The sequence below is a fragment of the Lysinibacillus sp. NPDC095746 genome, from assembly GCF_044763535.1.
Taxonomy (GTDB): Bacteria; Bacillota; Bacilli; order Bacillales_A; family Planococcaceae; genus Lysinibacillus.
Genome location: NZ_JBIWGL010000017.1, coordinates 57,672 through 115,342, shown reverse-complemented (window position 1 = coordinate 115,342; position 57,671 = coordinate 57,672). Strand labels below are relative to the sequence as shown.

Below are 57,671 nucleotides of genomic sequence, written 5' to 3'. Positions count from 1 at the left end.
ATTGTAATTTGTAAAATGTAACGGCTAAACGCTTAGTGAGAATAGCAATATAGAACCGTTTCTAAGGTTAACTTTTAAAGACGACTCCCCTGTGAGTCGTCTTTTTCTGTAAATGACATACAAATCTATGTATTTTATGAGCACTTCCTTCTATAATGTAAAGAAGCTTAAAATTTTAGACAGAAAGGACATCCATTTTCTATGAAATTAGGTGCCCGTGTATTTAAAACTGGTGTCGCCATCGTGTTGGCACTATTTATTGCTGAGCTGCTAGAGCTACCTTCACCTGTTTTCGCAGGAATTGCAGCGATCTTCGCGATTCAGCCATCTATTTATCGTTCATATCAAACAATTGTTGAGCAAGTACAAGCCAATATTATAGGAGCTACCATTGCGGTTATTTTCGGCTTGCTTTTTAGTCACCATGTAGTAGCTATCGGCATTGCAGTCATTGTCGCGATCGGTATCATGTTAAAATTCAAACTTGAAAAATCATTGTCTCTAGCACTCGTTACAGTTGTAGCTATTATGGAGTTTCAAGGAGATGACTTTCTTACATTTGGTCTTATCCGCTTTGTTACAATATTAGTTGGGGTGTTAGCAGCATTTGTTGTCAATCTGTTCTTCCTACCACCAAAATATGAAGTAAAGCTTTTCCGTAAAATTTACTTTTTACAGGATGATATTATTCGATGGACGCGACTTGCTGTTCGCCAGGCATCTGAGCATACTTCTACAAAAGAAGCATTAAGCAAATTTAAGTCTCGTATGCAACGAGTTGACACACTGTATGATTTTTATAAGGAAGAGCGTAATTACTTAAAAAATAAAAAGTTTGTAAAAGCACGTAAATTAGTTGTTTATCGCCAAATGATTACAACATCAAAGAAAAGTTTAGAGCTGCTTCATCGTCTTCATAATCATGAAAACGAATTAGCCCAGCTACCGACACAATTTCATTTAATGATTCAAGAGCGACTTGATTTCCTGCTAACTTATCATGAACAGCTCCTATTAAAATATACTGGGAAATTAAAGCCCGAACATTCTGAGTGGAGCAAAAACATCGATTATGTTCAGCGTAATGAGTTAATGGAAATATTCATTAAACAGATTAGTTATGCGCATGAAGAAGGCGACACAGAATTCTCGAGCTATCACTTGCTTTATATTTTATCGCGTATTTTAGATTACGAAGAAAACCTAGAGCATTTAGATACGCTCATCGTTTCGTATCAAACTCATCATGGCCAAGAAATCAATGTGGAGTTTGAAGAAGAGTTTATTTAACTTCTTAAGCAAATGTCTCCCATCTCCATTGGTGGTGTTTTTAGCGAGGTGTCCAAACATCTGTCCCTGTCGCTACGCTTTCCGTACAAAAGACATCCGCTGACAGAAGTAAAACCTCCTACGGGATAATTGCTTAGTTAAAGCATGTAAAAAAGCGAAGGGTTGGCAATATCTCACCCCTTCGCCCTTTTTTATTAGCTTTTCATTTTCGGGTCAAGCGCATCACGTAGGCCGTCCCCCATTAGATTAAAACCGAGTACCGTTAACATAATAGCTAGACCTGGGAAAATCATCGTCCACGGAGCCTTTATTAAATAAATACGGGAATCCGCTAGCATTTTACCCCATTCTGGCGCTGGCGCTTGAGCTCCTAACCCAAGAAAACCTAGTGCTGCCGCTTCAATAATCGCTGTCGCTATCGCTAACGTTCCTTGTACGATAATTGGCGTCATCGAGTTGGGCAAAATATGCGAGAACAAAATTCTTGAATCACGCATTCCGATGGCCTTTGCCGCTACAATGTATTCCTCTTCTTTAACACTCAATACTTTCGAACGAATTAAGCGCCCGAAATTCGGCACGTTAATAATGGCAATGGCAAGCAATGCATTTTGTAATGATGGTCCAAGTACTGCTACTATCGCAATAGCTAGTAAAATACTTGGGAATGCTAAAAGAATATCAAAAATACGCGAGATTATCGTATCAATCCATCTTCCATAATAGCCTGCAATAATGCCAAGGAAACTACCTACAATTACAGATAGAATAACTGAAAAAAAGCCTACCTTCAAAGAAATACTAGCTCCATGTATAACCCTTGAGAAAATATCCCGCCCAAAGTCATCTGTTCCAAACCAATGCTCACTCGACGGTGCTAATAAACGGTTCGAAAGATTTTGTTCATTCATACCTTCAGGAGCAATCATCGAGCCAAATATAGCAAGTAAAATAAAAAATAGTACAATGCCTGCACCTACTAGGGAGATTTTGCTCTTTTTAAAGCTACGCCAGCCTTCTCTCCAAGGACCTGCCGCTCGTTCACGACTTGGTGCTACTTCTGTTTTTATATTTATCGCTCCAGTCATTTTTGCTTCTCCCCTCTATTTGTATTTAATCCGTGGATCAATCACCGTATATAGTAAATCCACAATTAAGTTAATCATAATAAAAATAAAAGCAATTACTAAAATACCTGATTGAATAACAGGATAGTCTCGGAAGCCAATAGCATCATAAATATAACGACCTATTCCAGGCCAGCTGAAAATCGTCTCTGTTAAAATGGCACCACCTAGCAGTAACCCTGTTTGTAAACCGATTACTGTTAATACTGGGATAATTGCATTTTTCAATGCATGCTTATAAACAACAATAAACATTTTTTGTCCTTTTGCTCTAGCGGTGCGTACATAGTCAGAGCGCATTACTTCAAGCATAGACGCCCTAGTCATTCTTGCAATAATCGCCATTGGGATTGTCGCAAGAGCTATGCCCGGTAATACTAATCGCTTTAATACTTCAGTAAATTGATCAAAGCGGCCTTGTATTAACGTATCCAGTAAATAAAAATGAGTAATGGTAGTTATTGGATCTCGCACATCTTCTCGCCCAGACGTCGGGAACCAGCCAAGCTGATTACTAAAAGCCCATTGTTCCATTAAGCCGAGCCAGAAAACGGGTATAGATACTCCGATTAATGCAACTACCATTGCCACATAATCAAACCAAGAATTTTGAAACCATGCAGAAATAATGCCTGCATTCACGCCAACAATCACTGCGATAATCATGGCAAATAGCGCTAGCTCAGCTGTTGCCGCTAAATACGGGAATATTTCCTCTGATACAGGCAATTTAGTACGTAATGATATTCCTAAATCCCCCTGAAAAATGCCACCTAAATAGCTAAAATATTGTGAATACCATGGCTTATTTAATCCTAAACTTGCGTTTAACGCTTCGACCGCTTCTTTCGTTGCCTGCTGTCCTAAAATTACTTGTGCTGGATTACCAGGAATTGCACGAATTAACATGAAAACGATAAAAGTCATTCCAAGCAAAACTGGGATTAATTGAGATAAACGTCTTCCCATATAGTGAAGCATTTTCTTCACCCCTCTGTTATTTTCAAAATATACTTTTGTATGAAAAGCATTAAAGTCTTTACACATACTGTAGAAAGGGTCAGCCTTCACCAAACGGTTCCGGACGCAATTATGCCGAGGCATAATGGATCGTTTAGATGATTGGTCTTTCATACAGAAAAAATACCTCTAGCTTGTAAAAAGAATCCGCTAGATTCCTACGGCTTACCCGCAGAAAGCAAGCAGATTCTTTATAATAATTCCCTCTAAAATTAAAACCTGTTCAAGACAGCCCTATAAGCCTACTTCATATCTACTGACTCTAAACGGTCAGAGCCTGTTGGATGTGCAACATAGTTTGTAACTTTAGTATTAGCAGCTAAAATTGGAGTAGAGTGAGCAAGTGGAACCCATGGTGCGTCTTTAGAGATAATCTCTTGTGCTTGCTTGTAAAGGGCATTACGCTTGTCCTCATTCATTTCAGTTTGTGCTGCAACTAATAGTTTGTGCACTTCTTTGTTGTCATAGAATGTATAGTTGTTAGAATGAATATTATCTCCGTCTAATAAAGTGTAAAGGAAGTTATCCGCATCACCGTTATCACCTGTCCAACCAAGTAAGAACGCATCCGCCTCTCCCTTTTCCGCCTTATCTAAATACGTAGCCCATTCAAACGTTACAATTTTAGATTTCATACCAACATCTGCTAAATTTTTCTGAATGGCTTCCGCAATTTTTTGACCATCAGGCATATACGGACGTGGCACAGGCATTGCCCATAGTTCGATTTCTTTACCATCATAGCCAGCCTCTGCTAATAATGCTTTTGCTTTTGCTGGATCATATTCATAGCCTTTAATGGCATCGTTGTAGCCTGCAACTAATGGAGGCATTGGATTTTTCGCTGGCTCGCCTAAGCCTTCATAAAATGCATCTACTAATGCTTGCTTATCGATTGCATAATTTACTGCTTGACGAACTTTTACGTTATCGAACGGTGGACGAGTCACTGTTAATCCAAGATAACCAACATTCATAGATGGACGTTCGATTAGTTGTAAATCTGTATTGGATTCGATTGAAGCTTTATCAGATGGACTTAAACCATCCACTACATCAACTTCATTGTTAGTTAATGCATTGAAACGTGCGGAGTTATCTGGAATAGAACGGAAAATAACTTTATCTAATTTCGGCAAATCTGCAATACGGTAATCTGGGTTTTTTTCTATTGTGATGGAATCATTTCGTTTCCACTCAACAAATTTAAATGGACCAGTACCTACTGGATGATCTTTAAGTGCCTCATCATCTTTTTCAAAAGCTGTTGGTGAAGCAATAGCAAATGGAGACATCGCTAAATTTTTCAAGAATGTTGCTTGTGGTTGAGATAATTTAAATGTAACTTTATAATCACCATCAGCAGTAATCGACTCAATTACTTGCTTGTCATCTACCGTAAATTGAGAGGCGTAGTATGGGAATTTTTCAGCACCGCCAGCTTTCCAGCGCTCAAAATTTTTCACGACTGCTTCAGCATTGAAATCAGTACCGTCATGGAACTTAACCCCTTCTTCAAGTTGCATCGTATACGTTAATCCATCTTCTGAAGGTTCCCAAGATTTTGCCAGCCCTGGCTGCAATGTTACATCTTGCTCTCCAAAGTTAATTAGAGTCTCATAGAGGTTAACCGTTACTTTAAATGATTCACCTTCTGTTACTGTCGCTGGATCGAGAGCAGTGGAATCACCACCACGACCATATACTAATGTTTTTGAACCACCGCTAGCTTTATCGCCACCACTTGAAGTATCTTTACTACCCGTATCCTTAGTATCTGAGCCGCCACAAGCTGCTAACATCGTCGAAAGAACAAGGATAAGCATTACACCCAAAGTCCAAAGCTTCTTTTTCTTCATTGATTTTCCCCCTAAGTTTTTTTATATCATTGAATGTTGAATTGCATCATATAGATGGCACGCAACATAATGACCCGGTTTCACCTCTTGCATTTTTGGAACTACTTGAGAGCATTCTTCTTTTTTAAATGGACATCTTGTATGGAAAGTGCACCCGCTTGGCGGATTCGAAGCACTTGGGATATCTCCAGAAATAATGAGCTGTTCACGTTCAAACGTAGGATCAGGAACAGGTACCGAGGATAGCAATGCCTGTGTATATGGGTGAAGTGGCTCAGCATATAAATCCTCACTTGCTGTCAGCTCCACTAATTTCCCTAAATACATGACACCTACACGATTACTAATATGGCGTACAACTCCTAAATCGTGGGAAATAAAAATATAAGTTAGCTTTAAATCCTTTTGTAAGTTTTGCAATAAATTCAATACTTGAGCCTGTATTGACACATCGAGTGCAGAAACGGGCTCGTCCGCAATAATCAAACGTGGATTCGTCATCAGAGCACGGGCAATGCCGATACGCTGTCTTTGACCACCACTAAATTGATGTGGATACCGTTTCACATGATATTCATTTAATCCAACAATTTCGAGAAGCTCTAATACCTTCTGTTTCCGTTCCTTTGCGTTGCCCATTCCATGAACAATAAGAGGCTCCTCCAATATTTTTCCAATATTATGCCTAGGATTAAGAGAAGCATAAGGATCTTGAAAAATCATTTGAATGTCTCTACGGGCTTTGCGCATTTCATTGTTCGAAAAATCTGAAATCACTTTACCTGCGAATTCAATCTCGCCCTCTGTTGGCTCAAGCAATCGCATTAAAAGTCGACCAGTCGTTGATTTACCACACCCTGATTCACCAACAATACCTAATGTTTCTCCTTCAAAAACTTCAAAGGAAACATCATCCACTGCCTTTACGTCTCCAACCTGTGTATTCAAGGCACCCTTCCGAATAGGGAAATACTTTTTCAAACCATCAACTTTCAATAACACTTTCGACATGTTGCTCCACCTCCTGTTTCTCTAGTAAAAAACATCTCGATTTATGCCGCTCTGCCGCTTCATATAAAGGTGGTGTTTCTTGTACACAGCGGTCCATCGCAAATTCGCAACGCGCTGCAAAACGACAACCTTCCTGAATACTACCAGGCTTAGGTACACTACCTGGTATAGAGTAAAGATTATCCTTTTTATAACGCATATCCGGTACTGATTTAATAAGCCCCTGTGTATAAGGATGCTTTGGATTAGCGAATATCTCCTGAACAGGTGCCTCCTCTACAATTTGGCCTGCATACATCACAATAACCCGCTCGCATGTTTCTGCTACAACGCCTAAATCATGTGTAATTAATAATACGGCTGTATTTAAACGTTTATTTAAATCTTTCATAAGCTGCAAGATTTGAGCTTGAATCGTAACATCTAATGCAGTAGTCGGCTCATCAGCAATCAATACCTTCGGATCACAGACAAGTGCCATCGCAATCATGACCCGTTGTCGCATCCCTCCCGATAGTTGATGTGGGTAATCTTTTAATAATTCCTCAGCTCGTGGTAAACCTACTAGTTTCATAATATCAATGGCCCTTGCAAATGCTTCCTTTTTAGACCATTTTGGATGATGAATTAAAATCGCTTCTTTTAGCTGATCCCCAATTGTAAACAAAGGATTTAAGGATGTCATAGGCTCCTGAAAAATCATCGCCACATCCTTCCCCCGAATTTTTTGCATTTGTTTATCAGATAATGTAACGAGGTTTTTGCCATCTAATAGTATTTCTCCACCCGTTATTTTTCCTGGTGGCGATGGTATTAACCCCATAATGGACAGTGATGTGACACTTTTTCCACTTCCTGATTCCCCTACAATCCCTAATATTTCTCCCTCATGAACAGAAAAATCGATATCATCTACGGCAGGAATTTGTCCATCATCTGTAAAAAAGGTTGTCTTTAAACCTTTTATTTCTAGCAGCTTTTTTCGCATGATCAATCGCCCCATCCTACCTATATTTTTACTTAATTACATCCGCTGTCACTCAATTCCCCATTTTCAGATAATTCTAACCAAAAAACATTGCTCTTTCAATCATAATTATTCTGCAATTAACAAAGATTTTCTACACCATTCGAGTTTCATATTAATTATGTCTTTTTAATCGATAATATTTTATAAATAAGACAAAAAAATAGCGTTCCTTTTATACTTAAACGGAACGCTATTTTTAAATTATTGACTCATTACCAAAAGATTGGGACGACATTACGCTTTCGCATATAAAAAACTTGTTAGTCCAAGCGACTCCTCGGATGCTAGGTTCCGAATAAATCCCTGTGTATCATTTAAAGCTGAGAATGACATTTTGTTAAAACGTATGTCACGAGAATAAGTTGATTGGAGTGGAGGCCAGGCGACTCTTGGGGATAAGCGTCACAGATGAGACCCTGGAGCGAGCACATAGGGGAACGAAGGCTAAAACCATCACGTCCTGTGATAACGCCTTCGTGACCAACATCGTGCTGCTGCCGCTACGTTAGCACTACGCTTTCGCGCAAAAAACATCTGTTGGCCCAAGCGGCTCATCGGACGCCCCCAGGAAGCTCTGCTCTGTGCGAAAGCGAAGCGGCAGCAACAAATGTTTTATCTTATCTGTGCGAAAGCGGAGCGGCAGCAACAAAGCGCCTGGCCGGAACGGAAATCAACCCCACATTATGGGAGCCAGATTTTTTCTATTATAACGTTGTATATCAATCTAAATGTTGCACCTGGAATAAATTAAAGTAAGTCCCCTCTTTTTGCATTAATTGCTCATGGGTACCACTTTCAATTAATTGTCCATGATTTATAACAATAATTTTATCTGCATGTGTAATTGTAGAAAGTCGGTGAGCAATTATAATCGTCGTACGTTCATGTGCAAGTACATCCAATGAATCTTGAATAAGTGCCTCACTTTCTAAATCCAAAGCAGAGGTTGCTTCATCCAGTATTAAAATAGGCGGATTTTTCAAAAATACACGAGCGATTGCTACTCGCTGCTTTTGTCCACCTGATAACTTCACACCGCGTTCCCCGACTTTTGTGTCATAGCCATTTGGCAAGCTCATAATAAAATCATGTGCATTTGCCGCTTTTGCAGCAGCAATAACCTCTTCATCAGAAGCTTCTGGCTTGCCCATTAATATATTTTCTTTTACCGAATCGCTGAACAAAATATTATCCTGTAACACTATTCCAATTTGTGAGCGTAAAGAATGTAATGATATATCACGTACATCATATTCATCAATAGTCACTGCGCCACTCGTTGTATCATAAAAGCGAGGAATTAAACTAATGATCGTTGATTTTCCTCCGCCACTCATTCCTACAAATGCAACTGTCTCTCCAGGGTTAATCGTGAAATTGATGTTGTTTAAAATTTGTGAGCCATCTTCTTCATATTGAAAATTCACATTTTCAAAGCGGACTTCACCATTTACTCTAGGTAGCTCTAAGGCATTAGCCTTGTTTTTTATTTCAAAAGGTTCATCTATTAATTCAAACATTCGATCCATTGATGCTATTGACTGTGTTAACATCGTTGATGAACTGACAAGACGACGAAGTGGACCATAAAGTCGTTCGATATAAGCAATAAAGGCTACCATCGTCCCGACTGAAAGAGAACCATTAATAACCTGATAACCTGCATAAGCAATGACTAGGAGAGGTGCTACATCCGTGATGGTATTTACCACCGCAAAGGATTTAGCATTCCATTTCGTATGGTCTAGTGCCTTTTCTAAAAATTCACCATTTGCTTCATCGAATAATTTTTGCTCATGCTTTTCTAGCGTGAAGCTTTTAATAATACTCATTCCAGCTACACGTTCATGTAAATAACTTTGCACACCCGCAAGTGCTTGTGATCGTTTACGTGTTAAAGATCGAAGTTTACCAAAGAAGTACTTCACACTAAATGCATAAAATGGGAACGCAACTAATGCTACTAACGTAAGCTTAACATCCATGGCAAACATAATACCGATAGCAATAACAATTGTCGCAAGGTCTAGCCAAACATTCATCAAGCCTGTCATGATAAAGTTTTTTGTTTGCTCCACATCATTAATCACTCTTGAAATAACATCGCCAGCTCTTGTATTGGCATAGTATCTTAAACTTAATCGCTGTAAATGTGCATATATTTGTTTTCGAATATCGAAAAGCACTTTGTTACTGACATTTTGAGCGAAATATTGACGGTAATACTCAATCGGTGGTCGAATAATAAAGAATACAATGATCGTACCACCTAACCAATAAAACAATTCCTTTGTCTTCTCTGCATCCGTTAGACTTTTTGCATCGATAATATCATCTAACACGATTTTTATGAGTAATGGAATAAATAACGGAATCGCAAATTTCACTATACCAATTATAATCGTTAAAATAATTTCCCATGTATATGGTTTTACAAATTTCATATAACGCTTAATACTACCCAATTTATTATCACATCCTTATTAATAAGACTTTCTTATGTAAATAGCACATAAAAAGAAACAGACATCCACAAATTGAATGTCCAAACGTATTATAGCAATATTTTGCTTTAAGTACATTTAATTTAACTTTAGCACTAACTATTTTGCAATCCGATTGTTTAAGGCATAAAAAAAAACACCCATTAGTAAAACTAATAGGTGCAACTAATCATCTGCTTGCATATCGAGCTGAAACTTATAACGACTTGTCCAAGCATCGATGAAATCAGGTGCAAAGGGTCCTCTTTTTTGTTGAATCCAGCTAATTAATTTATCGACATTGCGCTTTAAAATTTTATCTATGACATCTGGATAAGACATTTCCTTACGATGTAGCTCATATTCATCCTCATCTAAGAGTGAATAAGACATATCAGGGAAAACTTTAATATCTAAATCATAGTCAATATATTTAATGGCATTATTATCGAAAACAAATGGTGAGCTTAGATTACAATAATAATACACACCGTCCTCACGTAGCATGCAAATGATATTAAACCAGTGCTCCGCATGGAAATAACAAATAGAAGGCTCTCTCGTTAGCCAAGTACGACCATCGGATTCTGTCACAAGTGTCCGTTCATTCGCACCGATAATTATATTTTTCGTCCCTTTTAAAACCGTTGTTTCTTGCCAAACACGGTGGATGCGGCCATTGTGCTTATAACTATGTATTTGTATCGTTTCTCCTTCTACCGGTATTGCCATTTTTGAAGCCCACCTTTTCGTCTATATGCTACCTAAATCTAGCAGTCTCTAGTATATTATAGCAATGTGTACGCGAAAGGTGTAGTTAGAAAACCACAAATTTCCCTGCGCTCTTTTAAATTTGTACGAAATTTCGTTAATTTGAAGCGAATTTTATCATAACAACAATCCAATTGAAGTTTTTTGCTTGTGTTTATATACAAATTGGATTTTTTTCTGAATCAAAGCCTTTCTTCCTCGCTTCCGAAAAATTAAAAAGGAGCTGCCTTTATTAATCTTTTCGATTTTAGACAGCCCCTAAGAGGTAAATGCAATTATGCAATTACAAAGTTTTATTCACCAAGATCTTGGTTAGTTTTATTGAAGTTACCTGAAGCTTGAGCTTTGTTTTGCTCTGCTTTAGCATTTTGCTTTTGCACTTCATTAACGTCTGTTTCATAACCAAATTCTTGACTTTGACGTTGCATGTTTTTATTCGGTTGTAAATTTTGGTTGTTATTTTGCTTTTTCATTATTCATTCACCTCCACGCTCATTATTGTGTACCGAGGTGAATGCTTTTATGCTCATTAATTTTTATAAAATTTTATTTTCTTGATTAACCCTTAATTTCTTGCCAAATTTTCAGCATTGGAACGGGCATTGGTAATAATTTAATTTGCTCTCGAGTCAGCCATTCGCCCTTAACTGCTGAATTGCATTTCATAAAATAGCTATTTATATGCCATGTTAAATGTGAAAAAACATGTTTAAATGTTAACAAATCTTCTTGCGCTTGAACATTCATAGCATAATCATTTATAAATGTCTCTATTGAATCTTTACCGTGCTCAAGCATTGGAAACTGCCATAGGTTAGCAAGTAAACCTTCTGCTGCCCGCTGTTCTAATAAAAATCGACCTTCGTCATCTTGGCATACAAGCACATCGTATGAGATATGCTTCATCTTTACTTTTTTAGATTTGATCGGTAATTTTTCTGGCTCACCTTCATTATAAGCGGTACAGTATTCGCGAACTGGACACAATAAACACTTTGGTGAGGTTGGCGTACAAATAAGTGCACCCAGCTCCATTAAGCCTTGATTGAAGGACGATGCATTTTCGGGATCTATCAATTCTTCAACAGCCGCTTCAAAAACCTTTTTAGTCTTTGGAACTGCTATATCATCATGAATAGAAAGCACACGACTTAAAACGCGCATAACATTGCCATCAACCGCATGTTCGGGCTTATTATAGGCAATACTTAAAATAGCGCCAGCTGTATATGGGCCTACGCCTTTTAATGTTGAAATCTCGTGGCGATTATCGGGTACTATCCCACCGTAGTTTTCTAATACCTCACGGACCCCCGCTTGCAGGTTACGTGCACGGGAGTAATAGCCAAGGCCTTCCCAATGCTTCAATAAGTATTCTTGCGGAGCTTCCGCGAGTAATTCTAATGTTGGAAAACTTTCCATGAAACGATTGTAATAAGGAATAACTGTGTCGACACGTGTTTGCTGGAGCATCACTTCCGATACCCAGATTTTATAAGGGTCCGTAGTATGTCTCCAAGGTAAATCACGTTTCTCAACATTAAACCATTCAACTAAAGATTGTCGAAATTCTGTTACATATGGATAATTCACAGTGACCTCCTGCGTCTTTACGATTTTATTTATGGTAAAAAGAGTATACAATTAAGAAAAGATTATCTGTCAAAAACGACAAAAAACGTCATAATTCTTCATGCTTTAAAACAACTTTCTTAATTGTAAATATCACGTATTACGGATGATTGAAATATACATGTATGTAATTGTACTCTTTTTTGTTGCATACAAGGAGTGGATATTTTTGGATTCAGGCACACATTTCGTTATGGGTATTGCCCTCGGAGGTCTTGCATTAGTCGACCCCGTTGTAGCAGATCATTCAATGACCTTTACCGCAGTAATGGCAGGTACAATTATTGGCTCACAGGCACCTGATGTCGATACAGTGTTAAAACTACGCAACAATGCCGTTTATATTCGACATCATCGAGGAATTACACATTCACTACCAGCAGTAGCTCTTTGGCCCATATTAATTACAGCGGTTTTAGCACTTATTATTCAAGACGCAAATGTGTTTCATTTATGGCTTTGGACATTTTTAGCTGTAGCACTTCATGTCTTTGTTGATATTTTCAACGCTTATGGTACACAAGCACTTCGACCATTCTCTAGAAGATGGGTTGCACTTGGTGTTATTAATACGTTTGATCCAATTATTTTTACACTACATTGCCTTGGCATTTTACTTTGGGCATTTGGTGCAAATCCGGTTTGGACATTTAGTATTATGTATCTCATTATTATCGTTTACTATCTTTTACGCTTTACAGTCCAAAAAGCTGTAAAGAACGCTGTGCATAAAACCATACAGGATGAGGAGTATGTCATTGTAGCCCCGACAATGCGATTCTTCCACTGGCGAATTGCAGCAAAATCCAAAACGCATTATTACGTTGGACGCGCTTATGGGCGAACTGTTAATATTTATGATAAATTCGAAATAAAACCTTTACCGAAAACGCCTCTTATCGAAATAGCATTGAAAGATCGCAATCTCGCTGCTTTCGTGTCATTCTCACCTTTGTATCGCTGGGAAATTTCAGAACTCGATAATGGCTTAACAGAAGTAAGATTAATTGATCTGCGTTACCGTAGTGATAATCGCTATCCATTCGTTGCTGTCGCTCATTTAAACGATGACAATGAGATCATCACTTCATACACAGGCTGGATTTTTACCGAAGATAAACTTCAAAAAAAATTACAGGTTGGTGCAAGTAATTAAACATCAGCAAACCCTGACCAAATATTGGTCAGGGTTTTGTTATTGTACTATATCATCACTAGCATCGAGTAAATGTGCGTATTTAGGATTGCGCCCTGCAAATGCATGAAGTTTATCGCCGTAGCTGTTAATTAATTGCCGCACTAAATTTTCAGTGTAATCAGCACCACGATAGGAGTAGCCTGCTTTTGCAGAAGTCGATTCAAAATCACTCCATAAAAGCTCAATCCATACTCGTGCACGTCCTACTGACATTTGCGGGTTTTTTGTAAGTAATTCAGCAGTTAGTTTTTCAATTTTTTCTTCCATTTATTTGCCCACCTTTACAGGAGATAGCATGGAAACAGGTAAAGCCTCTTGATATTTTTCGCCCCCTAAGCGATGTCCCCAAGCAAAGCGACCTTTTAAATAATCCACTTGAAAAAATTCATTTTCAGAGCCGTCAATACGATACATTTCTCCAGGAATTATTGTGTCCAAATCTACTAAATAAGCAGCTGCCATTAAAGCCTTACGCTCATATACTGCGAATTCATTAATGATACCTAGCTGTTCCGCCTTACGTGCCTTTTCCTTTATCATTGCTATTTCCTCACGTAATTCGTGCTCTGACATTGCAGCATAATTTTTTTCGTTCATTCCTCATTCTCCTTCTCTTCTATAAAACGATCTATAACCTCTATAGGAAACCCCTTTTGATAGAGAGCCTGCTTTATTTTCATTTTCAATTCATAGCCAGTATATTTCGATGAATACTTTTTCCAAACTTTTTCGCCTTGCCCATCAAGTAGCTGTTGCCATTCATCTTCATCTTGCTCAATCTCTATTTGACTGAGCACATCATCTACAACACTAAAAGAATAACCTTTTCGCATTAAAAAATCTTGAATTTTAGCTTTTATTTGTGTTGGTGTTTTCTTTTTTTCCGATCGAATGACCTTCTCAGCCAATTGTGTGGCAAGCTTTACCTGTTCCGCATGACTGTACGTAGCAAGAACCTCATCCTGTAAGCTTTTATCAATTCCTTTTTTCATAAGGTCTTGCCTAATTGCCTTAGGACCCTTTTTCATCGTAGCTTTTTTTGTATCGAGTAACGCCTTAGAGTAAGTTTCATCATTTAAAAAGCCGTATGATTTAAGCTTTTGGATAGCCTCTAAAATAACCGCTTCCCCAAATTCTAACGAGAGAAGCTTTTTCTTGACCTCATGCTCACTACGCATTTGATAAGACAAAAAATTTAACCCTTTATTAAAAGCTTTTCGAATCTCGTCCTCATAGGCAATTTCCTGAATATCAAATTCCTCAAGTACTTTTCCCTTCGTTAATCCAAATTGAATGAGAATTGCCTCATCTACAGGAAAAGCGTATTCTTCGTTCAAATATATATTATAACGTTCTGGGTTGTTTTTTTGACGTGCAATTTTCGTAATAATACGCATTTCAAACACCTCACTACTGATCATTATAACATTTTTCGAAGGTATTGCTCTGTGGGTATGCTCCAGTTTTGCATCGGTATTTCCTCTTCAATATTTATCGCATTAAATAAAATAGGATAATTTTTTTAAAAATACGCATTCTAATGAAAAAGAAAGGATGCGTTTTTATATGTGGAAACAGCATATTGTAGGTGCGGTCATCGCTACTTTTATTATTGCCGCGGCGATTAGCTTTAATCCATTTTCAGCTTCTGGCTCCGATGAATACCATTGGGGATTAAAGAAAGCAAAAAACGGTGAACCAGCTGAGGCTGGAGCACAGCTTGATCAGCTACTTGAGAAATATGGTGCTATTTATAAAGGTAAGCCTGATAAAAAAGTTGCGTATTTAACCTTTGATAACGGATATGAAAATGGGTTTACAGAAAGCATTTTGGATACATTGAAGAAGGAAAAAGCACCAGCCACCTTCTTTTTAACTGGTCATTATTTAGAAAGTGCCCCCGATATAGTGAAACGCATGATTAAAGATGGCCACACAATCGGCAACCATTCATATGGACATCCAAATATGGCGAGATTAACGCCAGATGCTATGCGTACAGAATGGAAAAAATTTGACGATAAACTTCGGGGATTGACTGGTATAAAGCGTACAACATACTTCCGACCACCTGAAGGTACATTTAATGCGAAATTATTAGAGGTAGCAAATACTGAGGGCTACCGTCATATTTTCTGGTCTGTTGCCTTTAAGGATTGGGAAAGGGATGTCCGTCGTGGTGCAGATTATGCGTATAATGCATTAATGGAACAGCTTCACCCTGGCGCTGTTATTTTAATGCATACAGTTGCACAAGATAATGCAGAAGCTCTCCCAAGGTTTATTGCCGATGCAAAAAAACAAGGCTATACATTTTTATCCATTGACGATTTAGTTTTAGAATATGAAGATTCCCCTGTCGCTTTGCAATCGTCTACTCCTTAGTTATAATGGGGAGATGATATTAAAAGAACAGGGACGTGGATCGCTTGACGCAGCAAACAACAATGGAAGTAGGACAAAAATTTCCTCTAACAATAAAAAGACTTGGTATTAACGGTGAAGGAGTAGGCTTTTATAAGCGTAATGTTGTATTCGTAAAAGGCGCTATTCCTGGTGAAGAAATTACAGCACAAGTAACTAAAACACAGCGAAACTTTGCCGAAGCAGAAATAGTTACTATTCGCAAAGCTTCAAAACATCGCCAGGAAGCACCATGCCCAGTTTACAACGAATGTGGCGGCTGCCAGCTTCAGCATATGACATATAAAAAACAGCTAATCGAAAAGCGTGATATCGTTATTCAAGCATTAGAACGTTACGCTAAACCTTTAGCTAATACAGTTGAAGTTCGCAAAACTTTAGGGATGGATAATCCATGGAATTATCGTAACAAAAGTCAGTATCAAGTACGTAAAGAGGGTAAACGTGTCTATGCGGGGTTATTTGCAGAAGGTAGTAACAAGTTATTGAACATCAATGATTGCCTTGTTCAACATCCGATTACATCTAAAATCACAGTGGCAACGCGTAAAATTTTACAAAAACTAAATATTACTATTTATGATGGTCGTACACTCGATGGCTTAGTACGTACAATTGTTGTACGTACAGGAATTCGTACTGGTGAAACACAAGTCGTGCTCGTTACAACGCGCAAGGAAATTCCACATCAAGCTGAACTAATTGCACGTATTAAAAAAATCGACCCAAGTATTGTTTCGATTGCCCAAAATATTAACCGTGAGAAAACATCGTTAATTTTTGGCGATGAAACAATTGTCCTTGACGGCAAGGAAACAATTCATGAGGAGCTTGGAGAATTAGCCTTTGATTTATCAGCTCGCGCCTTTTTCCAACTGAATCCAACACAAACGGTTCATCTTTATGATGAAATAAAAAAAGCAGCCGCATTAACAGGCAAAGAAACAGTTGTTGATGCTTACTGCGGTGTCGGAACAATCGGCTTATGGCTGGCTGACAAAGCAAAAGAAGTTCGCGGGATGGATGTTATTCCAGAAAGCATTCAGGATGCACGTAAAAATGCCCGAAACCATGGCTTCAAGCATACAAAATACGCAGTCGGCACAGCAGAAAGTGTCCTAGCAAAATGGCGCAGAGAAGGGTTTACACCAGACGTTATTACAGTTGACCCACCTCGCACAGGTCTAGCACCAGAATTCATCCGCACGGTGTTGAAGCTAAAACCGAAGCGCTTCGTCTATACATCGTGTAATCCATCAACTTTAGCGAAGGATTTAAACGAATTATCGAAGTTTTATGATGTGGAGTATATTCAGCCAGTGGATATGTTTGCACAAACTGCACAGGTGGAATGTGTGGCGAAGCTTGTGTTAAAAAATAAGTAATGAAAACGGGCGTCCTCAAAAAATGAGTGACGCCCTTTAACATACAGCTGCACGGTGGATCGATAACTTTTATATTGAGTTAGTGTTATCTACAAATATTATTTGATTTTATGTTAACTTGTCTGTATAATATCATTCTAGGTGCCAAACCTATGTGACTTGGACGGAACATCCTTGTCACGCAAAGAACGCCATAACAGCACGGATTTGCTGGGCGTTTTTTTGTTTTATGAGCGGGAAGATGAGCCCCGCTCTTTTATTTTGTCTAAATTATACTACCCAAAAGTCTCCGGGCTGCTCACTTTTTTCCGCTTCAAGGAAAAGTGATCCCCCTTATATTGACACTGGTCGCTTATTTTTATTTCGCCCAAATACTAATAAAACAATGGCTATAGCTAGCAAAAGCATCGCCACTAATAAAAGGAAGCTGTAATTTACATATTCTAAATAAATGCCTCCTAAAAATGGTCCTGTTAAACTACCGATACTTAGAGCAATACCGCAAAACAGATTTCCTGTTGGTAGTAGCTCTTTTGGTGTTAAGTCTGCCATATAGGTAATACCTAGTGAAAACATCGAACCGACTAATGTACCTGTAAAGAAAAATGCTACAGCTACCGCCATTTGAGAATGCTCTAAAAAACTGGCAATCCCAAAAATAATAGCCCCTCCAAATGAGCCAATCATCAGGACATAACGTCGTCCTATTTTATCCGCTACTGCACCAAGCGGCACCTGCGTTAATATTCCGCCAAATGTAAAGACTGATAACATAATGGGAATCATATTCACGTCAAAATCTTTACGTAAAGCATAGACTGGGAACAAAGCATTTAAAGCAGATTCTAAAAACCCATAAGCGAATGGCCCTAAAAATGCAATCCATCCAAATGCAATGGCTATTTTATAACGATGCCACCCCCTTGCATGCAAGTCTCCCGTTAATCTCTCTGGTTTTTCATTTTGTAAAAGGAAGACAAAAGCCCATGCTAATAAGCACATAATCGAGGACACAATAAACGGTAATGCTTCTGAAACTTGTATAAGCTTCACCATCAAAGGACCAACCGCAAAACCTGTACTAAAGGACAAGCCGTAAATGGCCATACCTTTTCCTAAGCTTTTACGATCCGTAGTACTTGTAATCCACGTCTGTGTTGCAAAATGTAATGCATGATCCCCAATCCCAATGAGTAAGCGGAGGGTAAACCAAAAAGTCACACTCTTCCATAAGGGAAATGCAAGCAGTGAAGCGAAGACAAGTGCACCGCCTATTAAAATAATGGTTTTGTAGCCCCATTTTCGTAATGGCTGCTCGATAAACGGTAAGATTAATAAAGTTCCTATGTATAGACCTGTTGCGTTCAATCCATTTAACGCAGAGGATACTCCATCACGTTCGAAAATAATTGAAATTAGCGGTAATAGCATCCCTTGTGAAAAGCCAGAAATAGATACAATTAACACTAGAATGGCAAACCTTTTTTTGCTGTAATCTGAGAAGTATGTCATCATTTCCTCCAACATCAAGTCGTTTTTCCAAATAACAGCATACCAAAAAGCCTTAGCGCTCACCACATGTGATTTTACGCTAAGGCCTAACTAACACTTATCTCCATTTAATTGTATAAACACGAATTTCGGCTTTTATATTGGCCGAGTACTTGTTTAAACTCCCTCCTTTTCGAGTTAGAGTCTTTTTAGATTTTTGAAATCAGCTCCTTTGCTTTTTCTTAATATTAATTTAACACACGCCTTCAATATTGTAAATATTCCGTCTATTGATTTTCGCAAAATAATCGCTAAGTCCTAGGTGTTTACCTAAACATTGAAATTTAGTCCCAAATCAGCTAAGATGAAGGGGATGAAATGAGGTGTATGTATGTCCAATCCAATCACTGATAAAAAACAGCAAATGAACTACTTAAAAGAGCGTCTTGAAATGTTTTTAGAAGTTTTAGATGCAATTGATCCTGAAACAACTGAATTAGAGGATATCGATCGTTTAATTCAAATGATGGATGATTTAGAAGACAAAATGGAGCAATTTAATGCTCGTGAACAATAACCGATAAAAGCAAGTGGACATAAAGCTCTCCACTTGCTTTTATCTTTTGTTATTTAACAGCAATCCCAATTATATAGAACTTTACTAAAATCTTTACGTTTTAGCTCTTCCTCTGTAATGAAGAAGTTGCCGACTCCAACATCCCCCCATAGAATATGATCACCTATACTGTCAATCTGAAGCAATAAGACTGTTGACTCTGTATAATCACCATAAGCTCGTGGGTCATTCTGAGTAAAGAATGGGTATCCCCCGATTTTATGACCCGTACTATTCAATGTCTCAAAAAATGAGTCTACTAAATTATCATTGTCTTCTATATTAGCAAGGATCTTTGCATAGAGTTTTTCACTTCTAAAATCGTTTGCCGATAATGGTTCATAGCCCACTTCAAAGGACAATGCCATTTCTTTTTCCACTGGAAAGTATAATTCTTCTTCTTTCACTTCAACAAATGAGAAGTCTTGTACTAACTGTGACTCATCACTAACAATATGTTCGTGGAAAATAACGCGGAAGCCCTCCTGATTTTGACCATTGTCAAAGTCCATGCCTAGTACATCATCATAGCCATCAATAAAAAACTGTAAAATCCCCTCTTCAGGGAAATTCGGTAAATGCTTGGATACATTTGCAAAATTAATTTGTGCTAGTAATTTTAATGGTTGCCCCTCAGGACTTTTCGGATATTCCATTGAAAGAGGAAAATACGGATCACCCGCGAACTTACTTTCAAATAAAGATGTTTTTCGTTCTTCCGTGTCAATAAATACAGTAGGCCGTAGTGTTTCTTCTATTATTGTCCGATATTGTTCAAATACTTCAGGTAAATTAAGTAACTTCATAATATTACCTCCTAAAGGAAATTTTAAATCCATTATAGAACAAATGTTCTTTATTAGCAATCTTTATAGGGATTTGATCAGCACAGCTTCAATAAATAATAGCTACATAATTTTACATTAAAATACCTCTTTTTGAGAATAGACCTTTAATTCCGACCACAATGAGTTGAACTCTTTTTTTCATTAGTTGAAAAGAGTATAATGTATCGTGGAAATAATCAAATTTTCTATGGGGGGCAACACTAAATGAATATCCAAAATTTGGAGAAAAGTCTTTACGATTTAATTACTGAAACATCTACTAATCTACCAAAAGACGTACGTCGTGCAATTAAAAAAGCTAAAGAAGCTGAGAATGCTGGTACTCGTGCTGCAATGAGCTTAGACACAATCTCAAATAATATTATTATGGCAGAAGATAATGTATCACCAATCTGTCAAGATACTGGTCTACCAACATTCAAAATTTATACGCCTGTTGGTGTAAACCAATTAGAAATTAAAGAAGCTATTAAAAAAGCTATTAATGATACTACTGCAGATGCAAAATTACGTCCAAATGCGGTTGATTCATTAACAGGCGAAAACAGCGGTAATAACCTTGGTGATGGTCTTCCTGTTATGAAATTCGAACAATGGGAAAAAGACTATATTACAATTAAGTTAATCCTTAAAGGTGGCGGCTGTGAAAACAAAAACATTCAATACAGCCTACCATGTGAGCTTGAAGGTCTTGGCCGCGCTGGTCGTGATTTAGATGGTATCCGTAAATGTATTATTCACTCAGTATACCAAGCACAAGGACAAGGCTGTTCAGCAGGCTTCATCGGTGTAGGTATCGGTGGCGACCGCTCTTCTGGCTACGACTTAGCAAAAGAACAGTTATTCCGTCATGTAGAAGATACAAATCCAAATCCTGATCTTGCTAAATTAGAAGAATATGTAGTGAAAACTGCAAACACATTCGGTATCGGTACAATGGGCTTCGGTGGTGAAGCAACATTACTTGGCTGTAAAATTGGTGTCATGCACCGTATCCCTGCATCATTCTACGTATCTGTAGCTTATAACTGCTGGGCTTACCGTCGTATGGCTGTGGACATCAATCCTCAAACTGGTGAAATTATTAACTGGCATTACCAAGAAGGCGAAAAAATTACTTTTAAAGAAGATGAAGTTGCAGCAACAACAGAAGATACTACTACAGATGTAGTAGAGCTTACTGCACCAATTACTGAAGAACAAATTCGAGCTCTAAAAGTTGGTGACGTTGTTTCAATTACGGGTCGTATGTATACTGGCCGTGACGCAATTCACCATCACTTAATGAGCCATGATGCTCCAGTTGATCTAAATGGACAAGTTATTTATCACTGTGGCCCTGTAATGGCAAAAGACGAAGAAGGCAACTGGACAGTTAAAGCAGCTGGTCCAACTACTTCTATTCGTGAGGAGCCATACCAAGGTGACATCATGAAAAAATTCGGTATCCGCGCTGTAATTGGTAAAGGCGGTATGGGACCAAAAACACTTGCTGCTTTAGAAGAGCACGGTGGCGTTTACTTAAATGCAATCGGTGGTGCTGCACAATACTACGCAGACTGCATTAAAGGTGTTGAAGGCGTTGACCTAATGGAATTCGGTATTCCAGAAGCAATGTGGCATTTAAACGTTGAGAAGTTCACGGCTGTTGTAACAATGGACTCTCACGGTAACTCATTACACGCAGATGTAGACAAATCATCCCTAGAAAAACTTGCCCTACACGCAGAACGAGTATTCTAATTGCGTTGAATAGTAACCATAGTTTTTAAGCTGTGGTGTAATGCAAAAACGATTTATAACTTAATAATTTATGGCTCATCACCAAAAGTTAGGTATGACATTGATTAAAACGTATGTCAGTTGATTGAAGTGAAGACTAGACGCCCTTGGGAAAGCGCATAGCCAGACCGGAAATCTGCCCCACTTTATAGTGATAAGCCTGCACAAGTTTGAGAAGCACAGAATATTCCTAGGAATAACTGTGCTTTTCTTATGTTCAAAAATTATTTTAAAAACCCTCAAAGTGTCTCTATCTCAATCCCGGCCTGCTTTTATCCCTACTCTTTAAAAGTCCCTTCAAATTTCTTACTTTCTTTTTCCAAATACCTTTGTTATAATAATTCTAAATTAGAGAGGAGCTAATCGAAAGCGATTTTCAATTAGACATTGTTTATATACATTGATTTATATGGGTTTTGATATTGATTTTCATTATCAGGGGGAATAAAAATGGAACACTCTAAACGAGAAAATTCTAATTTAATTGAGAAAATAAAAGAGCATGCTGAATTAATTGCTGCCCTTATAGCGGGTCTGTTTATTTTGCTTGCATGGCGTTTAGATACTAGCGGGCAAACGACAGCTTCTATTATTTTATATATAGTTGCATTTTGCGTCGGCGGATTCGCTAAAGCAAAAGAAGGCATCGAAGAAACCATTGAAAATAAAGAGCTTAATGTTGAGCTATTAATGGTATTAGCTGCAATTGGCTCAGCTGCAATCGGTTATTGGACAGAGGGCGCTATTCTAATTTTCATTTTTGCCGTAAGTGGCGCTCTGGAAACATACGCAATGAATAAAAGTCATCGTGAAATTTCTGCACTCATGAACTTACAACCCGAAGAAGCTTGGCTCGTACGAGGAAACTTTGAACCAATGAAAGTTTCTATCTCTACATTACAAATTGGAGATCACCTACTCGTAAAACCTGGTGAACGTATTCCAGCAGACGGCGTGATCTTCAAAGGACAGTCTTCTATCGATGAATCCGCAATAAGCGGTGAACCACTCCCAGTGGCAAAACGTGAAGGCGACGAGGTATTTGCAGGTACCGTGAACTTAAATGGCGCCATTACGATGGAAATGACAAAACCAAATTCAGAAACACTTTTCCAAAAAATTATCCAACTTGTACAAAGTGCTCAGAGTGAAAAATCTCCATCTCAACAGTTTATAGAAAAATTCGAAGGTACTTATGTGAAAATTGCGCTACTAGCCGTTGCCATTATGATGTTTCTACCTCACTTCGTTCTCGGTTGGGACTGGACAACAACTTTCTATCGTGCAATGGTACTCCTAGTAGTTGCTTCTCCATGCGCACTTGTGGCATCCATTATGCCAGCAACACTTGCAGCAATTTCAAACGGTGCAAAACACGGTGTATTATTCAAGGGAGGCTTACATTTAGAGCATCTAGGTGTATTACGTGCATTAGCAGTAGATAAAACAGGTACTTTAACACAAGGTAAACCAACCGTTACTGATTTTATCGTTCGAGAAGGATTAGACCGTGAACATGCAATAACAATCCTTGCAGGTATTGAAGCACAATCGAACCACCCACTCGCACAAGCAATTACTTTATTCGCAAGAAAAGAAGGTATCACACAGTTTCCTCAAGCGACTATTGAAGATATTCCAGGTTGGGGTATCAAAGGTAACGTTAATGAGGTCGAATATCTTGTTGGGAAACCAGACTTTGTTGGTCTAGATGAGGCAATCGAATTTGCAAATGGCGCAGCAGAAAGCCTTGCCTCAGAAGGAAAAAGTGTTATTTTCATTCGTGACAAAGATGGCATAGTCGCATTGGCAGCCCTAAAAGATACAGTTCGTAGTGAAGCAAAAAAAGCAATAGCATTACTAAAAGAGCTAGGCATTGATGTTGTTATGCTAACGGGCGACAACGAGAAGACTGCAAAGGTAATTGCCAAAGAAGCAGGCGTGACAGAATACGTTGCAGAATGTCTCCCTGAAACAAAAGTGACTGAGATGAAACGACTCCTTTCTGAACATAAATTTGTAGGGATGGTCGGTGACGGTATTAATGATGCACCTGCATTAGCAACTGCAACTACCGGAATTGCGATGGGCGAAGGAACAGATGTTGCTTTAGAAACAGCAGATGTCGTTTTAATGAAAAATGACTTATCAAAAATTGCCTATGCTGTACGTTTATCACGTAAAATGCAACGCATCATCAAACAAAACATTTTCTTCTCTATAGGCGTTATCGTTTTATTAATTGCTTCAAACTTTTTACAGGTCGTCGATTTACCTCTTGGCGTAATCGGACATGAAGGAAGCACTATTTTAGTTATTTTAAACGGCTTACGTATGCTTAATAAAAACGCCTAAAACACAAACAGCCTCGTATCACAAAGCTGATACGAGGCTGTTCTTGTCATATTCCTACCTATTTGCTAATGTCTCCTGCTTCATACGTTCTTTTTGCAATACTTTTTTCTGCATCGTCGCATTTAAAATGCCACCAAAAATTAAAATAATTCCCGTGAAATATAGCCAAAGCATTAAAATAATAACGCCACCAATACTGCCATATGTAGCGGAATAATTCGCGAAATTATTAATATAAAAGGAGAAAGCATATGTTACTGCCACCCAGGAAATAGTTGAAAATAATGCACCTGGCCAAACTCCCTTTAACTTCAAACGAGGAATTGTATTTGGAATAAATCTATATATCCCCATTAAAACTATAAAAATAAGTAGAGGTGGTATTGACCAGCGCGTTCTATGCCAGATTATTTCAAACTGCTCCTCAATGCCAACGATCGAAAATAAGAAATGCCCCACCTGTTGCCCAAAAACCGGTAACAGTAGAACGACAGCAATAACAACGACAAATACCAAGGTGAAAACAAGGGATAGCCCTCGATCTAATAGACTCGCCCTAGTTTCTGTATCATAAGCCTTATTCAAGGCTCTAATCAATGCATTAATTCCTTTGGAGGCGGACCAAATTGTACCGAGTACCCCGACAGATAATAAACTACTATTTCGGCTTGTTAAAATTTCATCTAATGTACTTTCAATAAGCCTATATACTTCGTCCGGCATTATATTCACTAGAAATGAATACACTTGCGTCGACTTTAAATTCAAGTATGGTAGTAATGTAACTAGAAAAATTAGTAACGGGAAAAAAGACAGTAAAAAGAAATAAGCCAATTGCGCTGCAAGAGCTGATATTTCTGCTCGTCGTAAGCGTAGTATTAAATCTTGCATAAAGCCTCTTGATGTCATCACATCTACAGTATCTTCGTCTGGTGAGACAAATGATTTCACCACACCGACAGCTGAATGTATCGAAGCTTTTTTCTTCTCCATACAAATTCCCTCCTGTACGACAACTATTCTTTATTAGGTAAAGAAAAGGCTGATTTCGTGTCTTTAATCATGCCTTCGATCGTGGAAGGTAATTCTTTAAACTCATCAACTTTATCAATGATTGAGTTGACATTTTCTGAAACACTTTCACATAGCACTTTAGTGGCCAATACTTTTTCCTCAACTAGAACTTGTAATTCCTCTCGGTTGGTTGCATAATACGATATTGCTTCTTTCATCTTTTTCGTTGAAGCTATTGTTTTTTCACGCGTTGTACGGTCCAACATACTTAACGCAGCACCAACTGTGGCACCAACTACGATAGATGCTAATAATTTACTTTGTCCCATATTAAATACCCCCTGCTTTAAATGTATTTGTTTTTTAGAATAATAAATCAATTGTGCCCCGGCATAATTACGTCCGGAGGCTTTAGGCCAGCAGATGTTTTTTTGCGCGAAAGCGGAGCGGTAGCAGCAGATGTTTTTTTGCGCGAAAGCGTAGCGGCAGCAGCAGATGTTTTTTGCGCGAAAGCATAGCGGCAGCAGCAGATGTTTTTTGCGCGAAAGCATAGCGTAGCGGCAGAGCGTAGCGACAACTATAGTATGATGTTGGTCACTCAGTCGCGTGTTTTGTTGTTGCGGTTGCTTCGCTTTCGCACAGATAAATTGTCACTGGACGTGGCGTTCTTGACTGAGTTCCTCTATTTAAGCGGATGTTTGAACACCTGCCGACAGAAGTTAAACTACTCACTGCCCTTATTCTACCCAATAACAGTCTATTTTTAAAGCAATGACGAAATACAGTGTTGACATTTTTTTTATTCAATGAAATGATATTTTCGAGGATTACGAAAGGTAGGTTTAAATAATGGATTTATCAGTACCGTCAAAAGAAAACGTTATTTATATGATTGATCAAATGAAAGACAAGCTTCGCATGGTTAATGTTGATGCGATGAAATCGGAAAATTTCGATGAAGCAAATTACGAAGACCTAGTCTATTTATATGAAATGATCATGAAGCGCGATACATTTAGTCCGAGCGAGATGCAAGCTATCGTTGCTGAATTAGGCGCTTTACGCAAATAAGTAGAAGTTTGTAAACAAAAAGCTATTAGCAATAAAGGCACCAAAGCCGTTTGCTAATAGCTTTTTTCTATTTTGTACTTTTTACGGCAGAACCATCCTCAGTTACAAGTGGTTGTATTAACACTTCTACACGACGATTTTTCGCTCGCCCTTCTTTAGTATCATTCGGTGCAACGGCACGGTTCTCACCGAAACCTTGTGTACTAAAGTTTCGACCATCTAACTTCGAGTTACTCTGCAATAAAATTTCTGCGAAGTTCACCGCACGTAACGCCGAGAGCTGTAAGTTAGAAGAGAAGTTTGGTCCAGCTGGAACATTATCCGTATGACCAGTAATAACAATACTACGTGGTGGATTAGATACCAACACATTCGCAAGCTCTTTAGCTATTGTCTTATACTCTGGTTTAATGTCCGCTTTCCCAGAATCAAACAGGATACTATCACGAATTGTAACAAGTAACCCTTCATCAGTCATCGCTGTTGCGAATTGACCTTCCATCTCATGAACAGCAATGAAATTATCAACACTATCTTTAATTTGAGCTAACTCCTGCTGATCCTTCAAATAAGCTGAATTTTGTTGTGTTTGTGGTGTTTGATCACTATCCGCATTCGGACTTTGTATCGGTGAAGGCTGATCTAAAAAGCTTGTTCCACCATCAAATACTTGATTAAACACCGCTGACATTCTCTCTAGCTTTTCTTGATCTACTGAACTGGATGCAAACAATATGATAAATACAGCTAAGAGCAGTGTTAAAATATCTGCATACGGAACTAGCCAAGACTCATCGATATGTTCATCATGCTTTTTTTTCTTAGCTTTCTTTGCCAAGGCCGCCCGCCCCGCTTTCATCAGAAATTTGACGACGTTCTTCCATTGTTAAGTAAGAAGATAATTTTTGTTCAATAACACGTGGAGCCTCCCCCTCTAAGACAGAAAGGATGCCTTCAATCATCATTCTTTTTTGCTTAACTTCGATAGCTGATTTACGTTTTAATTTATTCGCAAACGGATGCCATAAAACATAACCTGTAAAAATACCTAATAATGTAGCCATGAAAGCAGCTGAAATAGCATGTCCTAGCTTTTCTATGTCATTCATATCTGCTAATGCGGCGATTAACCCTACTACCGCACCAAGTACCCCTAAAGTCGGAGCATATGTACCAGCTTGTGTAAAGATTGCAGAACCACTAGCATGACGTTCTTCCATCGCTTCGACTTCTTCCGTTAGGACATCACGAATATAGTCAGCATTCTGACCATCAATTGCTAATGTAAGTCCATTTTTCAAAAATGGATCTTCAATCTCAGAAGCTTTACTTTCAAGCGCTAATAGACCTTCACGGCGAGCTAAATCAGCCCATTGTGAAAACATCTTAATAATCTCAATATCATCTGCTAATTTCGTTTCTTTAAAAAGAATTTTAAATAGCTTTGGTACACGCTTTAACTCCTTCATGGGGAAGGCAATTGTTACCGCGGAAATTGTACCGAAGATGATAATTAAAATGGCAGCCGGGTTATAAAACGCACTTAAACTTACACCCTTTAGTACCATTCCTGTTAATAGCGCTACTAGCGCAAGTATTAACCCTACAATCGACGATATATCCATTCTAGAACCTCCAAATCTCCTATTAAGCTTTATTTCGTCCTTTTTTCCATAATTTTAATATAGTATAAATGTATTTCACATTTTTTTCGATGAAATAAATACTTTTTATTCACCTTTCGACCATATTTGATTATATCGAATTAAGAATAATACACTAAATTGTCTTTATTTGAAAAAAGTTAAGAATTTGTTATTATCCTTCGACACAAAATTACTAAAAAACGCTTGATTAGTCATAAAATCAGGATTAAATATCCAAAAAAATCCACGCATTCATATAAGTAAATTGACTGAAAACGAAAAACCACATCAAATAATCACTAAAACATCGACCAAAAATGATATAAAACAGTTCAATGTCGATTTATCCGACAAAATTCTTTTTTCGCACTCACAATGAAAACGCTCCGAAAGACTCATTTGATTTCTTCCCATATGCAATCAATTATGCCTTAGCATAATTGCATCACTCGGCTTTGTGCTGGCACAAAGAGCTTCTTTCACCAACTAAAGACGGAGACTTCTATACCTGCTGCTACGCTTTCGGTACAAAAAACGTCGTGACTAAGCACCGACAAGGACATTTAAAGTAATTATTTCAGCAGACGAAATGCAGAAAGCTCAGTACATCACACCACTACTATTAGGTAAAAATAATCACTTTTTCATATTACCCACTGGACAATTCAAGTAATTTATCCCTACTAATATTAGTCTGAACTAGGTATGTTGTGGATGTCATAAATTCTCCTTAGATTTTCCTAGTAACCTATTGTATAATTACTTTAGATAATATTGTAGATTATTTTAGTAGAGAGGGGCTTTTATTATGTTCGTTACGACTGTACTAGGCTTTAGTGCCGTTTTATTAATCTCTTTGGCATTCTTCATTCACTACCTACAAGTTGGTTTAGATTCTAAGTCTTCAGTAACTGTAGATCCAAAACCAAACGAAAAATTTTAATTTTGTTGAAAACAGCTACAGCAAGTAGCTGTTTTTTATTTATCTTCCGACGGATTTTAATTATTTCTATTCGCAAAATAAATTACTAAACTTCTTTTTTTTCGCAAAAAATTGCGTGAATATTGTCATTATTATTTGCATATTTATAGTTTTGCTCTAAAATAATTCCTGTAAGGGAGGGAGCAATCTTTCATGACAATGTTACAAGATATCCTTAAGTTTAATGAAGATTTCGTTCAAGAAAAGAAATATGAGCCTTTTATTACAACAAAGTATCCTGATAAACGTATCGTTGTGTTATCTTGTATGGATACTCGACTTGTAGAGCTGTTACCTAAAGCTATGAATTTGCGTAATGGCGACGTAAAAATCGTTAAAAGTGCTGGGGCATTAGTTAGTCACCCTTTTGGTGCAATTATGCGTAGTTTACTTGTAGCTGTTTATGAGCTACAAGCAGATGAGGTGTATGTTGTTGGCCATTACGACTGCGGTATGAGTGCAGTTGACCCAGAAGCCATGTTAAATAAAATGATGGCTAGAGGGATTACCCCTGAAACTATCGACACGATCGAATATTCAGGTTTTGATTTAAAAGAGTTTTTACGTGGCTTTGGTGACGTAGCAACAAGTGTAAAGAAAAGCGTGGATACCATTCGCAATCACCCGTTAATGGTTAAAGACGTACCTGTTCATGGATTAGTGATTGACCCAAATACAGGTCGCCTTGATTTAATCATAGACGGTAGCAAACAATAATAAAAAAAGAAGCGTCTATCCTTCAAACACTGAAAGATAGACGCTTCTTTTTATTGGCCCTCTAAACGTGCATACATATAATGATCCACCCATTTACCATTAATGTACAGCAGCTTTCTCAAAAGACCCTCACGCTGGAATCCAGCCTTTTCTAAGACTCGGATAGAAGGATTATTTTGTGTCGAAACATAAGCCTCTACTCGATGTAAGCCTACTTGCTCGAACGCAAATTGCACGACCATATTAACTGCTTCGGTAACGATCCCTTTCCCAATATAAATTTCATCCATCGCATAACCAACAAACGCACTAGAATACGGTAAACGTTTTACTGCATAAAGAGCGATATGTCCTATTAGATTATTTGTACCTGGCTCAAAAATACCAAAAGTAAATTCCCTCTTTGAGTCCATTAAGTATAAGCATTCTTGAATTTTTTTATATTGAGCATTAATTGTATAGTATTCAGGTCGTTGTAACGGTTCATGTGTAGACCAAAAGTATTTATTGCGACTTACGAGATCGGTTAAACTTTGTGCATCTTTTTCATAAAATGTGCGAATGTAGCATTTCCCCCCTTGAATTGATACCACATTTTCACCCTTTTTCCTTAATAATCTCCAAATTTTAAGCACCATTTTTCCACACTAACCTTCCGATAATTATCAATACGTTTAATTCCTGAGCTCATTTACCAATGGAAGAAACACCCACTAATTGCAGTTTTACTTTATTGTATGTAAAAAAAGATGCTGCTACAACTAAAACATCTCGTCTTGTTGTTACAGCATCTATAAGATTATTTCACTTTTTGTTTTTGTTTTTTAGGCTTCTCCTCTAGCAATTCAAGGCTAGACGATTCAGCATCTTCTAAATGTGCTGTGTCTAATACATTCGTTAGTTGTAGGCCACGTTTTTTTGCCTCACTTTCGATATGTGCTAGTGTTTCTTGCAACACTTGTACACGAGCATATTTTTTATCATCTCCTGGTATTAGAACCCACGGAGCACTTTTCTTATCGGTCTTCTCAAACATGTCATTTGCAGCTTCTATATACTGAGGTGTTTTTTCGCGATTTCGCCAGTCTTCATCTGTTAGCTTCCAAGACTTATATGGATCCTCTTCACGTTCTTTAAAACGGTTAAGCTGCTCCTCATCAGATACTTGAAGCCAAAACTTAATCACAATATAATCTCCTGCTGTTAAAATCTTTTCAAAATTATTAATTTCTTCATATGCACGAGACCACTCTTCATTTGTTGCAAATCCTTCAATACGCTCAACTAATACACGACCATACCATGAGCGATCAAAAATAGCGATTTGTCCATGCTGTGGCAACTTTCGCCAAAAACGTTGTAAATAATTATAGCGTAGTTCATGAGGCTGAGGTGCTGCAATTGGGTGCACGACATAGCCACGCGGATCAGCACGTTCAATGAGACGCTTAATAGCGCCACCCTTACCAGCAGCATCCATACCTTCAAACACTAGAATTAATCCAATTTTATTTTTTAATAAAAACTGTTGGGCATTTAACATTTCATATTGGAGTACTTTTAATTTCTTTTTATACATTTTCTTATCCAGTTTAACTGATAAATCTAGATCATTTAAATTTTGAGTCATTAAAACTTCACTCCTTACATTCGAATATTTTCATTGTACTAAAGAAGTATATGAATAACTATGTAAATGGTAAATTGTAGATATTTTTAACGAAACACGCGATACATTGTTGGAAATTTCCGTTATAATGAAAATATAATGTTCAGTCCTATACTTATTTGTCTTTTCCCTATACAATTTAACACGAAGGGAGAGAAACCATGCCTCGATTTTTTTTGATGACAATAACTTTTATTGTCTCACTCATCCTAACCTTTTCATCCTATTTTATGAAAATAAACGATCATTCTTTTTTAGAGATCTTAAATCGTTTTCCAGTAATATTTGCACCATTTAATGTTAGTTATATCATTTGGATTGTGGTTTACATGTTACTTGGTTATTGGTTAGTCATGAACCTAAAAAAGACATCTTTTAAACAGACTGTTCTCTTTAGTAGCATATGTATCATGCAGACGTTAGCAATTGTTGTTTGGCATCACGAACTATTTATCATGTCAATTATCAGTACGTTTGTTTTAGTACTGTATTTATTTAAGTTGTACAAAACGTACCCTCTTAGCAATAATTCACTAACAGGGCGTATACCCTTCTCGATTTATTTAGCATGGATTACATTTAGCCTAATGACAAATATAAGCTTCATGCTAACATCTTATCAATGGAATGGTCTTGGCCTTAGTGATCCACTTTGGGCAGTTATTTTACTGACCATTGGAGCAGCAATAGCGCTACATATTCGATTCCATTATTTTGATATTATCTACCCAAGTGTATTTATCTGGTCCTATATCGGGGTCGCATTACATAATGGTTTCGATGAGCTACTTGTGACAACTGCAGCCTTGTTTTTATGCGGAGTGCTACTTGTCGGTATATTATTTCTTAAAAAAAATCCTGCCTACCAAATATAAATTGGTTAGCAGGATTTTTAGCTTTTTTATTGTTCGTCTAGAGAAGTTAAAATAATTGGTTTGTCTTTAGTAACGATAATTGAATGCTCAATTTGAGCGACTAATGATTTGTCTGGCGTAATGAATGTCCAGCCATCACCAGATTCTACAATATGCTCCGCTTTCGCTGAGATAAATGGCTCGACTGCAAGCACCATGCCTTCTTTCATAATTGTTGAATCCCAAGCATCATAGTAGTTTAAAATATGATTTGGCTCATCATGTAAAGAACGACCTAAACCATGACCTGTTAAGTTCATAATCACTGTTAAATCATTGGCATATGCTTCACGCTCAACAGCTTTACCGATTTGGTTTAATTTTGATCCAGCTTTTACTTTTGTCATTGCACGATCGAAAGCACTTTTAGCTACGCGACATAGCTTTTCTTTATCCTCATAGCCCTCGCCAACTACAAATGAAATGCCCGTATCAGCAAAGTAGCCATTTAGTGAACCAGATACGTCTATATTTACGATATCTCCCTCGTTAATCACTCGTTTACCAGGAATACCATGTGCGACTTCCTCATTCACACTAATACATGTGTAGCCTGGGAAATCATACTCCCCTTTAGGTCCAGAAATTGCTCCTGCTTCAGCAAACATACGACCTGCAATTTCATCTAATTCAAGTGTTGTTACACCTGGTTTTGTAGCAGCCTTCATTGCCTCACGAATTTCAGCACAAATACGGCCGATTTTTTTAAATGCTTCAATCTCTTCTTGCGTTTTTACAATCATTTTTAACGTCCCTTTCATCTAATGTCTACAACTTAATATAACATAACTTTCTTTGCATAAAACGCTAAACGCTTTAAATATTATATGTCATCATAAATTGTAAAGTGCCGACATCTCCATAACGTGAGGTTGATTTCCGTTCCGGCTGAGCGCTTTGTTGCTGCCGCTCCGCTTTCGCACAGATAAAACATTTGCCGCTGACGCTTCGCTTTCGTGCAGATCAGAGCTTCCTAGGGGCGTCCGATGAGCCGCTTCACTCGCGATGCTCGCTGCAGGGTCTCATCTGTGACGCTAATCCCCGAGGAGTAGCCCATCCTCCACTCCAATCAACAAATATATAATGTATACTTTTCAACAAATGTCAGCCCTTGCTAGCTAAAAAACAAAGGCTGTTTTCTCAAAGATTGTTGCTTCTGGTTTGACTACCTTCTTCAACTAAAGCACCCCGTTAGCACAATAAGGAGACTTGTCAGATTTATGCTGTTACAACGATAAGACTTCAATTTTTATACACGATTTTATTCATCAAAGACGATGGTGCAACATTACTTCAAAACCTTTGCTATGACTGACTTTTAACAAAAGTGCATAAACCAACGCATAAACAATGTTCATAAGAAAAGCCACGAACGTTGATTTAACAACATTAGTGGCCGTTGAGTTCGTCTCCAAACTTTCATTTGGGAACGTTATTTAGATTTGTTTGGCATACTTTATAAATCTTTAATGAACTAAGATATTCTGAAGAATCATTATATAATTTTTTAGTTATTTTGATATTATTTCTACCTTTTCTAATCCACGTTGAGGGGGATTAGAATCTAGTTGGCTCCCGTCCCAATATACAATTACGTGGGTTCCCACTTCTAATTCTTCGTATTTACCAGGTTCAAAGCCATAATATGCTCCATCTTTTTCTTGAGCCATTTTTATTAATTCATCAGCTTTTTTGTTGGAAATATCTCCTTCACTAACATTTGATACAACTAATATTTGGTTCCACCCATTTTGATTTTCTTTTATATCCACAATAATGCCTTCTTGTTGTTCCAAAGAACTATTATTTTTATTCCCTTGCTGAGTGCATGCACTCAATATACAAACGAACAGAATAATAAATATTCCTTTTTTCAATTCATACACCTCCAGACTCAATAAAATTATTAGACGATTTCACTTGTTAAATCAACAAGCCATAAGCAATTAGATGGCCCGTTTGCGGAATAACTTAATACATTGTAATTTCAAATTAAAATTATGAATTAAACAACTTATTATCACGAAACACTTTGAAGTATAATATTAGTTCCCAAAGCGTCGTTTGGTCACATTTCTTAACTTAGCGTTGTAAATCCCCATAATTTTAAAGGTACTCCTTGTTGCACTAAACTGCCCCGTTAGCACAAGAAGCGATTGCTCTAATCGAACAATCACCTCTAATCTTACATATATGTATTGACAAAATTAAACACCATAATGAATCAACCAACTATCTTCTTTTATTGCTTCAGCTATTTTTTTCATCAATTCTTCAAGTTCTTCTGATTTGTACTCATCGTTTGCTTCACTAACCATATTTAAAAATTGTTTATGAGAACTCGACGGTATCAATGTTATTCCAAAATAGGCGAGGCTTTTATAAGGTCTATTTGTGTTATGTGCGAATGTTTCCAGATGATTCATTTTTTCACCAAAATCCTTAGACATAAGTTCATCAAAAAGGTCCCCATCTACACCTATGCAATTATATTTTTCAGGTTCATAACTAACATACTCTTTATTTTTTTCAATACATTCAACTATTCCAAACTCGTGAATATAAGCCAAATTAACACATCTCCTAAGTCTTCAGTTTCTCACTTTATTTTACAACATTTTCTTGTTAAACTATCCTGCCCGTTCGTTGAATAGCAACAATCGTTCGAAAACAGCCAAAACAAAAACCCTTCACTCATGTGAAGGGCATAATCATTATGATTTTCGTTGCATTAATTGAGGTGCTGCCGTAAATAGCAGAACACCGACAATCGCTGTTAAAATCGTTGCTGGTAGCATATATGTTCCATTATAGATGATTGAATAAATCCACGCATTTTGATCGCCTGCATACTCTGCGAAAAATACAGCGCCACCAATGGTATGTACTGCATAGCGTAAAAAACCTGCTAATACAGTTCCTAAAATAATATAAAGCGCCATTTTCTTTTTGTTTAAATTTTTTGCAGCCTCAAGCACCGGTCGACGTACAACGGCCGCTAAGCCCACTACTGTAAAGGCAACACCATAATCAAGTGTTCCTTGTAGCCAATGCACAATTGTAGCACCAAACATTGTTTGCATTACACCAATGAGTAAACCGGTTGTCATGCCTGGAATAAGGCCCCAGCGGAATGCTATTAAAATTATTGGTACCATCACTAGACTAACAGAGCCGCCTTGTGCCCATACTTTAAAGGAAACCTGATCGAGCACAAGGCCAATCGCTGCGAATATTGCAATCTCCACAAGCATTAACAGTTTTTTATTGTCCATAAATATTCTCTCCTTTGTTCCGATGTAGGATACAAGAGCAGGAATAGAAATCAATCAATTGGCAAATATGTCCCTATCCGGCATTAAAAAGATAAAAAACGATGCCAGGACAGAGCCTCACATCGTAAAAGTGTCGGTTTCTATCCACAATCCCTACGCAAGTGTTAACTTACAGGTTCGAAGAGTCAAGGCATTACGTGCCCAGTCTCAGCTGACATCATCAGCTCCCCTTGTGGTCGTACATCTTTATTTAATTGAACAATCCCATTGTACGCAAACACTGTTATGATTACAACCTCTTCCACATTTTTTTGAAACTTTAACGTTTTTCATGCGTAAATATTAAAAAAGGAGGTACTACTATGGAGAACCAAAAAATATTATCTGCCTTTAGTTATCTGAGTATTTTATTTGCACCCTTTATTGTGCCATTAGTTGTTTACTTTGTGACAAAAGATAGCGACGTAAAGAGGCACTCTATTCGAGCACTAATATCACATTTAATCCCAGTCGCATTCGGTATAATTTTCTTTGCTGTCTTTATTTTCTCAACTTTATCATTCAACACTAATTTTGATCTAAATTCAGATAGTAATAATTTTCTTATCATTTGGTTTGTTTCATTCGCAATTTATATTCTCGTTTCATTAGGAGTCGTTATTTGGAATATTATTCAAGCTGTTCGGGTGGTCCGATAAGTTTCATCTTAACCTCTCCTTGAACACATAGTACTTAAGGAGCTGTTATTTTGTGAAAGTATCTAAAGTTGTTAAAACCGCTGTAAAATTAGCACCTATCGTTATCCCCATTGTCAAAAAAGTAATCGCTGCAAAAAAAGGAACAAATCCTAACGTAACTAAAAAAAAATAACAACAAGGCGTATTTCCAACAAATAGAAATACGCCTCTTTGTTATTTCACTTCAAAATATGTTTGACTATGACCGTTCATTGCTTTTTCAACATGCAACACTGCAGGCATTGTAGCTTTTAACTCCGCAACATGAGAAATGACTCCAATCATCCGTCCGGAATCTTGTAAATCAATAAGCGTATCAATCGCCTTATTTAATGCTTCTTCATCGAGAGAACCGAAGCCCTCATCAATAAACATCGTTTCAATACGGATATTACCTTGAAAGCTTTGAATGACATCTGCCATCCCAAGGGCAAGACTTAAAGACGCATTAAACTTTTCTCCCCCTGATAATGTTTTGACATCTCGTAATTGATCTGTATAAGCATCATACACATCGAGTCCTAGCCCACTTTGCTTGGCATGCTTTTCTAAACGATCTGAACGTCGTAGCTCAAATTGACCGTTGGATAAATGATAAAGTCGAACATTTGCCGCCTCTGTAATTTTATCTAAATAATTGATTTGAATATAACGCTCAAAAGACAGCTTTTTCACATTCTGTCCATTTAACATTGCATAGAGCTCCTTTACTCGCCCCGCTTCTTTCTCAAGTAAATGAATCTCCTGTTCGGTCTCCTCAGCCTTTTTGATAAAGTTTGCACAAGCCTTCGCAAATCCTTCCATTTGTTGCAATACTTTAAAAGCTTCCTCATATGTGACACGAAGCATCTCTAACTTTTCTTCCATGGTCGTTAAATCTTGCTTCTCTTGCCCTTTAAGATGCTTCTCTCCCTCAGTAATTTGTACTTGTAATGTGTGGATTTGTAGTGCATATTCATGGCAAGATTTCCGTAAAGCTTCTATTTGCAACGCGCTACGCTTCCCAGCAGCAAATTCATCATAGCTTTCAAAGCCTGCTTCCTTCATACTCACTGAAAATTGCTCGCGCTTTTCATCCATTTTCAGCTTTAATTCCTCAAAAGCCTGTTTCGCTATTTCTGCGGTCATTCTAGCATTATTTGCGGCTTCCTTGGCAGATTGCAAACTTTGCTGGCTACTATTCCACGCAGTTTGTAATGCAAGCTTTTGTGATCCTATATGAGCGATGGCCTGTTGCAATGCTTGTAGCGTCGTAAGATTTTCTGGAATATGCTTTTGCTGCTCTTCCACAATTGCTTGTTGTTTCGTCAATTCCTTCGTCTTCTCAACTAAATATTGCTCAAGTTTTATTTGCTTTTCTTGTAGCTGCTCCATTCGCGTACGATGATCCTTTTGTTGCATACGTACATCAGATAATTGATGGCTCACTACTTTTAAGATTGTTATTTGTTGCTCTACGTTTTGCAACGAAGCTACAATTTGTGCTTGATTCGATTGATTAATCGCATTCGTCTCTAACTGTTCTAGCGCCTCTTGTAGAAGATGCTTTGTAGAATTCAATACAGCTTCTTTCTCTAAAAACTTGCGCTCATCAGTACTAGCCTTTCCTCGTAAAGCCTCCACCTCTGCTAATTCAATCATCTCTAATAGCTCACGATGTGTTTCGAGGTGTGTTGTACTACCACACACTGGACAAGGCTCTCCGTCCTTGAGTTGCTGTGCTAAAATACTTGCCTGACTCGCAATCCATTGTTGCTCCAGTTTTTGAAGAGCCTGCTTACTTTCTTGATAATGGCTATTAGCAGTGGCTACATCCTGCTCCACCGTTGCAACTGCTCTCGTGTATTTTTCAACTTGCGCTAGTAATGATACTTGCTCTTTTAACTTAGGTAGCTGTTCTAAATAACTTTCATATGGCTTAAGTTGTTTTTCATATTGTTCAATTGTTTTTGTTAACTGCTGAACTTGCATTTGTTCTGTTTCTACGATTTTACTATTATCGTCTACTGCTAGCTTGGCTGTTGCAACATATTGTTCAGCTATTTGCAGCTGCTGCAGATTATTCTCATACGTCTCGAACGTCGGTAATAATGCCTGTAGCTGTAATTCCTGTTGTAAAACTTGTTGACGCTCAGGTTCTTTCGCCTCTTCAACGTTAAACTTTTCCTGCGCTATTTTTAACTGAGCTTCTGCATTTTTCTGCTCTGTCATTGCTTGCTGATAGGATTGTTCTTTACGATTTTGCTCAGCACGTAAATCGATACATTGTTGCTCAAGTATGACAAGACGCTCTGCTTTTTCTGCTAATGCAATTTCGCGTTCTTTTGCGCTATATATATCTTGTTCTTGTAGCAATGCTTGTAGGCGATTTTGACGATTAGTTTGCTCATCAAATTGCTCATTCAATGTTTTCGCTCTGCTGTAAAATTCCTGCTCTTTTTGATGATGCGCATAAGCCTCTTTATAGCGTTGCAGTTCCAATTGTATACATTCCGTATAATAGGTTTGCTCCTCTTCTAGAGCCTTCTTCAGCTGATGCATATTGTCAGTATTATTAGTAATGCAAGTAAATAAAGATGACGAACGCTGTGGTAAAGCACCTGCAATTTGGCCAAGAAGATGTTCCTTTAATTGTTGAGCATGCAGTAAATCACTTTCCGCCTCTTTTCGTTTCGCATCAAGTCTTTTTGTCATCGCACCAAAGCGATCTGTTTTAAAAATTTTGCGTAAAATAACTTCTTTATTTGTAGAATCTGAGGTTAACAGCTTGCGAAATTCACCTTGTGGTAGCATAACAATTTGACTAAACTGATCCTTTGTGAGGCCGATTATATCCTGTAGCTTTTTATCTACCTCAAGCGTTTGCTGCTTTTCTACAATATTATAATCAAGCGTGTTTCCTTTGATTTCAGCCAGTTCAATTTTCCTGCCAGTGACACTTTTATTCGTTGCTTTAATATGACCAGGCTGACGTAAAATTTGATAGACTCTATCATGCATTTCAAAAACGAGCTCCACTGCAGTATACACATCATCATCCGCAAACCCGCTTCGAAGCATAGCAGTATCCTGACGATCTTCACCGCTACCCGATCCGTAAAGTGCATAGCATATCGCATCAAAAATCGTCGTTTTCCCTGCGCCTGTTTTTCCGGAAATCGCAAATAGACGATGTTCACCAAGCTGTTGAAAATCAATAACCTCTGTATTTTTATATGGACCGAATGCAGTAATCGTTAACTTTAAAGGCTTCATTTTACTGTCTCCCGCTCCTCATCTAATAATTCTTGTAGCATCTCTGTAAATAGACGTTCGGTATCTTGATCTGGCTGTACGCCAATTATATCTGTAAAAAATGATCGGAATAAATCGATGTCTTCTATTTTCTCTGTCTCAACCGTCTGAATTTCATGTGATACGTCTTGGCGTGCTACTTTGCGCTCAACATGCATCGCATGAGGAAACACCGTACGGATACGTTCCATCGGCGAAGTTACTGACGTAGCATCTGTTAAACGTACAAATACATAATCATCACTAGGTGGTAATTGTAATAAATCATCCATTAAGCCCTCTACCACACGTAAATCCCGTCTCGCTATAAACTTACGTTTTGTGACAGTGACTTCCCCTTGTGCATCTAGCTCCACTATTAAAAAGCCCTTCTCATGTAAGTGCTCAGATAATGAGTACTTCAAAGGAGAACCGGCATAGCGAATCGTTTCATTCAACACAAAATGTGCTTTATGCAAATGGCCAAGTGCTGTGTAATGAAAAGGCTTAAACAACGCTGCATTTATGCAATCCGAGCCTCCGATTGATAAAGGCCGCTCAGAATCACTCGTGTTCGCTTCCTCTTCCCCATACTTCGTCACAAAGGCATGTCCTACAAAAACATTACGTTTTGTTGGATCTAAACTTTGTCCAATATGGTCGATAATTTTTTCCATCGCCTCTTGATGAGATCGAATGGAATCATCCTCTAGAATAGTCCGTACTGAAGCCGGCTCTGCATATGGTACAAGGTGAAAATGTACTTCACCATACTCATCATGGAGAACGATCGGCGCATGATCTTTCGTAAATTGGCCTTTAATATGTAATCCACTATCACTCATTAAACTACTGCCAAAGTTCAATCGACCTGCACTATCATGGTTCCCCGCAACCGCTAACACAGGGATTTTTTTATCAAGTACAATTTCCGCCAAAATATCATTTAGTAAATTCACTGCCTCAATAGGAGGCATCGAACGGTCATATAAATCACCTGCTATAACGATAACATCCGGTTTTTCCTCATCAATTTCTAGCATAAATTGCTGTAAAATATAATGTTGATCCTCCGTCATATAGACGCCTTGTACAAGCTTTCCTAAATGCCAATCTGCTGTATGAAATATTTTCATTCTTTGCGCCTCCTGTTTTTTTTATTTTATCACGGCTGATGGATTGATTGTTTTTCCTTTTATTAGTTTGATAAAGGTTCCTCATCATAACGTGGGGAACTAAGGGAGCGGGCTATCCGTCGCCCTGAGGGGTTCCTTCCATCGATTCGGCGATTCTTTCCGTCACTTTGGGGATTCTTTCCGTCGCTTCAGTTCTTTCCGTCGCCCGACTATTCTTTCCGTCGCCCGACTATTCTTTCCGTCGCTTATAATTTTATAAATATTTAACATAAAAAAGAGCATCACTGTCGATGCCCTGTTACAAATAGTTATGATTAAAACGTGTTGCTCTTACCTTCTCCATAAAAGCAGCGTATCCTGTAAAACCTTGAATGGCACGCGCAGTAGGTTTTGGCTTTTCATTTTCTTGCTCTTTTGCTTTTTGTTTCTGCTCTGCCTTTGCTAGTTGTTCTAAAATGTGCTCGAATGACATAGGGTTCGGCTTTGGCAATTCGTTTGAAGAAATGGCTAGTGCTTTATTTCCGCTATATTCATGTAAAAAAGCATTTGCCATTTGGCGATAGCCTTCAAAATTTGGATGGACGTCAGAGATATTGGGTAAAAACTTTGTAGCGTTTATCCCAAAAGCATTATAGACGTTTACATAAGCTGCTCCAGCATGCTCTGCCTGTTGCTGTAAAATCGTATTTAGCTTTACAAGCTGTGCATTTGTCCCTTCTTTTTGCGTAGCATGAGCGTTTGGATAAGCAAAATAATAGCCCATTACATAGACCTTTGCTTTAGGTGCTCGTACTTTTAACTCTTCTAAAATCTCCGCCATGTTTTTTCTGGCAATGTTTAATGAATAATCCGTTTGTAGCTGTGCAAAAGCTAACGTACCGGCAGTTGGATTGACCTGCACTAGACGCAGTAAATCGTTGGCACCTGCCGAAACAGTAATAAGTGTTGCATTAGCTAGTAAGTCACTTGCTTCTTCTGATTGTACTCGTTTCAAGACATCAGTTGTTGTAAAGCCTGGGAAAGCGAGCTCCTTTGTATAGAAGCTCAATTGCCCAGACATTCCTAACTTCATCGCAATTAAATCACTGTAGCCTGTATCAATTTGTTGGTAAGGTGTTTGACCAGCCGCCAAGGAATCTCCGATTGATAGGTAGTTTTCAGTCTGAGCAAAAGCAGATGAAACACCAAATACCATCGTGAATATTGCTGTACTCATTATGCTTAGTAATTGTTTCATCTGCCCAACTCCTTTCAAGAGCTTAAAATGCCCAGCTACCTTTACGGAAAATCGGCTCTACAGTTCCATCTGGTAAAATACCGTCTATGTCCATCTCACCGCTGCCAATCATAAAGTCCTCATGTGTTACTGAAATATTGGCACCTAGCGCTTCAAGCTGACCCTTTTCTAAATCTCTTCCACCCTCTAAGCAAGTTGGGTAAGCTTCACCAATTGCTAAATGGTTCGATGCATTTTCATCGAATAATGTATTAAAATATAAAATTCCCGATGCTGAAATTGGTGATTCATGCGGTACAAGTGCTACCTCACCTAAATAGCAAGAGCCTTCATCTACATTAATAAGCTCCTGTAATAAATCATGGCCTTCCTGTGCTTCAGCCTTAACAATTTTTCCTTCTTCAAACGTTAGTTTAAAGCCATCGATAATATTCCCTTGATAAACTAATGGTTTTGTATTGCTGACATAGCCATTTACACCTTGTTTCATTGGTAACGTATAAACCTCTTCTGTCGGCATATTAGCAATAAAGATAGTATCATCCGGCGTTTTACTACCCCCAGTAAGCCATTTATGCTGTGGCGCTAAGGCAATTGTTAAGTCAGTACCTGGTGCTGTATAGTGAAGTTTCGCATATTTTTTATTGTTCAGTAGGGCCGCGCGAGATTCTAAATTTGTTACATGTTCACGCCATTTTTCCACAGCATTGCCTTCACCGATACGAACAGTTTTAAAAATAGCATCCCATAATGCTGGTACTTGTTCCTTAGCCGCTAAGTTTGGGAATACCTTCGATGCCCACTTTGGTGAAGGGACAGCAACGATTGACCAAGCTATTAAATCTTTCATTACGGCGTTACGATAGTTTTTCAGAGCAGCTCCCGATACCTTTTGATGAGTAGCAAGCCGCTCTGCTGAAATACCTGCTAATTTATCAGGGTCTGCAGCATCAATCAATAAGAATGCCCCTTTACGTTCGATTACCTCATCACGCATTTTAACTACCCATTCTGGGAAACGATTAAATTCTTCTTCTGAAGCATGCTCAAAGTAAGCACGATCCATTTCATCATCTGAAAAATTAACATGAACACGTCCTGCACCAGCTTTATAAGCCTCTTTTACGACTAAACGGGCGAAATCTAAGGCATCCACAGATGTATTAACTAATAAGTATTGCCCAGGTTGAATATTGACACCGACTTTTACCGCAAGTTCTGCATATGCTTGTAATTTTTCTTCAAACGTCATATTATTTACCTCGCTTCTGTCCAATTGTTTTTGAATTACCCTCCACTAGCTTGCCTTCATGCCATATTTTCTGTACAGGTTTCGCAGAAATTTCTCTTGTCCATTTTTTGTACGTTTTCTCATCACGATAAGATAATAACGTTAATACTTCACCATCTGCTCCAGCACGACCTGTACGTCCAGAACGATGCAAATACTGCTCAATTGTTCTCGGTACATCAACATGAATAACATGTGTTAAACCTTCAATATCTAAACCGCGTGCAGCAATATCTGTAGCGATTAAAATACGCGCGTCACCTTTACGGAATGCATCTAACGCCTTTTTACGTTCTTCTTTCTTCATGTCAGAATGTAATGTCACAATCGGTGCCGAACGATATTGTAATTTCGTTTCTTTCATTAGCAATTGATCGATATTGTTGACGAAAGCAAGTGCACGTAATCCTTCTGTATGTGATAGTCGACGTAGGAAATCAGTTTTATCTCGTTCCTCTACTTTCACGAAAGAGTGTACAACTTTACCAACCTTTAACATATCCTCAGGTTTAATTTTAAAGCGTACTGGCTCAAACATCATACGACTAGCCACTAATTCAATTTCCTCCGTAATTGTTGCTGAAACAACAACTACTTGTCGCCCATATGCTGACCCTTCGATAAAAGATTTTACGACAACACGATATTCACGACTTAGTAACTGATCGCACTCGTCTAAAATAACTGTTTCAATTTCTTTTAACTTTAGTTTTCCAGCACGCGCTAATTCATTTAATCGGCCAGGTGTACCTACAACGATCGTCGGTTTTTTCTTTAACTTTTCTATTTGACGTGCAGAGTTCGCACCACCAATTAGTTGTTGAACCGTAATATCAGAACCTGCTGTCCATTCGCGGATAACCTCTACAATTTGCATTGCTAGCTCCTGTGATGGCGCTACGATAAGTCCTTGTGTTTGTTTTTTTGAACCGTTTACTTTATTTAATAAAGGAAGTACATAAGCTAAAGTCTTCCCCGACCCTGTCGGCGACTCGGCAACAATATCTTTGCCCTCAAGCATTGCTGGAATCATTTCCTCTTGAATTTTCATCGGCTCTTCAAATTTCCATTTTGCTTGTAAATCTTCATTTAATAAATTTATTACTGACATGTAATTTCCCACCTTCTATCTGCTTGACACTAGTTTAACACACTAATCATTTTCCTACTTCATATGTACGTAAACCTTTGTATAATCGTTTCAAAAATGGGGCTTTCTTAATCTCCCTACAGATAAAAAAATCTGCACGACTCATCACGGGATTTGCCAGCCTTCAAGCACTTTATAAACTTGAGATTTTTTGAAGGTTTACAACTTACCTGCGAAAAGTGTGCAGATTTTATTTGATTAATACGCTTGTTAATCTACAATTTCATAGCCACATGCTAATATAGCACGTTCTGCTAAAACGATTAATGAGTCGATATATTTGTCACTTAGTTTTAAATCTCGATTGACGATGGATAATTCAGTACATCCTAATACAATACGATCACAATTTAGTGCAAGCATTGCTTCTTCTATCGGCTGCCAATCCTCCCAAGAGACATCTTTTCCAGCCTTTACATAATCGTAAATAATAGACATGACTTTCTCTTTCATCACATCGTCTGGAACAACAGGTGTTATACCAAATTCCTCTAACGCATCTTGATACATGCGTGAGGTTAATGTACCCGTTGTCGCTAAAATCCCTACACGCTCTGCCCCTAAGTCAGAAGCGCGCTTTGCTGTTTCCCTTATCATATGTAAGACGGGAACTGGAGAACCTTCAACTATCTCATCGTAAAAGGTATGTGCCGTATTACATGGAATAGCAATCACATTTGCTCCAACAGAAGCAAGCTTTTTAGCATCTGCGACTATCACTGGTACGGGATTTTCTTTAGTACTATCTAAAATAAAGGCTGTACGATCAGGAATATTCGTATCATTATCAATGATTGTATGTAAATGCTCCTGATCTTTCGTTGCCTTCGTACGTCTTACAATCATTTCACCGATAAACATCGTTGCTAGTGGACCAACGCCACCAATTATACCTAAAGTTTGTTTTTTCATTAGTTCGACAGACCTTTGTTGTTAAAATATTTCTTATATTGGCGATAAAAGCTTAAATTATCTAGCGTTATATTTAACCAACGCTTCGCATTCATATCCTTATAATTAAAGATGGAATCCGTAGCCATCCCTTGGCGAATAAGACTTTTCGCTTCAATTACAAGCTGTTCATTTTGTACATATTTAAAGAGGACACCGTTCGGCACAATTGTCCAAAGATGCTTGTTCTGAACATATGTTAGCTGTTTTTTACTTCCGCGGATAAAATCATCCGCAACATATTGCATTAAATTATAGCCACTTGCTGTCACATAATAATTTGAAAGTTCATTATGTAATTCAATACTTAATAACTTATATTGACCGTCACGTTCATCGTACTTCATATCAAACGTGGCAAAGCCTTGGAATTGCATTTCCTCTAGAAACAGTTTTACGCGGTCCATTAAGTCTTTATCGTATGCTGTCATGATGGCTACATAGCGACCAATCCCCTCTGGGGAATGCTCCTCTAAAATTGGGTTACCTACAGATAATAGCTGTACCTTACTATCTTGCCCAACATAAGCATTTACGACGTACATATGAGCATCTTCGCCAGGAATATATTGCTGTACCATTAAATCATCTCGGTATGCCGATTCCTTATAAATGGCATGGAAAATAGCATCCTTTTCGTCGTTATCTTTGGCAATATACACTTTTTTCTTGCCTGGAAAAATACATGTAGCATACTTTGTCATATTCAAAGGTTTAATGACAACTGGGAATTCAAAAGGGATGACAAATTCCTCGTAATCATTGACGGTGCAAACATGCATTGCCGGATAGTGAAAGCCGAACTTCGCACAAAGTTCATACATGCTCTCACGTGTTAATAGCTCGTTTGCAAGGTTTGCATCCACATAAGGAATTACAAAATACTCTGCTAGCTCCGCTTTATGTTGTACGATTTTTTTTACGTAAAATTCATCGCAGGCTAATAACAGCAATTTTTTACCTGCAAATTCCTCTGCAATTGCCTTTAACGCAATGACAAAACGTTCTTCAATATGGAGTCTTGGAACTTCACGAAATATTAATAAATCACTCTGCTGTATTTTCTCCATATTCGTATGATTTAATGCAAGTGGTTTAACGCCATAGGACTCGTAAAATGCTCTTGCCATGCCGTAAGCATTCATTTCATCTCCTAATAAAACCGGTAAAAAAGCGTGCTCAATGGCCATTCTACTCAACTCACTTTAGCTTTTATTAGGCTCTCACATAACGTGGGGGCATCCCCAGTAACAAGCCTTTTTTACAAGTGTAACATACTTTCCTTGTACGCCTTATAACTCTTCTTTGAATCATTTATGAACGGCTACAGCTTGTTCACCTAACTCTTTATAGCTTTTAAAAAACTGATCCACATTATAAGTGACAAAGCCTTTTAATGGGTCCATAACAACAACTTTATCGCCTAAATGTCCGGTTAAAACAACAGCATGCAAGTTCATATACGCGGCATGCGGCACTTTTTCACCTTCATAGATCCAGCCCTTAGCTAGCTTTCTTTGGGGCTCTGATAAATCTAATGTAACCCAAGTTACAACAGGGACTCCCTCCCGAACAAGCTGTAAAATTTCGTCCTGCGAGGCACCACTCTTATTTGTCACCTGTAAGTTTGCCTGTTTATCTGCTATTATTGCCTCTGCGGCTTTGACAATCGGAGCTGCAAAGACATACATACCATGTGCTTTATCACGAGGATTTCCTGCAAAAGCCTGTGCCGGATTTGGACCAAATCGTTGTCCGTCTATAGTTCTAATTTTTTGCTTTGGTAAATAGTTATCAGCCATTTCCAGCTTCGTAACGTCTAGCCCATAATAATTTAATACAGCCGTTAATGATGTTATTTCACAGCCATGTGGTAGTTCAGGTTTTTGCATAACAACTGGTACATCCAGCTCTTGCTCGTCCCTTGAAAAATGTGTCTCCAATCGATAATACGGCTTTGTCGCATCATATGTTAAATTTTCAATTGTCGTATAGCCATCATTTTTCGTACTATTTTCAAGCGTAGTTGCAGCTATAGCATATTTCCGCCCCGCTATTAGTTTCGAAAATAGTGCTTCACCCTCTTCAGAGCCAACCGCATCCTCTACTACCTCACCTGACTCTACATCTGTAGCAGTAATATACAGGTTAGGTATGGGCGCACCACTATTAAACTCTACCGTTAACACAGTTAATCCTTTGTTTTGTATTTCCTGCTGCGAAAACGAATGGCAACCCGAAAGTAGCAGCATGATTATCATTAAACCTATTAGTAAAAGGCGTTTATCCCCCGTCCACAAGACAAATTCCGCTCCTATCTTGTTTGAAGACAATTACTTCAATTCTATTATTTCAATTTGTCGCAGACTCTATTATACGCTAATTTCATAGACGTTCCTATTTTTAACTTCTATTAGCGGTTGTCCAAACACTCTAAGAACGTCACGTCCTGTGGCAATTTATCTGTGCGAAAGCGAAGCGACAGCAACAACAACGACTGAGTAACCAATTTCATGCAGCCGCCGCTACGATAGCACTACGCTTTTGCGTCATAAACATCTGTTGGCCTAAAGCCTCGAACGCAATTGCGCACCAGGCCTAACCTATTTCCTCTACACAAAAGCATCTCTATATTGTGCGTCTGATTAAGGTATTACTTTGTTTGCTATTTTCATATTTTATCAAACTGTTTTACACGTTATGGCGTACTTACTCTTGGTCGTAATGTATGCTTCAAAACTTTCCCAGAAGCATTACGTGGTAACTCAGTTAAAAATTCAATTTCATGTGGCACTTTATACTTCGCGAGCTGAGTCCGACAATACGCCAATATCGCCTCTTCATCGGAAGACTTTCCTTCTTTCAATACGACAAATGCTTTCGGAACTTCGCCATATACTTCATGTGGAAAACCGACAACGGCTGCTTCTAAAATTTCTGGCAGTTGATATAAAACCTCTTCAACCTCGATAGGATAAATATTTTCGCCACCTCGAATGATCATATCTTTTTTACGATCAACAATATAGAGATAACCGTCTTCATCAAAACGCCCTAAATCTCCTGAATAGAGCCAACCATCTTTAATGGCTCTAGCTGTTTCTTCAGGATTACGTAAATAACCTTTCATAACTTGTGGTCCTTTGACACAAATTTCTCCTACCTCACCCGCTGGCACCGTTTCACCAAAGCTATCAACAACACGGACGTCCGTTTGGGCTAATGGTTTTCCCACTGATCCAATCTTTGTCAATGCATCGGCGTCTAAAAGAGAAGTGGTGGCAGGGGTATTTTCAGTTTGTCCGTACAGGTTTTGTACTTTCACATTAGGAAATGCCTCCTTCACTTGCTTAACAAGCTCATAAGGCATCGGTGCCGCTCCGTAACATAATAAACGTAAATTTTTAAATGTATGTTCCTTAAAGTTAGGTGTATTTAAAATAATTGTATACATTGACGGAACACCAAAGAAAATTGTTGAATCTGTAACAACTAACTGTTCTAATGTGTTAGTCGAAGAAAAAGCCTCTTCTATAACTATAGTACCGCCTTTATAAAACATCGGCATCGCAAATACATGAAGACCTGCGCAATGAAATAAAGGCGTACAAATAAACATTCTATCCTCATTGGTCATATCCATTGAGGACGACCATATGTCCGCAGTTGATACAATATTTTGATGAGTTAGCATTACTCCTTTCGGTTTACCCGTCGTCCCAGAAGTATACATAACAACACTAGTATCATGAGGCTCCAATTTGATAGCTTTTCTTTGACCTGGATAGTTTGTAATGACGCCTTTCATTACATCGAGCCCTACAATATATTGAAATGGATAGCCAATAGTTGCGAGTACATCCTCTAACCTTTCATCATAAATAAGTCCTTTAGCTTCTGAATGATTAAAAATAAATTCGACCTCTGGAGCTGCTAGTTTTGTATTAATGGGCATGACAACATAGCCTGCTAACTGAACACCGATATAAGCGATTAAAAATAAATCTGAGTTGAGCGTATATAATGCAATTACATCATCTTTTTTAAAACCTTGCTCTTGTAAGTATGCAGCGAATGTTTCGGCACTTTTATAAAATTCACTATAGGATAGCTTTGTCCCATCGTAAACTGTTGCAATCCCATTTGGTTGCTGCATAGCATATTTTTGTAGCATATCTGTCATTAACATCGTCATCATAAGCCCCCCAGATTATTAATATTCATGTCCTTCATAACATGTATAATTGTCTTGAAGATTCAGAAAATTACAATTATATTTTATCAATCTATGAAATTGTTGGCAATTTTTCTACACTTATTAGGCTCATTTTGTTAAATGCGGAAAAGTTGAATCGAGGGAGACAAATGACTCTTTGAGATTAGCAATTGGGGAATGCAGGCTAAATACATCGCGTCCTATGATAACGCCTTTGTGACCAATAGCTATTGCCCTAAGCGGCTCATCGGACGATTCTAGGAAAGCATACAGCTCAGAACGGGAATTAACTCGACGTTATGGTCATGTACCAACATATAATCCATATGTAACTAAATATATTTATACATTTTACTTTTCTATCAATTTCTGTTAGGTGTATGATATTTGTATAATGATTAACTTCTTTCAACAAGTGTCTTTTGAGCGAAAGTGTAGCTTTGTGAGATTACTTGTCAGTAGGTATCCACACATTTGCTGAAAGAAGTTAAAGCCCGGCAGATGTCACACAATTATGCCGAGGCATAATTAATGAAAGGCATGATTTAAAATGCTGTACGCACTTTTAGGAGATTTACATTCTAATATAGAAGATACTAAGGCGGTTCTAGCGCATATTAAGCAAACTGCGGAAGATGCAAAGGTATTGGGATTAGGTGATTTATACGAATGTACTGTAAGTAAGAAAAAGGCTCAAACAATGTCGGGTATACCGCTACAAAAAGCTGCAATAGTAGAAAATGATTTTGAAAATTTACTAACATTCCCCTCTATTCGTGGCAATCAGGAAGAGCGTATTACACGTGTAACTGGCATTGAACGATTTACACAGTTACCTGAAACTATGGAGATTGATGGTGCAACACTTATGCATGGACATCAATTTAAATGGAGTGTTACTTGGCAACCAACATTTCCGCCATTTACAAAATCGCTTCTTTTCTTCGGGCATAGTCATGAATCAGGTCTTTATCATCGCAATAAAAAGCTACCTATTCGTATTCGCTATGGCCAACCAATCGCATTACAAGAAAAGCAATACGGTATCAATGTTGGATCGGTTGTTGATCATCGAGAGTGGTGTCTTTACGATAGTAACAAACGAACAGTAACATTTATGCGCGCACCTTCTGTTGAGAATGCTTGATTATTTTTCATCAAGCGTTTGAGTTTTACTAAAAATACATCGTAGTCATAAAAAAACGCTAAAATCGACTTAGACTCTAGCGTTTTTTCACTTTGTAAATGTTCCGTTCAAACTAGCAATTCTCGCAATCCTTTAAGGCATCTAGTAATTTTTCCATTTCGCAAATACGATCGCACATAGTTTGAATCATATTTCGAAGGATTGGTATTAATTCTTGGCAAATACAGAACCTTAAAACGTTTTGCGCTAGTCGAACGCCCGCCTGATGGTGAACAATCATTGCTCGCAGAAAGTTTATATTAATATTATTGGAAACTGGCGGTAAACTCATTGCTTGGAACATAGCCGCAGTAATTTCCTTAAAAGCACACATATAATCGTACAATTCACATTCCGAATTTTGTACGATACAGCATCTATTTTGTATCGCTTCGAGGCATTCAACAGTCTCCGTACTTGTTGCTATTATTTCTAACGCGAGATTTTGTACAAGTATATTTGTCGTGTATCGCAAAACATTTTCCGACAATCTAATAGCAGCTACTTGATGCGGTAATATTTGCTTAATAAAATTATCTGAAATACTACATGTAATTGTCACATAGGTCATGCCCTGCATCATTTTATCGAGGATCCTTTGGTTTTCCTCTAAATAAACCTTTGTTACATTACTGAGTAAAACTGTTTTAGTCATTAGACACACTCCTTTCAGAGTAATATATGTCCGATAGGTTGTTGTGCGGTAGACAATTGTACCAACTGATCTCTATTGTTTTGTAACAGCATTAAAATATTTTTAACTTCTTTCTGCGAGTGTTTTCTGTAGTGACAGCGGCATTGTTTACCTGCGCGATAGCGAAGCGGCAGCGGCATTGTTTTTCTGCGCGATAGCGAAGCGGCAGCGCAATTATGTTGAGGCGAGGCATAATTGCTTGCACGAAGAACCAACAGAATCGTGGATAGAAGGACCGAAGTCGTGCATAGAACCAACTAAAATCGTGGATATGTTTAATCTTTTTTGTATGTATCCAGGCACTTTTGACAAATACATTGCTCTTTAGGTACTGCTTCAAGGATTTCTTTAGGGAAATTCTTTGTCATACACCAGCAATCCTTTTGCCCATTTACTACCCCACAATGATTATCTTGTCCACATAACGGGCAACGTTTTTCCTTCATTCGTACACCTCCATACATTTACTTTACATTGTAAAATAAAGTGAAGTTTTTATCAGTGATTTTTTCATCCTTACAAAATAAAAAGAGGAGTACTTTTTCATACTCCTCCCCAATTAGCTTATTGCTTTTTCCCATGAATCTGTTGCTTTACTTCTTCGACATCTGTATCACTATATATTTCCGTACCAGTCCCACCTCTTTGGGCTAGTAGCTTTTTCACTTCATTATAAGATAACCCACCTTCTGCATTTTTTCTTTTTACTTCATTAATATTTGTTCCAGCAGAAGTAAACTGAGCTTCATTATGATCAGCCATACAAATCCCTACCTTCTATAATTCATCCGGCTGCAATTCAATTAATTCATCGCCTTCTCGTTCTACTCTTTTATTGAGCTCTCTAACCGGTATAGGATCAACCGTTTGCATATCTTCGTGTAAATCGAAAAGACTTATATTATCAGAATCTACCATGTCTGGCTTATCCTTACTCGATAAGTTCATAAACATCTTTTTTTCATGTGGTATGTTTTTTTCTATGTCCATCATTACTCACTCCTTTACTTATAGCATGTGCAGTGTTGGACAAATTATGTGTCTTTCGTTTTCGAGCTTTTATCGATGCGATGATATTCAGATATTTGAATGACCCGAACATGTCTTGTATGCAGCTCATGATACATCCCTCTACTATCTGTAAAGGATATATATTGATCTCGTTCACTGCGAACTAATGCCTCTGCCTTTTCCTGTGATTCTATATGGATAAATCTCCTTACATAATGTAGTTCATCAAAAAAATAAGTAATTTTAAATTCTTTCATCTAGATCTCCTCGATTACTGGATATGGTTTGTTACTGCTTATCATGTCCAACTAACTGTAGTTGCTATCCTTATAAAAATATAAAGGTATTTTCTATTTCTTCGGCATAACCTGTATTAAAGCAACCACTTTATAGGAGGTGATGATTTTGATCCATACAGTTAGAGCAGGCGAAACCTTGTCCCAAATAGCGAGAAATTATCGTACGCCATTAGCGTCCATAATGGCTGCTAACCCAGGGCTAGATCCGAATGTACTTTATATAGGACAACAAATTGTTATACCTGGATTTCCTAATCCAAATACTATCCCTTATCGAATAGATATTTCTACTGAAAATCGATGGCTACGATTATATAAGGATAATGTTCTTCAAAAGCAATACCCAATAGCAGTCGGTAGGATGTTACATGATACACCTACTGGCCATTTTATAATCATTAATAAGGATCCAAATCCTGGTGGTCCGTTTGGGACAATGTGGATGAGTTTATCTAAAGAACATTACGGTATTCACGGAACTAATAATCCTAGCTCAATCGGTCATGCCGTTTCACGTGGCTGTATCCGCATGCATAATAAGGATGTCGAAGAGCTCGCCAGCATCGTTCCAATCGGTACTGGAGTTTTTATTCATCCATAAAAATCTGCCAGACTAAAAACATTCCTAGATTTATCGGAATGTTTTTTAGTTTTATCGGTACATTATGCTGATTTATCGGAATGTTTTTTAGTTTTATCGGTACATTATGCTGATTTATCGGAATAAAAAAAGCAACCTGAAACCTTCAGATTGCCATCATTTTATCAGCGATTTTTTGATGTTTATCAGCGATTTACCCGGTTTTATCAGCGATTCTTTGATGTTTATCAGCGATTTATCTGGTTTTATCAGCGATTCTTTGATGTTTATCAGCGATTTACTTAGTTTTATCAGCGATTCATCTTGCAAATTAACCTTCGCCTCTAGATTGTGCAAGCTTTGATAAATAGTATTGCTCCTCTCTTAGCATATGATCCGCCATTAGAGCTGTAAATGTACCTAATACTTCTGCACTTAACTCCATCTCCTCTAACTCCCGTAAAAAAGTTTTGAATAATCCCATTTCTATATCCACATCATGATTAAAGCGAGTTAATGCGGGGAATGAGTCTATATTTGAACGCAAATATCCTGTAAGCTCCACTGCCTTCAAATAAAATTGTTCAAAATGTTGAGCAAAGGTAGTACTTTTTTGCCTCAACCTTCTTTCTACACCATCCAGATCGTCATGAATGATACCTGCATGTCCTGATGCATCTAACAGCCAGAGTAAATGATGATGTAGCTCATGAAAGATTGGCGGGACTTCCCCCTTCTTCAGATAGCTAAGGACATTTTGATACTCCTCTAATTCATTCACCATATGATTAATAAAAGTAGGTGGTAGATGGATATTAATATTTCCCGTTAATTGCTTTCTAAGCAAATAAAATTTAAATTGCTTTAGTTGTTCTACAGCTTCATCGACTGTAAGTGAGAAGGACACCGCATTATTGGCATCTATCGAATTAACATAAGCAAGAAGCTGAGAAAATTTGAGAATAAATGCGCTCGCTCTTTTAATATCCTCTGTTTCCGATGGATACAAGGAATCATGAATAAATTGAGAATGATCTTTCAATATCCTTAACCAAAACCTATGTTCAAACACCGCATGTTGTAAGTAGTTCGACAACCAGTCATCCCCTTTATTCTTTACGTTCTTATATTCTATTCTTCATGAAAATCTAATATTAATGCTAAACCTAAAATTGTCTTTTCGTATAGGATGAAACGCTTAAAGCTATACTACTAATGCTGAATTTTCATTAAAGAAACATACTGAAAAATTAGGAGGGGATATGCTTGTCCACAAAAGACAATACATTATCGATTTTCGCCTTAGGAGGCATTAATGAGATTGGCAAAAATATGTATGTAGTACAGTACGGGAATGATATGTTAATTATCGACTGCGGCGCTAAATTTCCAGACGAAAGCCTACTAGGTATCGATTTAATAATTCCTGATATTACGTACCTACTGGAAAATAAGGAGAAAATCAAAGCATTAATTGTGACTCATGGACATGAGGATCATATCGGCGGTATCCCTTATCTGTTAAAAAAAATAAATGTCCCTATTTATGCAACACGTTTTACTCTTGGTTTAATCGAGCTAAAGCTGAAAGAACATAAGCTTTTAAGAGAGACTGAATTAATAGAAATTCGCTCCGATTCATCATTAAATTTCGGACAAGTTGATGTTGGTTTCTTTAGAACAAACCATAGTATACCTGATTGCTTAGGTATCGTTATAAATACACCCGAAGGAAATGTCGTACACACTGGAGATTTTAAATTTGATCTAACGCCTGTCAACAATCAGTTTGCAGATATTCATAAAATGTCCGAGATAGGATCAGAAGGGGTGCTAGTACTTATTTCTGAAAGTACGAATGCTGAACGACCTGGTTTAACTCCTTCAGAGAAGCTTGTCGGTGGTCATATAGAAGATGCATTTTTACATGCCGAGCGTAAAATTGTTATCTCTACTTTCGCTTCTAATGTTAATCGCATACAGCAAATTGTAGATGCAACGATTACGACAAATAGAAAGCTTGCCTTACTTGGTCGGAGTATGGTGAATGTTGTAGATGTTGCGCTTGAGCGAGGCTATTTAAACATTCCAGAGGATATGTTAATAGATGCTCGTGAAGTAAAATATCTTCCACCCGAGGAAGTTGTTGTGTTATGTACGGGAAGTCAAGGTGAGCCATTAGCTGCACTCTCTCGCTTAGCAAATGGAAATCATCGTGAAGTGAAAATTTTACCTGATGACACAGTTATATTAGCTTCATCCCCTATTCCTGGAAATGAAAAGGGTGTTTCACGGATTGTTGATAATTTATTCCAGCTAGGTGCAAAGGTTATTTATGGTTCGGCTAGTCATACAGGTATGCACGTTTCAGGTCATGGTTACCAGGAAGATTTAAAACTAATGCTGACGCTAATGAAGCCCAAATTTTTTATTCCGATTCATGGTGAATTCCGTATGTTACATCAGCACCGTTTGTTAGCTGAGTCCGTTGGTGTCAAAAGAGGGCATACGTTTATTATGAAAAACGGGGATGTTGTGGATATTGAACATGCAATGGCTAGGCAAACACGTAAAATCCCTTCAGGTGATACGTATGTCGACGGTATCGGTATTGGTGAAGTCGAAGGAATTGTTTTACGAGATCGCAAACAGCTATCAGAAGACGGCATGCTTGTTATCGTTATAACACTTAATAAAATAGATGGCACCTTCATTTCAGAACCGGATACAATTTCGCGAGGCTTTGTTTATGCCAAAGACTTTGAGGAGCTGTTAACGAAAGTAAATATTCTCGTCAAAGAAACGGTCAATGAGCTGCAGGAAGAAACTAAGCAGCCAATCCATGTCTTAAAAAGAGAAATGAAAAGAGCTGTCGGTCAATATCTATTTACACAAACAAAAAGAAAACCAATGATTTTACCAATAATTATCGAAATTTAACTCAGGCATATGTTTTATGTAACGGAAGCTGCAGATGTCTTTTGTATTAAAGCATAGCGACAGGTACACTTATACCTCGACATAATTGATAAAAGTCGGTGTGAAAGATGTTGACCTTTACACCGACTAAATTATTTTATCTAATTCCAGTGGAGATAAAGAACTGATTATTGTGCAATTTTATTAAAGCTCACCCTTAAAAATTTTATGTAGCATAACATCATAACGATGCTGAGCCTGATTAAACCCATGATGTAAACTTTTTGAGTGATTTTCAATTTGCATCGAGAAATTGTGAAAATTCTGTGGTAACACTTCTACAGCTGTCATTAAAGACTCTTTATTCTTTAATAAAAACTGAATCTTATTTAAAATTTGCACCATTTTTTGTTGGACAGCTAACATCGGGATATCTATAGGTATATCGTACAAATGATGCCATTCTTTATGAATTTGATACCATTTGAGAAAGTGTAATAAATAATCACTTAAAATAATTGTTTCATTTGGAATAATAGCGACGATATCATTTGCAATACACATTTCAGTTTCGCATTGATAAATATATTTATTTGCTTCCTTCAAATTAGCTTTCGTAAAAATGATGGTTTTAGCTGGTACTAGTGAACACTTTAAATGTTCTTTCAATGTAATATTAACTTTTGGTAATTGTTCAATATTACCATTTAGCATTAACTTTTTTAAATTTTCTGCTGTAATTAGGGGGACTCCGACGTTTGTAAAATACTTGTTCTTCGGTACTATTTTTCCCTCTTCTATTTTAGCAACTTCATCTAATCGATAACGCTTTACCATGCATGAATCCTCCAATCTCTAAAACAAGCTTCTAAGAATAAATCAACACCGTTTTACACATGGCTTTTCTCTCAATAAAAACTTACCATTAATCATTGTACCATTTTATTAGAACATTATCTCTATTATACCACTATAATGGTATAGGCATTTTTAATGTTTTTCACTAGCTTTTTACATAGAGGTGAATCATATGTCAGACTTTTTAAAGCTAGTAGGCGAACAACTCCGTATTATTAGGGTATCTAAAGGGCTTAGTCAGGAAGAAGTAGCAGAAAAAACGGGGAAACTAGGTTTTAGTAAAGGACGAATCTCAAACATTGAACACGGACAGTCTAATATCACATTAAGCACTTTAGAAACGCTAATGAAAGCATTAGATATTGCCCCTGAGGAGCTTTTTAATTTTCAAAAATTATCCGGTGTTACTGATATTGAAGAAAAGAATCTTATGCTTGATATACATCGATCAGTATTAAGGGAGCGCAATTTAGACGAAGTGAAATACGTAGTACGCATTACGAAGGATTTTTTAGATACTATT

General features: G+C 37.7%; 57 protein-coding genes and 1 riboswitch (2 of these 58 cut by a window edge). Of the genes, 17 read left to right on the top strand and 40 right to left on the bottom strand.

The window, feature by feature from the left end:
* On the top strand, nucleotides 1-7 hold the 3' portion of the coding sequence (locus ACIQ7N_RS14180; protein ID WP_402933069.1) for a glutamate-1-semialdehyde 2,1-aminomutase. The gene continues 1,280 nt to the left of window position 1, outside the view; 7 of the gene's 1,287 nt are visible here — the last part of the coding sequence; its start codon lies off the left edge, out of view; it ends in the stop codon at nucleotides 5-7.
* Between the two features lie 194 nt (nucleotides 8-201).
* Nucleotides 202-1,290: an FUSC family protein gene (locus ACIQ7N_RS14175; protein ID WP_402933066.1), complete on the top strand. Its 1,089-nt coding sequence runs from the start codon at nucleotides 202-204 to the stop codon at nucleotides 1,288-1,290.
* 194 nt (nucleotides 1,291-1,484) lie between these two features.
* Here the strand turns inward: ACIQ7N_RS14175 and nikC are convergent, their stop codons facing one another.
* From nikC to mutY, 9 genes are all read right to left on the bottom strand, one after another.
* Nucleotides 1,485-2,378, bottom strand: coding sequence for a nickel transporter permease (nikC, locus tag ACIQ7N_RS14170; RefSeq protein ID WP_132363324.1), 894 nt, complete (start codon nucleotides 2,376-2,378; stop codon nucleotides 1,485-1,487).
* Between the two features lie 15 nt (nucleotides 2,379-2,393).
* A complete protein-coding gene (locus ACIQ7N_RS14165) occupies nucleotides 2,394-3,398 on the bottom strand; it encodes an ABC transporter permease (RefSeq protein ID WP_402933063.1) in 1,005 nt (334 codons plus the stop codon).
* Nucleotides 3,399-3,679: 281 nt separating this feature from the next.
* Nucleotides 3,680-5,296: an ABC transporter substrate-binding protein gene (locus tag ACIQ7N_RS14160; RefSeq protein WP_402933060.1), complete on the bottom strand. Its 1,617-nt coding sequence runs from the start codon at nucleotides 5,294-5,296 to the stop codon at nucleotides 3,680-3,682.
* Nucleotides 5,297-5,317: 21 nt separating this feature from the next.
* Complete coding sequence (locus tag ACIQ7N_RS14155) at nucleotides 5,318-6,307, bottom strand: ABC transporter ATP-binding protein (protein WP_248717102.1); 990 nt, start codon at nucleotides 6,305-6,307, stop codon at nucleotides 5,318-5,320.
* Nucleotides 6,282-7,295, bottom strand: a complete 1,014-nt coding sequence (locus ACIQ7N_RS14150; RefSeq protein ID WP_402933057.1) for an ABC transporter ATP-binding protein — start codon at nucleotides 7,293-7,295, stop codon at nucleotides 6,282-6,284. Before ACIQ7N_RS14150 ends, ACIQ7N_RS14155 begins: the two co-directional genes overlap by 26 nt.
* Before the next feature lie 761 nt (nucleotides 7,296-8,056).
* Complete coding sequence (locus ACIQ7N_RS14145) at nucleotides 8,057-9,802, bottom strand: ABC transporter ATP-binding protein (protein WP_402933054.1); 1,746 nt, start codon at nucleotides 9,800-9,802, stop codon at nucleotides 8,057-8,059.
* A gap of 204 nt (nucleotides 9,803-10,006) precedes the next feature.
* Nucleotides 10,007-10,552, bottom strand: coding sequence for a nucleoside tri-diphosphate phosphatase (gene ntdP / locus ACIQ7N_RS14140; protein WP_132363336.1), 546 nt, complete (start codon nucleotides 10,550-10,552; stop codon nucleotides 10,007-10,009).
* Nucleotides 10,553-10,884: 332 nt separating this feature from the next.
* Nucleotides 10,885-11,064, bottom strand: a complete 180-nt coding sequence (locus tag ACIQ7N_RS14135; protein WP_142510774.1) for a gamma-type small acid-soluble spore protein — start codon at nucleotides 11,062-11,064, stop codon at nucleotides 10,885-10,887.
* Nucleotides 11,065-11,149: 85 nt separating this feature from the next.
* Nucleotides 11,150-12,184: an A/G-specific adenine glycosylase gene (mutY, locus tag ACIQ7N_RS14130; RefSeq protein ID WP_402933052.1), complete on the bottom strand. Its 1,035-nt coding sequence runs from the start codon at nucleotides 12,182-12,184 to the stop codon at nucleotides 11,150-11,152.
* A 208-nt stretch (nucleotides 12,185-12,392) separates the two neighbouring features.
* On the opposite strand from mutY, the gene ACIQ7N_RS14125 reads away from it, so the two are divergent.
* Entirely contained in the window at nucleotides 12,393-13,379 is a 987-nt protein-coding gene (locus ACIQ7N_RS14125; protein ID WP_132363342.1) for a metal-dependent hydrolase, read from the top strand.
* Between the two features lie 39 nt (nucleotides 13,380-13,418).
* On the opposite strand, the gene ACIQ7N_RS14120 is transcribed toward ACIQ7N_RS14125, so the two are convergent.
* The 3 genes from ACIQ7N_RS14120 to recX are packed head-to-tail and all read right to left on the bottom strand — an operon-like array spanning nucleotide 13,419 to nucleotide 14,818.
* Nucleotides 13,419-13,688: a YfhJ family protein gene (locus tag ACIQ7N_RS14120; protein WP_132363344.1), complete on the bottom strand. Its 270-nt coding sequence runs from the start codon at nucleotides 13,686-13,688 to the stop codon at nucleotides 13,419-13,421.
* Nucleotides 13,689-14,018, bottom strand: coding sequence for a YfhH family protein (locus ACIQ7N_RS14115; protein ID WP_053483069.1), 330 nt, complete (start codon nucleotides 14,016-14,018; stop codon nucleotides 13,689-13,691).
* Nucleotides 14,015-14,818: a recombination regulator RecX gene (gene recX, locus ACIQ7N_RS14110; protein WP_132363346.1), complete on the bottom strand. Its 804-nt coding sequence runs from the start codon at nucleotides 14,816-14,818 to the stop codon at nucleotides 14,015-14,017. Before recX ends, ACIQ7N_RS14115 begins: the two co-directional genes overlap by 4 nt.
* A gap of 169 nt (nucleotides 14,819-14,987) precedes the next feature.
* On the opposite strand from recX, the gene ACIQ7N_RS14105 reads away from it, so the two are divergent.
* Nucleotides 14,988-15,806, top strand: coding sequence for a polysaccharide deacetylase family protein (locus ACIQ7N_RS14105; RefSeq protein WP_132363348.1), 819 nt, complete (start codon nucleotides 14,988-14,990; stop codon nucleotides 15,804-15,806).
* Nucleotides 15,807-15,850: 44 nt separating this feature from the next.
* Nucleotides 15,851-17,230, top strand: coding sequence for a 23S rRNA (uracil(1939)-C(5))-methyltransferase RlmD (rlmD, locus tag ACIQ7N_RS14100; RefSeq protein ID WP_402933046.1), 1,380 nt, complete (start codon nucleotides 15,851-15,853; stop codon nucleotides 17,228-17,230).
* A 333-nt stretch (nucleotides 17,231-17,563) separates the two neighbouring features.
* Here rlmD and ACIQ7N_RS14095 read toward each other — a convergent pair whose 3' ends face one another.
* Entirely contained in the window at nucleotides 17,564-18,742 is a 1,179-nt protein-coding gene (locus ACIQ7N_RS14095) for an MFS transporter (RefSeq protein WP_402933043.1), read from the bottom strand.
* A 370-nt stretch (nucleotides 18,743-19,112) separates the two neighbouring features.
* Between ACIQ7N_RS14095 and ACIQ7N_RS14090 the strand changes: the two genes are divergently transcribed.
* Complete coding sequence (locus ACIQ7N_RS14090) at nucleotides 19,113-19,298, top strand: SE1561 family protein (RefSeq protein ID WP_049668848.1); 186 nt, start codon at nucleotides 19,113-19,115, stop codon at nucleotides 19,296-19,298.
* A gap of 53 nt (nucleotides 19,299-19,351) precedes the next feature.
* Here the strand turns inward: ACIQ7N_RS14090 and ACIQ7N_RS14085 are convergent, their stop codons facing one another.
* Nucleotides 19,352-20,143 (bottom strand): YwqG family protein, encoded by a 792-nt coding sequence (locus ACIQ7N_RS14085; protein WP_402933040.1) that lies wholly within the window; start codon nucleotides 20,141-20,143, stop codon nucleotides 19,352-19,354.
* Between the two features lie 246 nt (nucleotides 20,144-20,389).
* Here ACIQ7N_RS14085 and ACIQ7N_RS14080 point away from each other — a divergent pair, with 246 nt between their 5' ends.
* The gene (locus tag ACIQ7N_RS14080; RefSeq protein WP_402933037.1) at nucleotides 20,390-21,928 is read left to right on the top strand and encodes a fumarate hydratase; all 1,539 of its coding nucleotides are present in this window, start codon (nucleotides 20,390-20,392) and stop codon (nucleotides 21,926-21,928) included.
* 489 nt (nucleotides 21,929-22,417) lie between these two features.
* Nucleotides 22,418-24,322 (top strand): heavy metal translocating P-type ATPase, encoded by a 1,905-nt coding sequence (locus ACIQ7N_RS14075; protein ID WP_402933034.1) that lies wholly within the window; start codon nucleotides 22,418-22,420, stop codon nucleotides 24,320-24,322.
* A 54-nt stretch (nucleotides 24,323-24,376) separates the two neighbouring features.
* Here the strand turns inward: ACIQ7N_RS14075 and ACIQ7N_RS14070 are convergent, their stop codons facing one another.
* Both ACIQ7N_RS14070 and ACIQ7N_RS14065 read right to left on the bottom strand, forming a co-directional pair.
* On the bottom strand, nucleotides 24,377-25,315 hold the full coding sequence (locus tag ACIQ7N_RS14070; RefSeq protein WP_402933031.1) for a YihY/virulence factor BrkB family protein: 939 nt from the start codon (nucleotides 25,313-25,315) through the stop codon (nucleotides 24,377-24,379).
* A gap of 23 nt (nucleotides 25,316-25,338) precedes the next feature.
* On the bottom strand, nucleotides 25,339-25,665 hold the full coding sequence (locus ACIQ7N_RS14065) for a YtxH domain-containing protein (RefSeq protein ID WP_132363360.1): 327 nt from the start codon (nucleotides 25,663-25,665) through the stop codon (nucleotides 25,339-25,341).
* Nucleotides 25,666-26,185: 520 nt separating this feature from the next.
* Here ACIQ7N_RS14065 and ACIQ7N_RS14060 point away from each other — a divergent pair.
* Nucleotides 26,186-26,407, top strand: coding sequence for a DUF1128 domain-containing protein (locus ACIQ7N_RS14060; RefSeq protein WP_049668842.1), 222 nt, complete (start codon nucleotides 26,186-26,188; stop codon nucleotides 26,405-26,407).
* Nucleotides 26,408-26,474: 67 nt separating this feature from the next.
* On the opposite strand, the gene motB is transcribed toward ACIQ7N_RS14060, so the two are convergent.
* Nucleotides 26,475-27,245 (bottom strand): flagellar motor protein MotB, encoded by a 771-nt coding sequence (motB, locus tag ACIQ7N_RS14055; RefSeq protein ID WP_132363362.1) that lies wholly within the window; start codon nucleotides 27,243-27,245, stop codon nucleotides 26,475-26,477.
* Nucleotides 27,229-28,032, bottom strand: a complete 804-nt coding sequence (motA, locus tag ACIQ7N_RS14050; RefSeq protein ID WP_079562711.1) for a flagellar motor stator protein MotA — start codon at nucleotides 28,030-28,032, stop codon at nucleotides 27,229-27,231. The genes motB and motA overlap by 17 nt, the downstream gene beginning before the upstream one ends.
* An 829-nt stretch (nucleotides 28,033-28,861) precedes the next feature.
* Between motA and ACIQ7N_RS14045 the strand changes: the two genes are divergently transcribed.
* Both ACIQ7N_RS14045 and ACIQ7N_RS14040 read left to right on the top strand, forming a co-directional pair.
* Nucleotides 28,862-28,996, top strand: a complete 135-nt coding sequence (locus ACIQ7N_RS14045) for a hypothetical protein (RefSeq protein WP_256469474.1) — start codon at nucleotides 28,862-28,864, stop codon at nucleotides 28,994-28,996.
* A gap of 192 nt (nucleotides 28,997-29,188) precedes the next feature.
* Nucleotides 29,189-29,752, top strand: coding sequence for a beta-class carbonic anhydrase (locus ACIQ7N_RS14040; protein WP_248717168.1), 564 nt, complete (start codon nucleotides 29,189-29,191; stop codon nucleotides 29,750-29,752).
* Nucleotides 29,753-29,802: 50 nt separating this feature from the next.
* Here ACIQ7N_RS14040 and ACIQ7N_RS14035 read toward each other — a convergent pair whose 3' ends face one another.
* Together ACIQ7N_RS14035 and ACIQ7N_RS14030 are read right to left on the bottom strand one after the other, a co-directional pair.
* Nucleotides 29,803-30,390 carry a GNAT family N-acetyltransferase gene (locus tag ACIQ7N_RS14035; protein ID WP_402933024.1) on the bottom strand — a complete coding sequence of 196 codons (588 nt, stop codon included), beginning with the start codon at nucleotides 30,388-30,390 and terminating at the stop codon, nucleotides 29,803-29,805.
* Nucleotides 30,391-30,551: 161 nt separating this feature from the next.
* On the bottom strand, nucleotides 30,552-31,382 hold the full coding sequence (locus tag ACIQ7N_RS14030) for a polyphosphate kinase 2 family protein (RefSeq protein WP_402933021.1): 831 nt from the start codon (nucleotides 31,380-31,382) through the stop codon (nucleotides 30,552-30,554).
* Between the two features lie 200 nt (nucleotides 31,383-31,582).
* Here ACIQ7N_RS14030 and ACIQ7N_RS14025 point away from each other — a divergent pair, with 200 nt between their 5' ends.
* Nucleotides 31,583-32,296 (top strand): hypothetical protein, encoded by a 714-nt coding sequence (locus ACIQ7N_RS14025; protein WP_402933018.1) that lies wholly within the window; start codon nucleotides 31,583-31,585, stop codon nucleotides 32,294-32,296.
* A gap of 26 nt (nucleotides 32,297-32,322) precedes the next feature.
* Here ACIQ7N_RS14025 and map read toward each other — a convergent pair whose 3' ends face one another.
* The 4 genes from map to thiT all read right to left on the bottom strand — a co-directional run bounded on the left by map (nucleotide 32,323) and on the right by thiT (nucleotide 35,610).
* On the bottom strand, nucleotides 32,323-33,078 hold the full coding sequence (gene map / locus ACIQ7N_RS14020) for a type I methionyl aminopeptidase (protein WP_132363372.1): 756 nt from the start codon (nucleotides 33,076-33,078) through the stop codon (nucleotides 32,323-32,325).
* A 768-nt stretch (nucleotides 33,079-33,846) separates the two neighbouring features.
* The gene (locus ACIQ7N_RS14015) at nucleotides 33,847-34,212 is read right to left on the bottom strand and encodes a DUF3221 domain-containing protein (protein WP_402933015.1); all 366 of its coding nucleotides are present in this window, start codon (nucleotides 34,210-34,212) and stop codon (nucleotides 33,847-33,849) included.
* A gap of 330 nt (nucleotides 34,213-34,542) precedes the next feature.
* Nucleotides 34,543-34,905, bottom strand: coding sequence for a hypothetical protein (locus ACIQ7N_RS14010; RefSeq protein WP_402933013.1), 363 nt, complete (start codon nucleotides 34,903-34,905; stop codon nucleotides 34,543-34,545).
* Between the two features lie 144 nt (nucleotides 34,906-35,049).
* Complete coding sequence (gene thiT, locus ACIQ7N_RS14005; protein ID WP_402933010.1) at nucleotides 35,050-35,610, bottom strand: energy-coupled thiamine transporter ThiT; 561 nt, start codon at nucleotides 35,608-35,610, stop codon at nucleotides 35,050-35,052.
* 132 nt (nucleotides 35,611-35,742) lie between these two features.
* Nucleotides 35,743-35,851: riboswitch (TPP riboswitch) on the bottom strand.
* Between the two features lie 121 nt (nucleotides 35,852-35,972).
* Between thiT and ACIQ7N_RS14000 the strand changes: the two genes are divergently transcribed.
* Nucleotides 35,973-36,308, top strand: a complete 336-nt coding sequence (locus tag ACIQ7N_RS14000) for a magnetosome magnetite crystal formation protein family (RefSeq protein ID WP_248717176.1) — start codon at nucleotides 35,973-35,975, stop codon at nucleotides 36,306-36,308.
* 213 nt (nucleotides 36,309-36,521) lie between these two features.
* Here the strand turns inward: ACIQ7N_RS14000 and ACIQ7N_RS13995 are convergent, their stop codons facing one another.
* The 9 genes from ACIQ7N_RS13995 to ACIQ7N_RS13955 form a co-directional block, all read right to left on the bottom strand.
* Nucleotides 36,522-39,602, bottom strand: coding sequence for an AAA family ATPase (locus ACIQ7N_RS13995; RefSeq protein ID WP_402933007.1), 3,081 nt, complete (start codon nucleotides 39,600-39,602; stop codon nucleotides 36,522-36,524).
* The gene (locus tag ACIQ7N_RS13990) at nucleotides 39,599-40,756 is read right to left on the bottom strand and encodes an exonuclease SbcCD subunit D (RefSeq protein ID WP_402933004.1); all 1,158 of its coding nucleotides are present in this window, start codon (nucleotides 40,754-40,756) and stop codon (nucleotides 39,599-39,601) included. Before ACIQ7N_RS13990 ends, ACIQ7N_RS13995 begins: the two co-directional genes overlap by 4 nt.
* 298 nt (nucleotides 40,757-41,054) lie before the next feature.
* Entirely contained in the window at nucleotides 41,055-41,993 is a 939-nt protein-coding gene (locus ACIQ7N_RS13985) for an SGNH/GDSL hydrolase family protein (RefSeq protein WP_402933001.1), read from the bottom strand.
* A 22-nt stretch (nucleotides 41,994-42,015) separates the two neighbouring features.
* Entirely contained in the window at nucleotides 42,016-43,245 is a 1,230-nt protein-coding gene (locus ACIQ7N_RS13980; protein ID WP_402932999.1) for an aminopeptidase, read from the bottom strand.
* A gap of 1 nt (nucleotide 43,246) precedes the next feature.
* Nucleotides 43,247-44,395, bottom strand: coding sequence for a DEAD/DEAH box helicase (locus ACIQ7N_RS13975; RefSeq protein ID WP_142510132.1), 1,149 nt, complete (start codon nucleotides 44,393-44,395; stop codon nucleotides 43,247-43,249).
* 249 nt (nucleotides 44,396-44,644) lie between these two features.
* Nucleotides 44,645-45,346: a cysteate racemase gene (gene cuyB, locus ACIQ7N_RS13970; RefSeq protein ID WP_132363400.1), complete on the bottom strand. Its 702-nt coding sequence runs from the start codon at nucleotides 45,344-45,346 to the stop codon at nucleotides 44,645-44,647.
* Entirely contained in the window at nucleotides 45,346-46,575 is a 1,230-nt protein-coding gene (locus ACIQ7N_RS13965; protein WP_402932995.1) for a carboxylate--amine ligase, read from the bottom strand. The genes cuyB and ACIQ7N_RS13965 overlap by 1 nt, the downstream gene beginning before the upstream one ends.
* Nucleotides 46,576-46,695: 120 nt before the next feature.
* On the bottom strand, nucleotides 46,696-47,685 hold the full coding sequence (locus tag ACIQ7N_RS13960) for a C39 family peptidase (RefSeq protein WP_402932992.1): 990 nt from the start codon (nucleotides 47,683-47,685) through the stop codon (nucleotides 46,696-46,698).
* Nucleotides 47,686-48,083: 398 nt separating this feature from the next.
* The gene (locus ACIQ7N_RS13955) at nucleotides 48,084-49,580 is read right to left on the bottom strand and encodes a class I adenylate-forming enzyme family protein (protein ID WP_402932990.1); all 1,497 of its coding nucleotides are present in this window, start codon (nucleotides 49,578-49,580) and stop codon (nucleotides 48,084-48,086) included.
* Between the two features lie 571 nt (nucleotides 49,581-50,151).
* Between ACIQ7N_RS13955 and ACIQ7N_RS13950 the strand changes: the two genes are divergently transcribed.
* Nucleotides 50,152-50,748: a metallophosphoesterase family protein gene (locus ACIQ7N_RS13950; protein ID WP_402932987.1), complete on the top strand. Its 597-nt coding sequence runs from the start codon at nucleotides 50,152-50,154 to the stop codon at nucleotides 50,746-50,748.
* A 112-nt stretch (nucleotides 50,749-50,860) separates the two neighbouring features.
* Here ACIQ7N_RS13950 and ACIQ7N_RS13945 read toward each other — a convergent pair whose 3' ends face one another.
* The 5 genes from ACIQ7N_RS13945 to ACIQ7N_RS13925 form a co-directional block, all read right to left on the bottom strand.
* The gene (locus ACIQ7N_RS13945; protein WP_132363408.1) at nucleotides 50,861-51,442 is read right to left on the bottom strand and encodes a DUF305 domain-containing protein; all 582 of its coding nucleotides are present in this window, start codon (nucleotides 51,440-51,442) and stop codon (nucleotides 50,861-50,863) included.
* Between the two features lie 314 nt (nucleotides 51,443-51,756).
* Complete coding sequence (locus tag ACIQ7N_RS13940; protein ID WP_402932983.1) at nucleotides 51,757-51,927, bottom strand: cysteine-rich CWC family protein; 171 nt, start codon at nucleotides 51,925-51,927, stop codon at nucleotides 51,757-51,759.
* Nucleotides 51,928-52,045: 118 nt separating this feature from the next.
* On the bottom strand, nucleotides 52,046-52,243 hold the full coding sequence (locus ACIQ7N_RS13935; RefSeq protein ID WP_132363412.1) for a gamma-type small acid-soluble spore protein: 198 nt from the start codon (nucleotides 52,241-52,243) through the stop codon (nucleotides 52,046-52,048).
* A gap of 15 nt (nucleotides 52,244-52,258) precedes the next feature.
* Nucleotides 52,259-52,471, bottom strand: a complete 213-nt coding sequence (locus ACIQ7N_RS13930; protein ID WP_132363508.1) for a hypothetical protein — start codon at nucleotides 52,469-52,471, stop codon at nucleotides 52,259-52,261.
* A 44-nt stretch (nucleotides 52,472-52,515) separates the two neighbouring features.
* Nucleotides 52,516-52,749, bottom strand: a complete 234-nt coding sequence (locus tag ACIQ7N_RS13925; RefSeq protein ID WP_142510125.1) for a hypothetical protein — start codon at nucleotides 52,747-52,749, stop codon at nucleotides 52,516-52,518.
* Nucleotides 52,750-52,897: 148 nt separating this feature from the next.
* Here ACIQ7N_RS13925 and ACIQ7N_RS13920 point away from each other — a divergent pair, with 148 nt between their 5' ends.
* Complete coding sequence (locus tag ACIQ7N_RS13920) at nucleotides 52,898-53,392, top strand: L,D-transpeptidase family protein (protein WP_132363416.1); 495 nt, start codon at nucleotides 52,898-52,900, stop codon at nucleotides 53,390-53,392.
* 310 nt (nucleotides 53,393-53,702) lie between these two features.
* Here ACIQ7N_RS13920 and ACIQ7N_RS13915 read toward each other — a convergent pair whose 3' ends face one another.
* Nucleotides 53,703-54,467 (bottom strand): DUF2935 domain-containing protein, encoded by a 765-nt coding sequence (locus ACIQ7N_RS13915; RefSeq protein ID WP_132363418.1) that lies wholly within the window; start codon nucleotides 54,465-54,467, stop codon nucleotides 53,703-53,705.
* Nucleotides 54,468-54,637: 170 nt separating this feature from the next.
* Between ACIQ7N_RS13915 and ACIQ7N_RS13910 the strand changes: the two genes are divergently transcribed.
* A complete protein-coding gene (locus tag ACIQ7N_RS13910) occupies nucleotides 54,638-56,311 on the top strand; it encodes a ribonuclease J (protein WP_402932978.1) in 1,674 nt (557 codons plus the stop codon).
* Nucleotides 56,312-56,494: 183 nt separating this feature from the next.
* On the opposite strand, the gene ACIQ7N_RS13905 is transcribed toward ACIQ7N_RS13910, so the two are convergent.
* Nucleotides 56,495-57,127, bottom strand: a complete 633-nt coding sequence (locus tag ACIQ7N_RS13905; RefSeq protein ID WP_402932976.1) for a restriction endonuclease subunit S — start codon at nucleotides 57,125-57,127, stop codon at nucleotides 56,495-56,497.
* Nucleotides 57,128-57,320: 193 nt separating this feature from the next.
* Here ACIQ7N_RS13905 and ACIQ7N_RS13900 point away from each other — a divergent pair, with 193 nt between their 5' ends.
* On the top strand, nucleotides 57,321-57,671 hold the 5' portion of the coding sequence (locus ACIQ7N_RS13900; RefSeq protein ID WP_132363424.1) for a helix-turn-helix domain-containing protein. The gene runs 39 nt beyond the window's last position; the window shows 351 of its 390 coding nt (coding positions 1-351); it begins with the start codon at nucleotides 57,321-57,323; the stop codon falls past the right edge of the window.

What these genes read in the sequence shown, in the direction of transcription:
- ACIQ7N_RS14175 (WP_402933066.1), top strand. Translation starts at nt 202, where the DNA reads ATGAAATTAGGTGCCCGTGTATTTAAAACTGGTGTCGCCATCGTGTTG.
- nikC (WP_132363324.1), bottom strand. Translation starts at nt 2,378, where the DNA reads ATGACTGGAGCGATAAATATAAAAACAGAAGTAGCACCAAGTCGTGAA.
- ACIQ7N_RS14165 (WP_402933063.1), bottom strand. Translation starts at nt 3,398, where the DNA reads ATGCTTCACTATATGGGAAGACGTTTATCTCAATTAATCCCAGTTTTG.
- ACIQ7N_RS14160 (WP_402933060.1), bottom strand. Translation starts at nt 5,296, where the DNA reads ATGAAGAAAAAGAAGCTTTGGACTTTGGGTGTAATGCTTATCCTTGTT.
- ACIQ7N_RS14155 (WP_248717102.1), bottom strand. Translation starts at nt 6,307, where the DNA reads ATGTCGAAAGTGTTATTGAAAGTTGATGGTTTGAAAAAGTATTTCCCT.
- ACIQ7N_RS14150 (WP_402933057.1), bottom strand. Translation starts at nt 7,295, where the DNA reads ATGCGAAAAAAGCTGCTAGAAATAAAAGGTTTAAAGACAACCTTTTTT.
- ntdP (WP_132363336.1), bottom strand. Translation starts at nt 10,552, where the DNA reads ATGGCAATACCGGTAGAAGGAGAAACGATACAAATACATAGTTATAAG.
- ACIQ7N_RS14135 (WP_142510774.1), bottom strand. Translation starts at nt 11,064, where the DNA reads ATGAAAAAGCAAAATAACAACCAAAATTTACAACCGAATAAAAACATG.
- ACIQ7N_RS14120 (WP_132363344.1), bottom strand. Translation starts at nt 13,688, where the DNA reads ATGGAAGAAAAAATTGAAAAACTAACTGCTGAATTACTTACAAAAAAC.
- ACIQ7N_RS14115 (WP_053483069.1), bottom strand. Translation starts at nt 14,018, where the DNA reads ATGAACGAAAAAAATTATGCTGCAATGTCAGAGCACGAATTACGTGAG.
- recX (WP_132363346.1), bottom strand. Translation starts at nt 14,818, where the DNA reads ATGCGTATTATTACGAAAATTGCACGTCAAAAAAACAACCCAGAACGT.
- ACIQ7N_RS14105 (WP_132363348.1), top strand. Translation starts at nt 14,988, where the DNA reads ATGTGGAAACAGCATATTGTAGGTGCGGTCATCGCTACTTTTATTATT.
- ACIQ7N_RS14095 (WP_402933043.1), bottom strand. Translation starts at nt 18,742, where the DNA reads ATGACATACTTCTCAGATTACAGCAAAAAAAGGTTTGCCATTCTAGTG.
- ACIQ7N_RS14090 (WP_049668848.1), top strand. Translation starts at nt 19,113, where the DNA reads ATGTCCAATCCAATCACTGATAAAAAACAGCAAATGAACTACTTAAAA.
- ACIQ7N_RS14085 (WP_402933040.1), bottom strand. Translation starts at nt 20,143, where the DNA reads ATGAAGTTACTTAATTTACCTGAAGTATTTGAACAATATCGGACAATA.
- ACIQ7N_RS14080 (WP_402933037.1), top strand. Translation starts at nt 20,390, where the DNA reads ATGAATATCCAAAATTTGGAGAAAAGTCTTTACGATTTAATTACTGAA.
- ACIQ7N_RS14075 (WP_402933034.1), top strand. Translation starts at nt 22,418, where the DNA reads ATGGAACACTCTAAACGAGAAAATTCTAATTTAATTGAGAAAATAAAA.
- ACIQ7N_RS14070 (WP_402933031.1), bottom strand. Translation starts at nt 25,315, where the DNA reads ATGGAGAAGAAAAAAGCTTCGATACATTCAGCTGTCGGTGTGGTGAAA.
- ACIQ7N_RS14065 (WP_132363360.1), bottom strand. Translation starts at nt 25,665, where the DNA reads ATGGGACAAAGTAAATTATTAGCATCTATCGTAGTTGGTGCCACAGTT.
- ACIQ7N_RS14060 (WP_049668842.1), top strand. Translation starts at nt 26,186, where the DNA reads ATGGATTTATCAGTACCGTCAAAAGAAAACGTTATTTATATGATTGAT.
- motA (WP_079562711.1), bottom strand. Translation starts at nt 28,032, where the DNA reads ATGGATATATCGTCGATTGTAGGGTTAATACTTGCGCTAGTAGCGCTA.
- ACIQ7N_RS14045 (WP_256469474.1), top strand. Translation starts at nt 28,862, where the DNA reads ATGTTCGTTACGACTGTACTAGGCTTTAGTGCCGTTTTATTAATCTCT.
- ACIQ7N_RS14040 (WP_248717168.1), top strand. Translation starts at nt 29,189, where the DNA reads ATGACAATGTTACAAGATATCCTTAAGTTTAATGAAGATTTCGTTCAA.
- ACIQ7N_RS14035 (WP_402933024.1), bottom strand. Translation starts at nt 30,390, where the DNA reads ATGGTGCTTAAAATTTGGAGATTATTAAGGAAAAAGGGTGAAAATGTG.
- ACIQ7N_RS14030 (WP_402933021.1), bottom strand. Translation starts at nt 31,382, where the DNA reads ATGACTCAAAATTTAAATGATCTAGATTTATCAGTTAAACTGGATAAG.
- ACIQ7N_RS14025 (WP_402933018.1), top strand. Translation starts at nt 31,583, where the DNA reads ATGCCTCGATTTTTTTTGATGACAATAACTTTTATTGTCTCACTCATC.
- map (WP_132363372.1), bottom strand. Translation starts at nt 33,078, where the DNA reads ATGATTGTAAAAACGCAAGAAGAGATTGAAGCATTTAAAAAAATCGGC.
- thiT (WP_402933010.1), bottom strand. Translation starts at nt 35,610, where the DNA reads ATGGACAATAAAAAACTGTTAATGCTTGTGGAGATTGCAATATTCGCA.
- ACIQ7N_RS14000 (WP_248717176.1), top strand. Translation starts at nt 35,973, where the DNA reads ATGGAGAACCAAAAAATATTATCTGCCTTTAGTTATCTGAGTATTTTA.
- ACIQ7N_RS13995 (WP_402933007.1), bottom strand. Translation starts at nt 39,602, where the DNA reads ATGAAGCCTTTAAAGTTAACGATTACTGCATTCGGTCCATATAAAAAT.
- ACIQ7N_RS13990 (WP_402933004.1), bottom strand. Translation starts at nt 40,756, where the DNA reads ATGAAAATATTTCATACAGCAGATTGGCATTTAGGAAAGCTTGTACAA.
- ACIQ7N_RS13985 (WP_402933001.1), bottom strand. Translation starts at nt 41,993, where the DNA reads ATGAAACAATTACTAAGCATAATGAGTACAGCAATATTCACGATGGTA.
- ACIQ7N_RS13980 (WP_402932999.1), bottom strand. Translation starts at nt 43,245, where the DNA reads ATGACGTTTGAAGAAAAATTACAAGCATATGCAGAACTTGCGGTAAAA.
- ACIQ7N_RS13975 (WP_142510132.1), bottom strand. Translation starts at nt 44,395, where the DNA reads ATGTCAGTAATAAATTTATTAAATGAAGATTTACAAGCAAAATGGAAA.
- cuyB (WP_132363400.1), bottom strand. Translation starts at nt 45,346, where the DNA reads ATGAAAAAACAAACTTTAGGTATAATTGGTGGCGTTGGTCCACTAGCA.
- ACIQ7N_RS13965 (WP_402932995.1), bottom strand. Translation starts at nt 46,575, where the DNA reads ATGGCCATTGAGCACGCTTTTTTACCGGTTTTATTAGGAGATGAAATG.
- ACIQ7N_RS13955 (WP_402932990.1), bottom strand. Translation starts at nt 49,580, where the DNA reads ATGACGATGTTAATGACAGATATGCTACAAAAATATGCTATGCAGCAA.
- ACIQ7N_RS13950 (WP_402932987.1), top strand. Translation starts at nt 50,152, where the DNA reads ATGCTGTACGCACTTTTAGGAGATTTACATTCTAATATAGAAGATACT.
- ACIQ7N_RS13945 (WP_132363408.1), bottom strand. Translation starts at nt 51,442, where the DNA reads ATGACTAAAACAGTTTTACTCAGTAATGTAACAAAGGTTTATTTAGAG.
- ACIQ7N_RS13940 (WP_402932983.1), bottom strand. Translation starts at nt 51,927, where the DNA reads ATGAAGGAAAAACGTTGCCCGTTATGTGGACAAGATAATCATTGTGGG.
- ACIQ7N_RS13935 (WP_132363412.1), bottom strand. Translation starts at nt 52,243, where the DNA reads ATGGCTGATCATAATGAAGCTCAGTTTACTTCTGCTGGAACAAATATT.
- ACIQ7N_RS13930 (WP_132363508.1), bottom strand. Translation starts at nt 52,471, where the DNA reads ATGGACATAGAAAAAAACATACCACATGAAAAAAAGATGTTTATGAAC.
- ACIQ7N_RS13925 (WP_142510125.1), bottom strand. Translation starts at nt 52,749, where the DNA reads ATGAAAGAATTTAAAATTACTTATTTTTTTGATGAACTACATTATGTA.
- ACIQ7N_RS13905 (WP_402932976.1), bottom strand. Translation starts at nt 57,127, where the DNA reads ATGGTAAAGCGTTATCGATTAGATGAAGTTGCTAAAATAGAAGAGGGA.